Source organism: Alteromonas sp. C1M14, from assembly GCF_018860965.1.
Classification (GTDB): Bacteria; Pseudomonadota; Gammaproteobacteria; order Enterobacterales; family Alteromonadaceae; genus Alteromonas.
Genome location: NZ_JAHKQF010000015.1, coordinates 1 through 57,671 on the forward strand (window position 1 = coordinate 1; position 57,671 = coordinate 57,671).

At 46.1% G+C, this 57,671-nt stretch carries 60 protein-coding genes (1 of these 60 running past the window's edge); 23 read left to right on the forward strand and 37 right to left on the reverse strand.

All coding sequences use genetic code 11. The features are described from left to right. Window positions 1–300: 300 nt before the first annotated feature. Complete coding sequence (gene pssA, locus KO501_RS12475; RefSeq protein WP_216030009.1) at window positions 301–1,125, reverse strand: CDP-diacylglycerol--serine O-phosphatidyltransferase; 825 nt, start codon at window positions 1,123–1,125, stop codon at window positions 301–303. 342 nt (window positions 1,126–1,467) lie between these two features. On the opposite strand from pssA, the gene xdp1 reads away from it, so the two are divergent. Beyond that, on the forward strand, window positions 1,468–2,376 hold the full coding sequence (xdp1, locus tag KO501_RS12480) for an exosortase-dependent surface protein XDP1 (RefSeq protein WP_216030010.1): 909 nt from the start codon (window positions 1,468–1,470) through the stop codon (window positions 2,374–2,376). Between the two features lie 84 nt (window positions 2,377–2,460). Continuing rightward, window positions 2,461–5,274: an XrtA/PEP-CTERM system TPR-repeat protein PrsT gene (gene prsT / locus KO501_RS12485; protein ID WP_216030011.1), complete on the forward strand. Its 2,814-nt coding sequence runs from the start codon at window positions 2,461–2,463 to the stop codon at window positions 5,272–5,274. Between the two features lie 50 nt (window positions 5,275–5,324). Here prsT and clpB read toward each other — a convergent pair whose 3' ends face one another. The 3 genes from clpB to rluD form a co-directional block, all read right to left on the reverse strand. Beyond that, window positions 5,325–7,895 carry an ATP-dependent chaperone ClpB gene (gene clpB, locus KO501_RS12490; RefSeq protein WP_216030012.1) on the reverse strand — a complete coding sequence of 857 codons (2,571 nt, stop codon included), beginning with the start codon at window positions 7,893–7,895 and terminating at the stop codon, window positions 5,325–5,327. 133 nt (window positions 7,896–8,028) lie between these two features. Next, on the reverse strand, window positions 8,029–8,745 hold the full coding sequence (gene pgeF / locus KO501_RS12495; protein ID WP_216030013.1) for a peptidoglycan editing factor PgeF: 717 nt from the start codon (window positions 8,743–8,745) through the stop codon (window positions 8,029–8,031). A gap of 2 nt (window positions 8,746–8,747) precedes the next feature. Continuing rightward, window positions 8,748–9,731 carry a 23S rRNA pseudouridine(1911/1915/1917) synthase RluD gene (gene rluD / locus KO501_RS12500; protein ID WP_216030014.1) on the reverse strand — a complete coding sequence of 328 codons (984 nt, stop codon included), beginning with the start codon at window positions 9,729–9,731 and terminating at the stop codon, window positions 8,748–8,750. A 166-nt stretch (window positions 9,732–9,897) separates the two neighbouring features. Here rluD and KO501_RS12505 point away from each other — a divergent pair, with 166 nt between their 5' ends. Beyond that, a complete protein-coding gene (locus KO501_RS12505; protein WP_216030015.1) occupies window positions 9,898–10,665 on the forward strand; it encodes an outer membrane protein assembly factor BamD in 768 nt (255 codons plus the stop codon). A 43-nt stretch (window positions 10,666–10,708) separates the two neighbouring features. Here KO501_RS12505 and KO501_RS12510 read toward each other — a convergent pair whose 3' ends face one another. The 3 genes from KO501_RS12510 to KO501_RS12520 all read right to left on the reverse strand — a co-directional run bounded on the left by KO501_RS12510 (window position 10,709) and on the right by KO501_RS12520 (window position 12,674). After that, a complete protein-coding gene (locus tag KO501_RS12510) occupies window positions 10,709–11,383 on the reverse strand; it encodes a ChrR family anti-sigma-E factor (RefSeq protein ID WP_216030016.1) in 675 nt (224 codons plus the stop codon). After that, window positions 11,376–11,987 carry a sigma-70 family RNA polymerase sigma factor gene (locus KO501_RS12515; protein WP_216030017.1) on the reverse strand — a complete coding sequence of 204 codons (612 nt, stop codon included), beginning with the start codon at window positions 11,985–11,987 and terminating at the stop codon, window positions 11,376–11,378. Before KO501_RS12515 ends, KO501_RS12510 begins: the two co-directional genes overlap by 8 nt. Window positions 11,988–12,098: 111 nt before the next feature. Further along, on the reverse strand, window positions 12,099–12,674 hold the full coding sequence (locus KO501_RS12520) for an LON peptidase substrate-binding domain-containing protein (protein WP_216030018.1): 576 nt from the start codon (window positions 12,672–12,674) through the stop codon (window positions 12,099–12,101). Window positions 12,675–12,784: 110 nt separating this feature from the next. Between KO501_RS12520 and KO501_RS12525 the strand changes: the two genes are divergently transcribed. From KO501_RS12525 to KO501_RS12545, 5 genes are read left to right on the forward strand one after another with little or no spacing between them, the layout of a single operon-like run. After that, entirely contained in the window at window positions 12,785–13,261 is a 477-nt protein-coding gene (locus KO501_RS12525; RefSeq protein WP_354667832.1) for a nuclear transport factor 2 family protein, read from the forward strand. After that, entirely contained in the window at window positions 13,258–13,977 is a 720-nt protein-coding gene (locus tag KO501_RS12530) for an SDR family NAD(P)-dependent oxidoreductase (RefSeq protein ID WP_216030019.1), read from the forward strand. The genes KO501_RS12525 and KO501_RS12530 overlap by 4 nt, the downstream gene beginning before the upstream one ends. Before the next feature lie 10 nt (window positions 13,978–13,987). Beyond that, window positions 13,988–15,259 (forward strand): FAD-dependent oxidoreductase, encoded by a 1,272-nt coding sequence (locus tag KO501_RS12535; RefSeq protein ID WP_216030020.1) that lies wholly within the window; start codon window positions 13,988–13,990, stop codon window positions 15,257–15,259. Continuing rightward, window positions 15,256–15,978, forward strand: coding sequence for a DUF1365 domain-containing protein (locus KO501_RS12540; protein ID WP_216030021.1), 723 nt, complete (start codon window positions 15,256–15,258; stop codon window positions 15,976–15,978). Before KO501_RS12535 ends, KO501_RS12540 begins: the two co-directional genes overlap by 4 nt. Window positions 15,979–15,994: 16 nt before the next feature. Then, on the forward strand, window positions 15,995–17,272 hold the full coding sequence (locus tag KO501_RS12545; protein WP_216030022.1) for a cyclopropane-fatty-acyl-phospholipid synthase family protein: 1,278 nt from the start codon (window positions 15,995–15,997) through the stop codon (window positions 17,270–17,272). On the opposite strand, the gene KO501_RS12550 is transcribed toward KO501_RS12545, so the two are convergent. After that, window positions 17,269–18,204 carry a flagellar motor protein MotB gene (locus KO501_RS12550; RefSeq protein WP_216030023.1) on the reverse strand — a complete coding sequence of 312 codons (936 nt, stop codon included), beginning with the start codon at window positions 18,202–18,204 and terminating at the stop codon, window positions 17,269–17,271. The two genes, KO501_RS12545 and KO501_RS12550, sit on opposite strands and share 4 nt — an antisense overlap. 6 nt (window positions 18,205–18,210) lie before the next feature. Further along, a complete protein-coding gene (gene pomA / locus KO501_RS12555; protein ID WP_216030024.1) occupies window positions 18,211–18,972 on the reverse strand; it encodes a flagellar motor protein PomA in 762 nt (253 codons plus the stop codon). A gap of 305 nt (window positions 18,973–19,277) precedes the next feature. Between pomA and xseB the strand changes: the two genes are divergently transcribed. From xseB to dxs, 3 genes are read left to right on the forward strand one after another with little or no spacing between them, the layout of a single operon-like run. Continuing rightward, entirely contained in the window at window positions 19,278–19,529 is a 252-nt protein-coding gene (xseB, locus tag KO501_RS12560; RefSeq protein WP_216030025.1) for an exodeoxyribonuclease VII small subunit, read from the forward strand. Window positions 19,530–19,581: 52 nt separating this feature from the next. Next, window positions 19,582–20,475 carry a (2E,6E)-farnesyl diphosphate synthase gene (gene ispA, locus KO501_RS12565; protein ID WP_216030026.1) on the forward strand — a complete coding sequence of 298 codons (894 nt, stop codon included), beginning with the start codon at window positions 19,582–19,584 and terminating at the stop codon, window positions 20,473–20,475. Window positions 20,476–20,511: 36 nt separating this feature from the next. Then, complete coding sequence (dxs, locus tag KO501_RS12570) at window positions 20,512–22,374, forward strand: 1-deoxy-D-xylulose-5-phosphate synthase (protein ID WP_216030027.1); 1,863 nt, start codon at window positions 20,512–20,514, stop codon at window positions 22,372–22,374. Between the two features lie 48 nt (window positions 22,375–22,422). On the opposite strand, the gene KO501_RS12575 is transcribed toward dxs, so the two are convergent. From KO501_RS12575 to lpxD, 10 genes are all read right to left on the reverse strand, one after another. Beyond that, complete coding sequence (locus tag KO501_RS12575; RefSeq protein WP_216030028.1) at window positions 22,423–22,911, reverse strand: phosphatidylglycerophosphatase A; 489 nt, start codon at window positions 22,909–22,911, stop codon at window positions 22,423–22,425. Next, entirely contained in the window at window positions 22,911–23,876 is a 966-nt protein-coding gene (gene thiL, locus KO501_RS12580) for a thiamine-phosphate kinase (RefSeq protein WP_216030029.1), read from the reverse strand. Before thiL ends, KO501_RS12575 begins: the two co-directional genes overlap by 1 nt. 55 nt (window positions 23,877–23,931) lie before the next feature. Next, window positions 23,932–24,351: a transcription antitermination factor NusB gene (nusB, locus tag KO501_RS12585; RefSeq protein WP_216030030.1), complete on the reverse strand. Its 420-nt coding sequence runs from the start codon at window positions 24,349–24,351 to the stop codon at window positions 23,932–23,934. Between the two features lie 11 nt (window positions 24,352–24,362). Then, the gene (gene ribE / locus KO501_RS12590; protein WP_216030031.1) at window positions 24,363–24,836 is read right to left on the reverse strand and encodes a 6,7-dimethyl-8-ribityllumazine synthase; all 474 of its coding nucleotides are present in this window, start codon (window positions 24,834–24,836) and stop codon (window positions 24,363–24,365) included. A gap of 100 nt (window positions 24,837–24,936) precedes the next feature. Beyond that, window positions 24,937–26,037, reverse strand: coding sequence for a bifunctional 3,4-dihydroxy-2-butanone-4-phosphate synthase/GTP cyclohydrolase II (gene ribBA, locus KO501_RS12595; RefSeq protein ID WP_216030032.1), 1,101 nt, complete (start codon window positions 26,035–26,037; stop codon window positions 24,937–24,939). A gap of 18 nt (window positions 26,038–26,055) precedes the next feature. Beyond that, window positions 26,056–26,721, reverse strand: coding sequence for a riboflavin synthase (locus tag KO501_RS12600; protein WP_216030033.1), 666 nt, complete (start codon window positions 26,719–26,721; stop codon window positions 26,056–26,058). Between the two features lie 10 nt (window positions 26,722–26,731). Then, a complete protein-coding gene (gene ribD, locus KO501_RS12605) occupies window positions 26,732–27,859 on the reverse strand; it encodes a bifunctional diaminohydroxyphosphoribosylaminopyrimidine deaminase/5-amino-6-(5-phosphoribosylamino)uracil reductase RibD (protein WP_216030034.1) in 1,128 nt (375 codons plus the stop codon). Window positions 27,860–27,866: 7 nt separating this feature from the next. After that, window positions 27,867–28,316, reverse strand: coding sequence for a transcriptional regulator NrdR (gene nrdR, locus KO501_RS12610; RefSeq protein WP_216030035.1), 450 nt, complete (start codon window positions 28,314–28,316; stop codon window positions 27,867–27,869). Between the two features lie 83 nt (window positions 28,317–28,399). Continuing rightward, entirely contained in the window at window positions 28,400–29,656 is a 1,257-nt protein-coding gene (glyA, locus tag KO501_RS12615; protein ID WP_216030036.1) for a serine hydroxymethyltransferase, read from the reverse strand. A gap of 190 nt (window positions 29,657–29,846) precedes the next feature. Beyond that, window positions 29,847–30,872: a UDP-3-O-(3-hydroxymyristoyl)glucosamine N-acyltransferase gene (gene lpxD, locus KO501_RS12620; protein ID WP_216030037.1), complete on the reverse strand. Its 1,026-nt coding sequence runs from the start codon at window positions 30,870–30,872 to the stop codon at window positions 29,847–29,849. A gap of 214 nt (window positions 30,873–31,086) precedes the next feature. Here lpxD and ettA point away from each other — a divergent pair, with 214 nt between their 5' ends. After that, a complete protein-coding gene (gene ettA, locus KO501_RS12625) occupies window positions 31,087–32,754 on the forward strand; it encodes an energy-dependent translational throttle protein EttA (RefSeq protein WP_216030038.1) in 1,668 nt (555 codons plus the stop codon). A 138-nt stretch (window positions 32,755–32,892) separates the two neighbouring features. After that, complete coding sequence (locus tag KO501_RS12630; protein ID WP_216030039.1) at window positions 32,893–33,312, forward strand: PilZ domain-containing protein; 420 nt, start codon at window positions 32,893–32,895, stop codon at window positions 33,310–33,312. Here the strand turns inward: KO501_RS12630 and radA are convergent. Next, entirely contained in the window at window positions 33,279–34,643 is a 1,365-nt protein-coding gene (radA, locus tag KO501_RS12635; protein WP_216030615.1) for a DNA repair protein RadA, read from the reverse strand. The genes KO501_RS12630 and radA overlap by 34 nt on opposite strands. 156 nt (window positions 34,644–34,799) lie before the next feature. Between radA and KO501_RS12640 the strand changes: the two genes are divergently transcribed. Beyond that, the gene (locus tag KO501_RS12640) at window positions 34,800–37,346 is read left to right on the forward strand and encodes a PilZ domain-containing protein (RefSeq protein ID WP_216030040.1); all 2,547 of its coding nucleotides are present in this window, start codon (window positions 34,800–34,802) and stop codon (window positions 37,344–37,346) included. A gap of 37 nt (window positions 37,347–37,383) precedes the next feature. On the opposite strand, the gene serB is transcribed toward KO501_RS12640, so the two are convergent. Then, window positions 37,384–38,394, reverse strand: a complete 1,011-nt coding sequence (gene serB / locus KO501_RS12645) for a phosphoserine phosphatase SerB (RefSeq protein ID WP_252728407.1) — start codon at window positions 38,392–38,394, stop codon at window positions 37,384–37,386. Window positions 38,395–38,539: 145 nt separating this feature from the next. On the opposite strand from serB, the gene KO501_RS12650 reads away from it, so the two are divergent. Beyond that, on the forward strand, window positions 38,540–39,163 hold the full coding sequence (locus KO501_RS12650) for an AhpA/YtjB family protein (RefSeq protein WP_216030041.1): 624 nt from the start codon (window positions 38,540–38,542) through the stop codon (window positions 39,161–39,163). 9 nt (window positions 39,164–39,172) lie between these two features. Here the strand turns inward: KO501_RS12650 and KO501_RS12655 are convergent, their stop codons facing one another. The 10 genes from KO501_RS12655 to rpoE all read right to left on the reverse strand — a co-directional run bounded on the left by KO501_RS12655 (window position 39,173) and on the right by rpoE (window position 48,047). Continuing rightward, a complete protein-coding gene (locus KO501_RS12655; protein ID WP_216030042.1) occupies window positions 39,173–39,937 on the reverse strand; it encodes a TatD family hydrolase in 765 nt (254 codons plus the stop codon). Window positions 39,938–39,952: 15 nt separating this feature from the next. Continuing rightward, complete coding sequence (gene pdxH / locus KO501_RS12660; RefSeq protein ID WP_216030043.1) at window positions 39,953–40,591, reverse strand: pyridoxamine 5'-phosphate oxidase; 639 nt, start codon at window positions 40,589–40,591, stop codon at window positions 39,953–39,955. 40 nt (window positions 40,592–40,631) lie between these two features. Then, on the reverse strand, window positions 40,632–41,543 hold the full coding sequence (gene era, locus KO501_RS12665) for a GTPase Era (protein ID WP_216030044.1): 912 nt from the start codon (window positions 41,541–41,543) through the stop codon (window positions 40,632–40,634). Further along, complete coding sequence (gene rnc, locus KO501_RS12670; RefSeq protein WP_216030045.1) at window positions 41,530–42,219, reverse strand: ribonuclease III; 690 nt, start codon at window positions 42,217–42,219, stop codon at window positions 41,530–41,532. The genes era and rnc overlap by 14 nt, the downstream gene beginning before the upstream one ends. Then, window positions 42,219–43,100 (reverse strand): signal peptidase I, encoded by an 882-nt coding sequence (gene lepB / locus KO501_RS12675; RefSeq protein ID WP_216030046.1) that lies wholly within the window; start codon window positions 43,098–43,100, stop codon window positions 42,219–42,221. Before lepB ends, rnc begins: the two co-directional genes overlap by 1 nt. Further along, window positions 43,100–44,914, reverse strand: coding sequence for a translation elongation factor 4 (gene lepA / locus KO501_RS12680; RefSeq protein WP_216030047.1), 1,815 nt, complete (start codon window positions 44,912–44,914; stop codon window positions 43,100–43,102). Before lepA ends, lepB begins: the two co-directional genes overlap by 1 nt. 261 nt (window positions 44,915–45,175) lie before the next feature. Continuing rightward, window positions 45,176–45,628 carry a SoxR reducing system RseC family protein gene (locus KO501_RS12685; RefSeq protein ID WP_216030048.1) on the reverse strand — a complete coding sequence of 151 codons (453 nt, stop codon included), beginning with the start codon at window positions 45,626–45,628 and terminating at the stop codon, window positions 45,176–45,178. Further along, the gene (locus KO501_RS12690) at window positions 45,621–46,775 is read right to left on the reverse strand and encodes a MucB/RseB C-terminal domain-containing protein (RefSeq protein ID WP_216030049.1); all 1,155 of its coding nucleotides are present in this window, start codon (window positions 46,773–46,775) and stop codon (window positions 45,621–45,623) included. Before KO501_RS12690 ends, KO501_RS12685 begins: the two co-directional genes overlap by 8 nt. A gap of 6 nt (window positions 46,776–46,781) precedes the next feature. Next, window positions 46,782–47,372, reverse strand: coding sequence for an RseA family anti-sigma factor (locus KO501_RS12695; protein WP_216030050.1), 591 nt, complete (start codon window positions 47,370–47,372; stop codon window positions 46,782–46,784). Window positions 47,373–47,468: 96 nt separating this feature from the next. After that, window positions 47,469–48,047: an RNA polymerase sigma factor RpoE gene (gene rpoE, locus KO501_RS12700; RefSeq protein WP_216030051.1), complete on the reverse strand. Its 579-nt coding sequence runs from the start codon at window positions 48,045–48,047 to the stop codon at window positions 47,469–47,471. 219 nt (window positions 48,048–48,266) lie between these two features. On the opposite strand from rpoE, the gene nadB reads away from it, so the two are divergent. Continuing rightward, window positions 48,267–49,931 carry an L-aspartate oxidase gene (gene nadB, locus KO501_RS12705; protein WP_216030052.1) on the forward strand — a complete coding sequence of 555 codons (1,665 nt, stop codon included), beginning with the start codon at window positions 48,267–48,269 and terminating at the stop codon, window positions 49,929–49,931. A 7-nt stretch (window positions 49,932–49,938) separates the two neighbouring features. Here nadB and KO501_RS12710 read toward each other — a convergent pair whose 3' ends face one another. Genes KO501_RS12710 through KO501_RS12720 form a run of 3 tightly spaced genes read right to left on the reverse strand, consistent with a single transcriptional unit; the run spans window position 49,939 to window position 51,509 of the window. Continuing rightward, window positions 49,939–50,814, reverse strand: a complete 876-nt coding sequence (locus tag KO501_RS12710; protein ID WP_216030053.1) for a MaoC/PaaZ C-terminal domain-containing protein — start codon at window positions 50,812–50,814, stop codon at window positions 49,939–49,941. A gap of 10 nt (window positions 50,815–50,824) precedes the next feature. After that, window positions 50,825–51,271: a protein YgfX gene (locus KO501_RS12715; RefSeq protein ID WP_216030054.1), complete on the reverse strand. Its 447-nt coding sequence runs from the start codon at window positions 51,269–51,271 to the stop codon at window positions 50,825–50,827. Continuing rightward, window positions 51,258–51,509, reverse strand: a complete 252-nt coding sequence (locus KO501_RS12720; RefSeq protein ID WP_216030055.1) for a succinate dehydrogenase assembly factor 2 — start codon at window positions 51,507–51,509, stop codon at window positions 51,258–51,260. Before KO501_RS12720 ends, KO501_RS12715 begins: the two co-directional genes overlap by 14 nt. Before the next feature lie 149 nt (window positions 51,510–51,658). On the opposite strand from KO501_RS12720, the gene KO501_RS12725 reads away from it, so the two are divergent. Next, the gene (locus KO501_RS12725) at window positions 51,659–52,624 is read left to right on the forward strand and encodes a glycine cleavage system protein T (protein ID WP_216030056.1); all 966 of its coding nucleotides are present in this window, start codon (window positions 51,659–51,661) and stop codon (window positions 52,622–52,624) included. A 106-nt stretch (window positions 52,625–52,730) separates the two neighbouring features. Then, the gene (locus KO501_RS12730; RefSeq protein WP_216030057.1) at window positions 52,731–53,210 is read left to right on the forward strand and encodes a peptidylprolyl isomerase; all 480 of its coding nucleotides are present in this window, start codon (window positions 52,731–52,733) and stop codon (window positions 53,208–53,210) included. Between the two features lie 39 nt (window positions 53,211–53,249). Here KO501_RS12730 and KO501_RS12735 read toward each other — a convergent pair whose 3' ends face one another. Beyond that, entirely contained in the window at window positions 53,250–53,588 is a 339-nt protein-coding gene (locus KO501_RS12735; RefSeq protein ID WP_216030058.1) for a P-II family nitrogen regulator, read from the reverse strand. Window positions 53,589–53,853: 265 nt separating this feature from the next. Here KO501_RS12735 and KO501_RS12740 point away from each other — a divergent pair, with 265 nt between their 5' ends. After that, window positions 53,854–54,402 (forward strand): GspH/FimT family pseudopilin, encoded by a 549-nt coding sequence (locus KO501_RS12740; RefSeq protein WP_216030059.1) that lies wholly within the window; start codon window positions 53,854–53,856, stop codon window positions 54,400–54,402. Between the two features lies 1 nt (window position 54,403). On the opposite strand, the gene KO501_RS12745 is transcribed toward KO501_RS12740, so the two are convergent. Then, window positions 54,404–54,766, reverse strand: a complete 363-nt coding sequence (locus tag KO501_RS12745; protein ID WP_216030060.1) for a type IV pilin protein — start codon at window positions 54,764–54,766, stop codon at window positions 54,404–54,406. Between the two features lie 109 nt (window positions 54,767–54,875). Here KO501_RS12745 and KO501_RS12750 point away from each other — a divergent pair, with 109 nt between their 5' ends. Genes KO501_RS12750 through KO501_RS12765 form a run of 4 tightly spaced genes read left to right on the forward strand, consistent with a single transcriptional unit; the run spans window position 54,876 to window position 57,610 of the window. After that, window positions 54,876–55,388 (forward strand): prepilin-type N-terminal cleavage/methylation domain-containing protein, encoded by a 513-nt coding sequence (locus KO501_RS12750; RefSeq protein ID WP_216030061.1) that lies wholly within the window; start codon window positions 54,876–54,878, stop codon window positions 55,386–55,388. Next, the gene (locus tag KO501_RS12755; protein ID WP_216030062.1) at window positions 55,382–55,990 is read left to right on the forward strand and encodes a prepilin-type N-terminal cleavage/methylation domain-containing protein; all 609 of its coding nucleotides are present in this window, start codon (window positions 55,382–55,384) and stop codon (window positions 55,988–55,990) included. Before KO501_RS12750 ends, KO501_RS12755 begins: the two co-directional genes overlap by 7 nt. Further along, a complete protein-coding gene (locus KO501_RS12760) occupies window positions 55,980–57,065 on the forward strand; it encodes a hypothetical protein (protein ID WP_216030063.1) in 1,086 nt (361 codons plus the stop codon). The genes KO501_RS12755 and KO501_RS12760 overlap by 11 nt, the downstream gene beginning before the upstream one ends. Next, window positions 57,062–57,610: a hypothetical protein gene (locus KO501_RS12765; protein ID WP_216030064.1), complete on the forward strand. Its 549-nt coding sequence runs from the start codon at window positions 57,062–57,064 to the stop codon at window positions 57,608–57,610. Before KO501_RS12760 ends, KO501_RS12765 begins: the two co-directional genes overlap by 4 nt. A gap of 2 nt (window positions 57,611–57,612) precedes the next feature. Here the strand turns inward: KO501_RS12765 and KO501_RS12770 are convergent, their stop codons facing one another. Further along, a protein-coding gene (locus tag KO501_RS12770) for a type IV pilin protein (RefSeq protein ID WP_216030065.1) crosses the window boundary here: on the reverse strand, window positions 57,613–57,671 show its 3' portion. It continues 400 nt past the right edge of the window; only the last 59 of its 459 coding nucleotides appear in the window; its start codon lies off the right edge, out of view; its stop codon occupies window positions 57,613–57,615.

The following is a 57,671-nucleotide window of genomic DNA, read 5'->3' on the forward strand; positions in this document are numbered from 1 at the left end:
TTATAAATTGTTAAAGAACGTCGCTTAAGCCTTGCTGTATGCCGTCTCAAGCGGGATGCGTATAATACTCCGCATCATTTATTTGTCAATCATTTTTTTGAAGTTTTTTGCACTCTCAAAATGATTTTCATCACTCTTAAATCAGGCGTTTCGTTGAAGCCCCTGAAGTGAGGAGGCGCATTCTACTCATCTGATTGAGATGGTCAACCCCTATTTTAAATAAAAACAAAAAAAGCGACCTGACCGGTCGCTTTTTAATCGCATTGTTGTTATTTAAAACAATAAAGCCGTTATTTATAATTACTCTTTCTTATCCGATGGTGAATCGGCATCGGTATCGTCACCCTTTAGCTCGGGTTCCACCTCTACAAAGTCCGCATCTTTATCTTCATGGTCACCGACCACATCATCTAAAGTAACCTTATCCACCGTTCGGAATGTATTGATAGGCCCAGCCAATGCATAAAGAGCAAAAACCAAAAATAATACTAAGGCTGGCTCTGTGGCAACAATCACAAAGATGAGCATAATCACCAACAGTGCCACAAACGGTACTTTCCCGTTCCAATTCACTTCTTTAAAGGAGTTGTACTTAAAGTTACTCACCATAAGTAACCCCGAGGCCCCTGTAATAAGCGCCACGATAACGCCATAGTCATTACCGTTTACATCGTACTCAACGCCAACCCAAACGAGTCCCGCTACCACAGCGGCCGCAGCTGGACTGGCCAACCCTTGGAAGAAACGTTTATCGGCAATGCCAACCTGGGTGTTAAATCGGGCTAAACGTAGTGCCGCACCCGCCACATAAATAAAGGCTGCTAGCCAGCCTATTTTCCCCAGCTCGCTCAAGCCCCAATTATAAGCCACTAATGCCGGTGCCATACCAAACGACACCATGTCTGCCATAGAGTCATATTCTGCACCAAAGGCACTTTGCGTATTTGTCATTCTTGCCGCTCGACCATCGAGACCGTCGAATATCATAGCAACGAAGATTGCTACCGCTGCGGCTTCAAACGCCCCATTCATTGAAGCAACCACAGCATAAAACCCAGAAAACAGCCCTGCTGTTGTCAGCAAGTTGGGTAACAGATAAATACCTTTTCTTTTCGAATCCGTCATTAAGTCCTCTTAACTACAAATTTTGATCGTCTTATTATTTCATACATCTGTTGTTGGCGCACGGAACAAAAATAGCGAGCAAAGCCACTTTACTAACTTCACTATGAGTATTTAAAGCAATACCCTTTCAAAGAAATCGCAATTTCTAGCTAAACCACTGATATATAGGAATTATATTTTTTCTTTATACTTTTGAATGATGTCAACTTTCTTTACGCCATGTAAAGCCGAATTCTAACTTGAACCTAAAAATTACATAATTAACAGAAGGATATAGATATGGCGCAGTTCGTGCTAGAAGAAATTTGAGGTATATAAATGAGGTATAAGGGGTTCATAATAATGAAACTAAAAACAATAGCGTCAGTGACAAGCCTCGTGGTGGCAAGTGCGCTGTCCGCTCCCACAGTGGCCGGTGGCTACAGTGGTGGCTGGCATAGTGGTTGTGGCACAGGAAGCAATACCGGTGATGGGTGTAATGCATCAGCTTATTTTGAAGATGACTTGATGTATAGCCTGGCCAATGATGGTATCACCAACGCAGAAATAGATGGTGTTACCATTAATGCATCTGCGTACTCCGATACCGGCGGTCAAGAAAGTATCGGTACCTATTATGGCTACGATGTAAGAGCCGATACAAACGTAGTTTCTGCTGATCTACAACAATACGGAGAAGGCTACGGCGTCATCAATGATGATGAAAAAGGCAAGTCGCCGGATCACTCTGTTGATAATCAATCAGAACAAGGGTGGGAATATGATAGTGGTGCAGGCTCGTACTACTATAATATCGACACCGACTACGATTACATTCTGCTATCTTTTGACGAAGAAGTTAATGTAACCGGCGCCACTTTCAGCTGGCTCTGGAAAGATGACGACACCCAGATCTCTGTAGCAGCTTTAGACGATACATCTATGCTTGATTCCGGCTCTAATTCCTGGGGTGATATTGCAGGAGATGCATTAGCAGTGGGATCTTTTGATGTGTTAAATTGTGACGATACTGATCTGGCTATGATCGACATCGACAGTGTATTTTCTCAATATTGGATCATCGGTGCTTATAACACGGTATTTGGCGATATTGGCGAATCCATGTATGACGATGGCTTTAAACTCGCTTCGGTAGGCTTTACTACCAAGCCAAGTGATAAACCGGTAACAGAAGTTCCTGAACCCGGCACCTTTGCTATGCTATTTATGGGTGGTGCTTTTGCCATGTGGCGTAGAAAGCGTCAATCTTGATTTAGTGAAGTGACAAACCTATAAATCATTGGTCCTAAAAGGTGGCGTTTGCCACCTTTTTATTCAGCTGTAGTCAGGTGTATTATGAACAACCTACGAATAAAAACCTTTTTCATTCCCGTACTATTCTTTGCCTTATTGGTTTATATCAGTAGTTTGTCCGCTGCCGCGGCGAGTACCTTCGAAGATTATGAAAAAGCCCTGGACGCTTATAATAAAAAGGATTACCAAACCGCCTTTGTCCACTTAAAAAATAGCCTTCAACAAGATCCTAACAACCTTACCGCCAAAATATTAATGGGCCGCCTTTTACTACAAAATGGTTACGTTAGGGCTGCAGAGTTGGAATTTAAAGAATCCATGGAAATGGGCGCCGACTTGAACCTTGTAGCAGGCTCATTAGGTACGTCTTGGTTATTTATGAACCGTTACCACGACATCGTAAACTTTACCGACTATAAACGCTTGGGTTCTCAACAAAAGTCGGCTTGGCTACAAATTCGAGCTACTGCCTGTACAAAGTTAGGCAACGAAGCTTGCGCGAAAAAAGCGTATGAACAAATGCTAACACTGCCTTTCGATAGGGATGATGCGTACACGGGGTTGGCCGCCATAGCGATGCGCAAAGATGATCTTAAAACAGCCGCTGACTTGTTAGCCAAATCCAAGGCCATCAATCAAGACAATGCCATTTTATGGCGATTAACTGCACAGTTGTCTTTTCGCAATGGTGATGTGAACACGGCCATCGAAAACTTTAAACATGCCCTATCACTAAATAGTGACGATCCCATCGCATTACGTAACCTCGTCAATATTTATATCGCTCGCGACGATTATGCCAGCGCGAGACAGTACGTGGATGAAATTATGGCCCGTACCCCCGACGATCCTCTCGCAATATTGCTAAATAATTGGCTGATGACCCAAGAAGACACCGTCACAACCAATACCGCCGAAATTCAAAAGCTCGGCAACACCTTGTCTGAATTATCACCGGATGTGGTGGAATCCCAACCTCTACTTATTTACATCAGTGCCTTAACGGCCTACTTCAATGGCAATATCGAAAAAGCAGTGGGCGATTTCGAGCGTTATTTGGCAAAAAACCCAGACGATTTACAGGGGATAAAATTGTTAGCCAAAGCGTATATATCAACACAACGCCCAAAACTCGCTTTGTCTTTATTAGAGCAAAAACAATCGGTTCTTATGCAAGATCTCAATGCGGCCCTGTTGCTTGGTGATTTGCTAATAGAACAAAACAAAAGTTTTCGGGCTAATAGCTTAATTCGAACGCTAGAAGCACGCTATCCCGACTCTTTACAACTGCAACTTTTTAAAATTAAGTTGATGACGGTACGCGGCCAAGAAAAACAAGCCCTCGCTTTGTTAGACGCTAACTATGAGGCACAACAGCTGAATCCTACCTTCTTATTCACTTATGCCTCCATGAAGATGCGTTTCCGCGACTTTGAAGATGCCCATAAAGCGGTCGATGGATTGATCAAAATATTCCCGCAAAAATCCGATGTTTACAATTTAAAAGCGTCCTTGTTTATACAACAAGAAGAGTTTGATAAGGCGCGAACCACATTGAACAAAGCCCTATCTCTTAACCAAGAAAGTTTTGCTGCACGATTTAATTTAGCGTCGCTAGATGCCAAAACTGGCAATATTGCAGCGTCGACCCAGCGACTCGACGCCCTACTCGCTCAGGTGCCCAGACATGTTCCATCCCAATTACTTAAAGCGCAAAACCTTATTATTGTGGGTAGTATTGGCGACGCAGAAAAAATGTATAAAAATGTATTGGCCCTCAACCCTAATAATCAAGAGGCTCGCGTTAAGCTGGTACAAATAAGTGCCAAAAGAGGCAACCTAGATGATGCCCTTTATCAACTAGACAAACTACTTAAAAAAGATTTTGATAACCCCACCTATGTGTTGCAGAAAGCCGATATTCTGATCTCATTAGAACGTTACCAAGACGCCGAAAAATCCCTTGTATTAATCGAGGAGATGATTCAAGACAAACCCAAGATGTTAGAGCGGTATGGTAATATCCTGATCAAACTGCGCCGTCCTGACGAAGCGTTAGTTAGCTTCAGCAAAGCCCGAGAACTAGCCCCCTATGATAATGAACTGGCATTACACACAGCCAAATTGCAAATAGCCCTTGGAAAGGTGACACAAGCGGCTAGCACCATCGCCTCGCGAATAGACTCAAATCAAGACAACCCTAACTTCTGGTATGTCGCAGGGTTATTAGCAGAAAAGAAAGCAAACTATACAAAAGCTGCACAGGCATATTCTCGCGCTTTAACCCTTTCGGCCAATTTCGCTCAACCATTACTTGCCGCATACAAAATGGCGAGCCGGGGTAACAACCCAAATGGTTTTATTGCCATTGCCAGGGGGTTGATGAAACGACAGCCCGAGTATCTACTGCCAGCAAATCTACTTGCCCAACATTTTTACTACAGTGGCGAGTTTGATAAAGCCATCCCCATTTATGTTCAATTGGCCTCCCTGCCCCAAGTCTTGAATAAATCTAAGGTGCTAAACAGACTTGCAGAAATGAGCGCACAAACTGATACCTTACAGGCCTCAAAATGGATAGCACAAGCCTATAAACTTAAAAACAGCGATCCAGAAATACTCGACACCTATGGCTGGGTGCTTGCTCATGAAGGCAAATATCAAGAAAGCTTAGAGATGTTGAGACGTTCCTTTAGCCGTCAGGCCACGAATCCCAAATTACGTTATCATTTGGGCTATACCCTCGCTAAGATGGGTAGAGATATTGAAGCAAGAGAACACTTAGAAATTGCCGTTTACAGCGACGAGGACTTTATCGGTAAAGCTCAAGCTGAGAAAATGCTCAACTCCTTGTAATACCTATAAAAATGGCTGCGTATATGCAGCCATTTATTATGTTTTTAGGTTTATACGACGAAAAACTCATCATCTTTCACATCCACCCGAACCGTTGATTCAGGTAATAGTGCACCGGAAAGTAGCTTTTGCGCCAATGGATTTTCCACTTGGGTTTGAATGGCCCTTTTAAGAGGACGGGCACCAAAGATAGGATCAAACCCTGCCTCTGCCAATTTATCCAACGCAGCACCAGACAACTCCAATTTATAGCCTTTCTCAGTTAAGCGCTGACGTAATGCGGCGAGTTGAATTTTAGCTATGGCCTTAATTTGCTCTCTGCCCAGCGGATGGAATACCACTAAGTCATCTACCCGGTTAATAAATTCAGGGCGGAAATGCTGACTAACCACGGCCATAACACGGGCTTTCATTTCGTCGTATTGACTATCATCATGGGTATCTTGAATGACGTCAGATCCTAAATTCGAGGTCATGATAATCACGGTGTTTTTGAAGTCGACGGTACGCCCCTGTCCATCCGTCAATCGCCCATCATCCAGTACTTGTAGCAAGATGTTAAACACATCGGGATGTGCCTTTTCCACTTCATCAAGCAAAATCACCGAATAGGGTTTTCTGCGCACAGCCTCGGTTAAGTAGCCACCCTCTTCATAGCCGACATAGCCAGGAGGCGCCCCCACTAAACGCGATACCGAATGTTTCTCCATAAACTCAGACATATCGATACGCACCAAAGCGCCTTCGGTATCGAACAGGAATCCAGCTAGCGCTTTAGACAGTTCGGTTTTCCCCACCCCCGTTGGGCCTAAAAACAGAAATGAACCAATGGGTTTATTGGGATCAGAAAGCCCTGCTCTTGACCGCCGAATGGCATTAGAAACCGCATTTACGGCCTCGCCCTGCCCCACGACCCGTTTATGCAGTACTTCTTCCATACGCAATAATTTGTCTTTCTCGCCTTCCAGCATTTTGGCGACAGGGATCCCCGTCCAACGAGACAAGACTTCAGCAATCTCATTGTCTGTGACCTTGTTTTTCAGCAGTAAGGTTTCCTGAGTTTCATTCTCTGCGGCTTTTTCCAGCTTCATTTCCAGCTCGGGAATACGGCCATATTGCAGTTCTGACATACGGTTCAAATCTGACGCCCGCCGCGCAATTTCAAGATCAAGCTTTGCTTGTTCTAACTTAGATTTAATTGCTTGGGTACCTTGCATGGCATCTTTTTCTTCACGCCATATTTTATCTAAGCCACCCAGTTTATTTTCAGCTTGCTCCCGCTCTAGCTCTATCATCTCAAGACGCTTGTGACTGGCGTCATCGGTTTCTTTAGCGAGTGCTTGCTCTTCTAATTTCAATTGAATGATACGACGTTCTAAGCGATCCATATCTTCTGGCTTAGAATCTATTTGCATGCGAATGCTAGAGGCAGCTTCATCAATTAAATCGATGGCTTTATCTGGCAGTTGTCGATCGCTAATATACCGATGGGACAAGGTTGCTGCCGCTACGATGGCCGGGTCGGTAATGTCTACCGAATGATGCAGTTCATAGCGTTCTTTTAAGCCTCGCAAAATGGCGATGGTGTCTTCCACACTGGGCTCGTCCACCTGCACCTTCTGGAAGCGGCGCTCCAACGCGGCGTCTTTTTCAATGTACTGGCGATATTCATCAAGGGTGGTGGCTCCCACGCAATGCAGTTCGCCTCGAGCAAGAGCGGGCTTTAACATATTACCTGCATCCATGGCGCCATCAGATTTACCGGCACCCACCATGGTATGTAATTCATCGATAAAGAGGATCACTCGCCCTTCTTCTTTCGACAATTCATTTAGCACCGCTTTTAAACGTTCTTCAAATTCACCACGATATTTTGCGCCTGCAACCAAGGCCCCCATGTCCAGCGACAATACCCGCTTGTCTTTTAAGCCTTCCGGCACTTCGCCATTTATAATGCGTTGAGCAAGCCCTTCAACGATGGCCGTTTTCCCCACCCCTGGCTCGCCAATCAGTACCGGATTATTTTTAGTTCGTCTTTGCAATACCTGAACGGTACGGCGAATTTCATCGTCGCGGCCAATAACCGGATCCAGCTTGCCCTGTTCGGCACGCTCAGTAAGGTCGGTGGTAAATTTCTCCAACGCTTGTCTAACATCTTCGGCGTTCGGGTCGGTCACTTTCTGTCCACCGCGCATTTTATCAATAGCACTTTCGATGTGCTCTTTGCTGATATTGAGGCCTTTGAAGATATCCCCCAATTTCCCTTTGTCTTGCAACGCAGCCAACACAAACATCTCGGAAGTGATGTATTCATCTTTCCGTTGCTGTGCAATTTTATCGCACAAATTTAATAAGATGCCGCTTTCTTTGCTCAGTTGCACATCACCACCAATCCCTTCCACCCTAGGAAGGCGATCGATAGCTTCTGCCAGTGCGGAACGTAAGGCGTTTACATTGACCTGGGCTTGATCCAGCAATGGACGCACTGAACCGCCTTGCTGATTGAGCATGGCGGTCATAAGGTGAACAGGTTCAATAAACTGATGATCCCGCCCTAATGCCAATGACTGGGCGTCGGATATGGCTAATTGGAATTTACTGGTGAATCGATCTAACCGCATGAATAATCCCCTAATAACACAATGCTATCTATGCTGTTTTTATGGGTGCTAAGCTGCAGGTATTCAAGTTAGATGAGGCAATATCGTGCTGTTTTATTGATCGGAATCAACAGAATACGGCATCGGTAAACGACTATTTGAATCCGATCACACTTACTTGTCTGCCACAGGGTACTTGCTGGCATTGGCTGCTACGACGATGAGAAAAAAATAACGCTGGATTCGAGTAGGTACATAATCCCGACAATGTGACTCGTTTCACCCCAGCTTGCGCCAACTGCGCCTTCGCCACCGCAGGTAAGTCCAGCATAAACTTTCCCTGGGTAGCACCCGGTAGAATAGCTTGCGGCCAGCGAGAAAATGCCTCACTTACCGCACCGGATACTTCGTAACATTGTTGACTAATCGCCGGCCCTATCCATGCCAAAAGCGTATCCGGCGCACTAAGGAGTTGTTTAAGTGTGTTAGGAATAACTCCCTTCACCAACCCTTGCCATCCCGCGTGAATCGCCGCTACCTCATCTCCGCGCTCATTTACCAGTAAAATAGGCAAGCAGTCAGCGGTCATAATGGCACAAGCAAAACCCTTGTCGCGACTAATTACCCCATCGGCATCATATTCTGTGGTGGGTAGCGTTACGCACCGATTACCGTGCACCTGATTAAGCCAAATGAGTTTTTCGTGATAAGGCAGCTTGCGCCGATTTTCCTCGACGGTCTGTTCGCAATCGCCCACATGCTTACCCACATTCAAAGATGCATAAGCCTTGCTGCTACCTCCACCTGCACGGGTAGTGGTATAGGCAAAAACATTCTCTGGCACGGCCCAATCGGGTGTTAATACAGCCATGGTCAGATATCGTTCATACCATTTATTTTGGTATCTTCACGCACGCAGGCTAACAACGAAACCATGTCATCGGGTAACGGTGCGCGCCATGTCATCCACTCGCCGGATACCGGGTGAAATAAAGACAGTTGCGCCGCATGTAGGGCCTGACGAGGGAAGGTTCTCAACATATGTACGCATTCTTCAGTGGCACCTTTGGGCAATCGAGGACGCCCGCCGTAAACCGGATCCCCCACCAATGGATGCTTGACGTGAGCCATATGCACACGAATTTGATGAGTACGCCCTGTCTCCAGTTTTAATCGCAGATGGGTGTGAGCACGAAACTTTTCCATCACCCTAAAATGGGTAACCGCCGGTTTACCTAATTCTCGCACCGCCATTAAGGTTCGTTTAGTCGCATGCCGTCCGATGGGTGCATCAACAATCCCGCCAGCCACCATTGTGCCGTATGCTAACGCCTCGTATTCTCGGCTCATCACCCGCTCTTGTAATTGATCAACAAGATGGGTTTGGGCCGGCACGGTTTTCGCTACCACCATTAAGCCGGTAGTATCTTTGTCAAGGCGGTGAACGATACCCGCCCGTGGTACCACATCGATACCTGGCACATGAGCAAGTAAAGCATTTAGCAATGTACCATCCTGATTACCTGCGCCGGGGTGCACCACCATGTCAGTGGGTTTGTTTATGATTAAAATATCATCATCTTCATAAACAATATCCAACGGCATGGCTTGGGGTTCGCTGGTGGTTTGCACATCCATGGTTGCACGCACAACAATATTTTCACTGCCCATCACTTTATGTCTGGGTGTGGTCAATATTTCGTTATCAACTGAGACACTTCCCTCTAAAATCCAACTTTTTAACTTAGAACGGGAATATTCAGGGAACAAATCAGCTAAAACCTGATCTAAACGCTTACCAAAATGGTGTGATTCAGCGTTTGCCTCTAGTATGACGGTATTCTCAGACTGGGTCATAAAACTCTTTCGCTGTTACAAAAAGCGTATTATACCAACCTTTACACCAGTTAAACGGAAACTTTCCGGTTTTTATGTAGAGTTTGCGTGTTTGAGTGCGCTAGAATGCCGTTACACATAATGCAGTTTAATGTATCAGTCGGTTAAGCAGGAATAGACAACAGATATGAAATCAATTCGATTAGTGATGCCCTTAGTCTTTGGTGTCATGGTTAGCGTAGCAGGTTGCAGTTCATCTGACGATTCTGAACAACGCGCGGCTTTGGCTAACATGGGCGCACAGCAGATGTATGAAAATGCTAAGCGCAATATGCGTAATGGTAATTTCGGCGCAGCAGCCACCACATTAAGTGAACTGGATTCACGTTACCCTTTTGGTCCGCTATCTAATCAGGTACAGCTTGATCTGATTTATAGCTATTACAAGTCAGGCAAAATCGACGAAACTTTGGCAACCATTGATCGGTTTATTCGCCTCAACCCGAATCATGCAGATGTCGATTACGCTTACTACATGCGAGGGCTTACCAACATGGAAGCCGACTCCAATATGTTTCAGGAGCTGATGCGAATTGATCGCTCCGACCGCGACCCCTCTAAATCTCGGGAAGCCTTTGAAGATTTTAGACGACTTATTTTGCAATACCCAGACAGCAAATATGTTGCCGATGCAAAAAAACGCATGCTGTTTATCAAAAGTCGTTTGGCTAAATATGAAATTGCCATTGCCCGCTTTTATATGCGTCGGGAAGCCTATGTGGCCGCCGCTAATCGTGGTCGTTATGTCATTGAGCATTTCCCGGATTCAGACCAGATTCAAGCCGCTCTGGAAATTATGGTGTCCAGCTATAATTTACTTGGTCTTGATGAATTAAAAGAAAACGCCATGAAAACACTGCGTCTTAACTTTCCGAACAGTGATTTTATTAGCTAGTTAAAAGCGGATTAGATAAAAAGCACTTTCGAGTGCTTTTTTTTTATCGAAAAAATAGATGGCTAAAAGGATTTAGCAGGCGAGCAAGACCGGATGTGAAATGAAGCGGTTGGTCTAAAACACTAAACACTAGACAACCATCAAGGGAATCAGAATGAGGTGAATGAATATGCTCATGGCTCATAGAAATAAAATCGCCAGTGCGGTATCGATTTAACTCGTCACAGAACTCGCCATCTAACACCAACGTATACTCAGTTCCGCGGTGCGTGTGCTCAGGTACAGTGCCGCCTCGACCCATGTAGATAAAAGTCGCAAGTCCCGTGGTATCTAAATCCACCGGTGCCTGCCACAGTTTACCCACCAAACCAGACCAACTGCCTGTTTTGCACAAGATACGCTGCAAGGTAAGAGGTAATGGAAACCTTTTACCGTCAAGCTCAATGGATGTTTGTGCTGGCGTTGGGGCAATTTTGCCTTTGAGCGGGGGAAGTTGGGTGATGTGTTCGAACATACTGTCAAACCGAGCGGGGTCAGGTTCACCCGTAACAGGAAAATCAAAAATTTCGGCTGATAAAATAGAGGTATGCTGATGAACGATTTGCTGACATCGCGTACACATGTCGCAATGGGCAGCAATTATTAGCGATTCAGAAAGAGCCAGAGAACCTTGTGCAAATTGCAAAAGGTGCTCAGGCTCCGGGTGAAACCTAGCCATGATCGTGAAGCATACCTTTAAGTCGTTGCAATGCTAATCGAGTTCGAGATTTAACTGTCCCTAAAGGGATACTCAGTTCGTCAGCCACTTCTTGCTGTGACTTACCATCAATATAGATCGCCTCTATAACCGCTTTTTGTTTAACGGGTAAATCTTCAAACATAAAGCCTATTTGCTCTAACGTTATTTGTTCGTCGAGAGGTTTTTCGTTGGCATCAGCAGTTTGCTCACACAATACCGGCCAAAAATCGTCTGAACACACGTCTTCTTTTCGATTTTGCAGTTTTCTAAGCATATCAAATCGGATATTACGTGCAATGGTGAAAATCCACGTGGAAGGGCTGCCCTTACTTGCGTTGAACAAATGGGCCTTTTGCCACACGTTAGACATGGTGTCTTGCACCAACTCCATGGCCAGCGCTTCGTTACCCATTTGCTTTAAGGCGTATGAACGCAAGCGGGGGGCAAAGTAGCCAAACACTCTGGCAAAAGAGCGCTTACAACGGGTTTCAGCAACTTTAACGATATAGTCTGACATTTCAGTCGCACATTCTTTTGGCTTAACTGCGCTGTTACTTTGTTCCAAGGGAATTCCAACTAACATAAGTATTTGTCCATATCCTATCAGGTTAATAGTTGCTATAGACGTCGGAATCACGAAGATGACAGAATTGTAATCTTGAACTATTACACCGTGTAAATATTTCACAGTGTGCTACTGAACAAGTGCAGATACGTAATTGAATAATTTCCTGCAATCTTGTTGTTCAAGAAAATACTGTTTCTGTTTTGCGCCAATGGGCAAGAGTTCTAACCATCGCTGTAACACCCAATGAGCATCGTCGAACCTAGGGTTCTCGTACAGCATTGCCAATTCATCGTAGCACGCAAATATATCTTGTAACCGTTCGTCCATAGGTGAAATCTCTTGAGGCGATATCTCACAGGTCCACGGCGGTAATCGCTTGCATTGTCCAATGCGTAAACCGTCTGGTTCTGCAAAGATGTTTTCGACCTCTACACAGTACTGTCCAGCAACCTTTATGCCAAGCAGACCATCTTCTAACAAATCAAAGTCGATTACCTTTGCTACCGTGCCGATAGGATAGATATGTTGGTGGGTTGATTTCTCTCCCTGCGCATTGAGCATACACATCACGAATTCTCCGTTTTTCGCACAGGCCTCTTTCACCATGCGCACGTAGCGTGGCTCAAAGATTCGTAGCGCCATTCTGCCTTCCGGAAGAAGGTGTGCTGATAGTGGAAAAAGTGGCAGGGGTTGGGTGTTCATAAATGACTATTGTTGTGCTTTATTTCCTACTTATTACGAGACGAAATCGTTTTGGATCGCCGTAAAATTGTAGTTAATCCGAAAGTCTAATTAAGGTTTTTGATCTTACAGTGAGTAAGAATGGTATACAGGTAAGTCGTTTTTACACACTTACTCACATGACCCTCATAGAAAAGTTTTGCGCTTTATATTCATCCCTCAATGACGTTAACCCCGATGAGCTTGGCAGCATCTACTCACAAGATGTGGAATTTATCGATCCCATCGCCCATCACCACGGCTTAGACGCGGTTAAATATTACTTTGCTCAGTTGTTAGACAACACCAAAACTTGCGCATTTGACATCAAAACCATTACACCTAGCGCACCGGGCGAAGACATTCACTACACGATTACATGGGTGATGACACTGGTACTGAAAGGTAAAACTGATCCCATTGTCTTGGATGGCATTACTATCTTGAAAGTGAGCAATGAGAAAATTCATTATCACCGAGACTATTATGATCTTGGCGAAATGGTTTACCAGCATATCCCCATCTTGGGGTGGGTTATCGGCAAAATAAAATCAAGGTTACAGTCATGAAGACCATTCTTGTTACAGGCGCTACGTCGGGTATAGGGAAGGCATTTACGCTTCACGCCGCTGAGCAAGGCTATAATATTATTGCTTGTGGGCGTAACGAAGAAGTGCTTAACGCGCTGTCAGCTTCAGCGCGAATTACAACCAAAAAATTTGACCTTACATCACTGGATGACACCAAGGCAGCGTTAGCATCGGTGCAATTTGATATTGCGGTACTTAACGCCGGTAATTGTGAATATGTTGATGTGGAAAATTTCGATACCGCTATGTTTCGTCGAGTCTTTGAGATTAACTTTTTTGGCATGATACATAGCGTGGAAGCATTACTTCCACATTTACGCCCCCACAGTCAGTTGGTCATCGTAGATAGCATGGCCCGATTGTTCCCATTTACCCGTAGCCAAGCCTATGGTGCCAGTAAGGCCGCGGTACATTATTTTACCCAAAGCTTAAACGTAGACCTCGCAGCTAAACAAGTGCTTGTTCAGCATGTTTCCCCCGGTTTTATTGATACGCCGCTTACGGAAAAGAATGATTTTGACATGCCCATGAAGATTTCTGCAGAACAAGCAGCAAAGGCTATGCTTAAAGGTATCGAGAAGAAAAAACAAAACCTGTACTTCCCTTCGGGGTTTGGCTGGATCATGCGTTTTTTACATGTTCTACCCACAGGTATTCAGCAGTGGTTGTCAAAAAAAATGAGACAACAGCAGTAAGGAAGAGTTGATGCAGCGGCGAATTGCAATTATAGGAACGGGTATTTCCGGGTTAACGTGTGGGTATTTGCTTAATAAGCGAAACCAAATCACCGTGTATGAAGCTAACGATTATATAGGCGGGCATACAGCAACAAAGGAGGTGGACGTCGATGGCACCACCTACCCCATAGACACAGGATTTATTGTATTTAACGAGTGGACCTACCCCCGCTTTATTCAGCTAATGAATAAACTAGGCGTTAAAAAGCAGGCCACGGAAATGAGTTTTTCCGTGCGTAGCGAGAAATCGGGCTTAGAGTACAATGGTAACAACCTTAACACCTTATTTGCTCAGCGTAGGAATTTGTTTAAACCCGCGTTTTGGCGCTTAGTAAAGGATATTTTAGCATTTAACAAAGCCTGTAAGTTACGCGCCGCCGAAGCGAGGGATACGGACTACGATATAACCTTGGTTGCGTATATCCAGTCTCTTGGCCTAAGTGATGATTTTGCGGATTATTATCTTTACCCCATGTGCGCGGCCATCTGGTCAGCAAGCCTGGCGCAAACCAAACAGTTTCCCTTGGCCTTCTTCCTGCAATTTTTTAATAACCATGGTTTGTTGAACGTTACTGATCGCCCACAATGGTATACCTTGGTAGGCGGCTCAAGCAGTTACATCCCGCCTCTTACTCAGGCCTTCGCCCATCGAATCCATTTATCGTCGCCGGTACAAAGTGTTGAGAAAACACCCCAAGGTTGGCAGGTCAACGCGCAAGGCCGCCCCCCAGAACACTATGATGACGTTATTTTTGCTTGTCATTCTGATCAAGCCCTTGCCATGCTGAAACAGCCCACTGCTGCTCAGCAACACATTCTCGGCGCCATTCCCTATGCCAACAACGATGTGGTGCTTCACCTAGACACATCGGTTCTTCCCCGCCGCAAACTGGCGTGGGCAAGCTGGAACTACCGGTTAAAAGAAAGCGATGATGAACAACATGCGCCAGCAGCGGTGTCATACAATATGAATATATTGCAATGCCTTGAAAACGCGCCCCATACGTTTTGCGTTACGTTAAATAACACTGACGCAATTGAGCCATCCAAAATACTTCGTCAGTATCAATATGCCCACCCGCAATACAGCGCAAACATGGTGGCAGCACAACAACAACGAGAAGACGTTTGCGGTGTAGATAATCTCCATTTTTGCGGCGCCTACTGGTACAACGGCTTTCATGAAGATGGTGTACGTAGTGCATTAGATGTGTGCGCACGATTCGGGGAAACACTGTGACCCAATTAGAAAGCGCCCTTTATCAAGGACAAGTATTTCATCAGCGCTTCCGCCCTACCCAGCACAAATTTGCCTATAATATTTATTTGTTTTGGCTCAAATTGAGTGAGCTTGATGCACTCGATAAGTCAATAAAGCGTTTTTCTCATAATGGTCGCAACATGGTGGAGTTTCGCCGCAGCGATTACTACGGCGACAAACAACGCCCCCTTGAAGAGGCGATTAGGGAGAAAATGTCGGCATTACACGGCGGCGCACTTGAGGGGGACGTTTTTATGCTTGGCCAACTCAGAATGCTGGGGATTTATTTTAGTCCGGTAAACTTTTACTTTCTTCGAAATAGCGGCGGCACCTATACCCATATGCTCGCAGAAGTCAGTAATACACCATGGCACGAACAGCATTATTATCTGGTGGATTTAGCCACCCAGGCCGATACGCCAAAAGCATTTCATGTTTCTCCCTTTAACCCGATGGACATGACTTACAAATGGAAAATCGCCCCTCCCGCTGACACCTTTTCTTTATCAATGCATTGCTATCAGACCGAAAAAGATTTTGCTGCCGGGCTAAACATGACAAGAATTTCATTTAATAACAAGAATCTGGGCATGGCGTTACGGCGTATACCTAGCATGACCATAAAAACAATGGTCGGGATATATTGGCAAGCGTTGAAATTGTTTATCAAGCGTACGCCTATCTACGATCACCCTTAAGTCAGGAATACTTAACATGTCACACGGCGAAACCACTTTTGTCTCATCTTACGCCCCTAGCGCGTTAGATAGAGGGTGTAAAACAGCATTTTTAAAAGTCATGTCTATCTTACCCGAAGGGCAGATGACCATTATTGAAAATGGTGAAATTGTGGGCGACTTTGGTAACAAAGAGCACGATTTGCACGCCAGCATTACCATTTTGCATCCCAAAGCCTATCGCAAACTGTTATTTGGCGGCAGCGTGGCAGCGGGGGAAACCTTTGCAGAAGGGTTATGGACAACGTCGGACCTAACCGATGTGATCCGTATTTTTGCTCGCAACTTGCCCATGCTGGACAAGTGGGAACAGCGATACAAGTATCTTCTTCTCCCCTTTCAAAAGGTGCAGCATTTTTTACGGCGAAATACCCCGTCCCAGGCCAAGAAAAATATCGAAGCACACTACGATCTAGGCAACAAGCTTTACACCCGATTTCTGGATCAGAGTATGATGTACTCGGCGGCTATCTATCCTGATCCTAATGCGTCCTTGTCAGATGCCCAAGCTTATAAGCTTCAGGTTATTTGCGATAAGTTACAGTTAACGCCGTCAGATCATCTGCTAGAAATCGGAACTGGTTGGGGTGGGTTGGCAGTATTTGCCGCCCGTCATTATGGCTGCAAAGTGACCACCACAACCATCTCGGAAGAACAGCATGCCTATGCAAAAGCATGGATAGAGCGGGAACAGTTGTCAGAACAAATCACTCTGTTAAAGCAGGATTATCGCACCTTATCCGGTCAGTATGACAAGCTGGTGTCTATCGAAATGATAGAAGCAGTGGGCAAGCGCTACCTTGGCAATTTCTTTCACACTTGCGCATCGCTGCTCAAGCCCGATGGTTTGATGTTACTTCAGTCTATTGTCATCGACGACAGGCGATTTGAGAGTTACAGTCGCAGCGTGGATTTTATTCAAAAATACATCTTTCCCGGCGGCTTTTTACCGTCCCAGTTCGTTATCAATGATTATTTGAAACGCCATAGCGATATGTCTATTCGGGATCTTCAAGATATTGGGCTCGATTACGCCAAAACCCTTGACGATTGGCACAAGGCTTTTGTGAGTGCTAAAGAAGCCTTGCTTCAGGATGGTTACGACGAACACTTTGCCCGTATGTGGTCCTATTATCTTCGGTATTGTGAAGGCGGCTTCTTGGAAAGAACCATTTCTACCGTGCAACTGGTATTGGCAAAACCCCACTTCCGCCAAGAATTAACCCGAGGTAACGCCAAACCGTTAATGCACTAACTTCCCTCTTCAAGAATTGAAATGGGTTTTGATTCTAAAGGCTTGCCTTGGTTTATAGTGATTTCTACCCGCCGATTACGGGCCCGTTCCGCCGCGTTGGTGGGTTTTTCCACCAACGGGTGTGTATCGGCCAAGCCCACCACCGACATTCTGCTTTCATCGAAACCTGGCGCTTTGCGAAGCTCTTCGGCTACCGCCACTGCCCGCTGAGAAGATAGATCCCAATTTGAACGATACAGCTCGTTGGCGATGTGTTGCCCATCACTGTGACCTGAAATCTGAATTTCCCCGGGCATATCGGCTAATAATATACCGACCTTTCTAAGCACAGGCTTAAACTGAGGTTGTAAAAACGCAGATCCGGCAGAGAAGGATCCGTTCTCTCGAATACGAATGGTAAGTTGCTGACCTAAGGATTCCATTTCCAGTGAACCATCTGTGATTTCCTTTTGCAGTTGCTCAGCCACCTTTTTCATCATGTCGTTCACTTCTTCTTTATCGCTACTTTGCGCAGAAGAAGCCGCTGCATCTGAAGCCGTCTGCTGGGCCTGACCACCGCGCTGAGAACCCCGTTGTTTTTGGCGACCTCCCGATGAATCCTCATCACCGGCTTGAAACTCCAGCATCTGTTGGGTCATTTCGATGGTTTGTTGTTGTATTGTTTCGATGGGCGTGGGATCCGGACGTCCTGGACGAAATTCCATGGCAATCACACTGGTCCCCTTTGGAATATCTTTAACTTCTATTTTATTTTGCACACCAAAGGCAAACTTCATGGAACCGGCAATTTGTTTGAACTTCAGCACATCCATTTCAGAAAATGCCAATAACAAAACGAAAAAACACATTAACAGCGACATGAGATCAGCAAACGTGCCCATCCACGCAGGTAGACCTTCCGGCGGACACTTAGGACATTCCTGATCTGACATTAACCGCTACTCCTCTTCTGCAGCGCCACGCTTACTGGCTGCGAGATAATTTTTCAAGATACCTTCTATCACTTTCGGATTTTGGCCGTCAGCAATACCAACAATGCCATCAAGGACTAAAGACTGGTTAAGCTTTTCTTCTTCTTTACGGTTCACAAGTTTTGCCGCAATGGGTAGACAAATTACATTAGCTAAAAAGGCACCATAAAGGGTGGTCAATAGTGCCACTGCCATTGCCGGGCCAATGGCTTTAGGATCATCCATGTTCGAGAGCATGGCCACCAACCCGATAAGAGTACCGATCATACCCATGGCCGGAGCAACATCACCAAGCCCTTTAAAAATGGAGGCGCCAAATTCGTGCCTTTCGGTGGTCATCATTATGTCTTTGTTCAAGGTTTCTCTGACCACTTCTATGTCATGACCGTCTACCAGCATATCGACGCCCTTTTGCATAAACGGGTTTCCTATTTCTGCCTCCTCCAGCGCTAAAAAACCGCCTTTACGGGCTGCATCAGCCATTTCGACGATTTTTTCGATAAGTACGTCTGGCGAATCGATTTTGAACATAAAGGCTTTTCCAGCCACTTTCCCTGCGCCGAAAAATTGTCCCAGTGTGAACTGAGACATGACAACAAACAACGAACCGCAGAATACGATGAGTATAGAAGGCACATCAAGAAACATGCTCAGATCCCCACCGAGGATCATGGCCATGACGATAAAGCCAATCCCTCCTAACATGCCTATGACGGTTGCTAAATCCACTTATTGCTCCTCACGCTATGACACTCACTTTCCCATTGGCAACACGGTTGTCGATGATTTTTGTTTTCAAAACCGGCCAGATGTGGACGGCAACATTACCCGTAGGTATTCTATCGGCCGCCCCAGAGAATTCTATAACCAATTTACAGGATTACCAGTGATTATGATTATCTATAGGTATCATCAACAAAACCATACACATAGTTAGATATTGAATCCAAACTCCGCTGATAAAGCAATTGACCCGACGCATCCCCTCAGTTAATGTGCGCGAAGCTTGTTAAATTAACTATTAGGTCGACAACGTGAGTAAAGAAAAAGCGCCAGCAACGCCGTCCTTTGAGGACGCCTTAGCAGAACTTGAAACAATAGTAAGTGAAATGGAATCTGGCGACTTACCTTTAAATGTTGCTTTAGAAAAATTTGAAAAAGGGATTACCTTATCTCGGCTTAGCCAGCAGGCACTGGCGCAAGCAGAGCAAAAAGTTAGCATTCTTTTAAATGAACAAGGCGAAGCCTCTCTCGCCGATTTTCAGGACAACACCGCCGGCGATTGATCATCATTCTTTTGCATGTACCTTCGCCCTATTCGCAACTGTAGGTAGCTTAATGACAAATCTCGACGCCTTACGTCAGACAGTAAAACAACAGACTGACGAAGGTTTGCTTCATTGTGTACAACAACTGCCCAATCATGCCCCTGAACTTCGCGCGGCAATGGAGTATGCATTAACCGGTGGCGGCAAGCGCATGCGTCCGCTACTAGTCCATCTTATCGGCAATGCCTTGGATATTCCCCAACAAGACCAACGGGTCATTAGTATGGCAATAGAGTGCGTGCATGCCTACTCCCTCGCCCATGATGATCTACCAGCAATGGATGATGACGACTTGCGTCGTGGCCTGCCTACTTGTCATATCAAATTTAATGAAGCCACTGCCATTTTAGCCGGTGATGCCTTACAAACGCTGGCTTTTTCCATACTCGCCGATGCCCCGATGAGTGAATTTGCTCATACAAAGCGCGCATCCTTGGTCAGCCTACTGGCAACGGCATCAGGATACCGGGGCATGTGCGGTGGCCAAGCAATCGATCTCGCATCCACCGGCAAAACCATTAATATTGATGAATTAACCCTTTTACATTCATTAAAAACCGGCGCACTCCTGAAAACTTGCGCAGAAATGGTTACACTAGTGGCCGAGTCGCTGTCGGCAGATGATCGACAGGCACTAATTCGTTATGCGGGTTATATTGGCCTTGCATTTCAGATTCAGGACGACATTCTCGATGTAGAAGGGGATGCCAGTACCATCGGAAAACCACAGGGTTCCGATGTTGAACTAGGTAAAAATACATTCCCGGCACTACTGGGAATGAGCCAAGCTAAAGAAGCATTAACGCAACTTCATCACGATGCGCTTCAAGCTTTACAGGGGCTGCCGTACAACACCGAGTCATTAGCCGCATTTGCAAACCTAATGGTAAAGCGTACCTCCTGATTTTTTCACATTACATAAGAAAATGAAAAAAGAACAATGAGTTTAGACTTAACGCACTATCCTACGCTGGCTCAGGCCCAGACGCCGGATGCTCTTCGACAATTAGAGCAAGATAAGTTAAAAGATCTCGCCGATGAATTACGGCAATATTTGCTAACATCAGTGAGCCAGACCAGTGGTCATTTTGCCTCGGGCTTAGGCACCGTGGAACTGACGGTGGCGCTGCATTACGTATACAACACCCCCTTCGACCGACTTCTTTGGGATGTGGGCCACCAGGCTTACCCTCACAAGATCCTAACCGGTCGCGCTGAACAAATGTCTACCATCCGACAAAAAGAAGGGTTACATCCGTTCCCATGGCCTCCTGAAAGTGAATTTGATACCTTTGCGGTAGGCCATTCTTCTACGTCTATCAGTGCTGCCCTTGGTATGGCTGTCGCGGCTGAAAAAGAAGGCAAAGACAGAAAAGTGGTGGCTGTGATTGGTGATGGTGCGATGACTGCCGGTATGGCCTTTGAAGCCCTTAACCACGCCGGCGATATTAAAAAAGATATGGTGGTGGTGCTCAATGATAACGAGATGTCTATCTCAGAGAACGTGGGGGCATTAAATAGCCACTTGGCTCGCCTACTTACAGGTAACTTCTTTAATAAAATTCGTGATGGTGGCAAAAAACTGCTTAGCAATGTTCCACCAATCAAAGAATTTGCCAGTCGTGCAGAGGAACATCTCAAAGGCATGGTAGTGCCGGGCACTATTTTCGAAGAACTCGGTTTTAACTATATTGGCCCCATTGACGGCCATGATGTAAATGTCATGGTTGATGCTTTACGCAATATGCGCCAGTTTTCTGGCCCCCATATTCTGCATGTGGTCACCCGCAAAGGGAAAGGTTACCCACAAGCCGAAGCAGACCCCATTAAATTTCATGCTGTTCCCAAGTTCAATCCAAAAGAACATGCGTTACCCAAAGCGAAAGCCAGTACGCCCACGTTTTCTGCTATTTTTGGCCAGTGGTTGTGTGACATGGCCGCAGACGATCCTAAACTAATGGCGATTACACCGGCCATGCGTGAAGGTTCGGGCATGGTGAAGTTTTCGCAGCAATACCCTGAGCAATATTTTGATGTTGCCATCGCCGAACAGCACGCGGTGACCTTTGCTGGAGGGTTAGCAAAAGAAGGCTATCACGCCGTGGTAGCGATATATTCCACCTTTCTTCAACGGGCTTACGATCAACTGATCCATGATGTGGCACTACAAAACCTACCGGTTTTATTCGCCATCGACAGGGCTGGCATCGTCGGCGCGGATGGCCCAACCCACCAAGGTGCCTTCGACATCGCCTTTTTGCGCTGCATTCCAAATATGATCATTATGACGCCGTCAGATGAAGAAGAATGCAGACAAATGCTGTTTACCGGTCATAAAGCGGGCTGTCCGGCTTCGGTACGTTATCCCCGCGGTTCGGGAAAAGGATTAAAAACCTCAACCGACATGAAAGCCATACCTCTAGGCCAGTCTCGCACATTGCGCGAAGGCAAAAGGTTGGCAATTTTAAATTTCGGCACCCTTCTTCCCTTCGCTGAAAAAGCCGCTGAACAGTTAAACCTGACGGTTGTCGATATGCGCTTTGTGAAGCCTCTGGATACCCAAATTATTGATTCCCTTGCCGCTACTCACGAAGGATTAATTACACTGGAAGATGGCTGCATCAAAGGCGGCGCAGGTTCAGCGGTTAGCGAATACCTACACTCAGCTAAAACCCTCATCCATACATTACATATTGGTCTACCCGACAGTTTTGTGCTGCAAGGCACACAAGAAGAGATGTATCAGGAATTGGGACTTGATAGTGAAGGTATTATCAATCAGATAAACGCCTTCTTTAACTAAGAAAATATACGCCAGTTGCATCGCCACTGGCGTTTTTTTTTATGGCTTTTATAACCCGGGAAGCGCCCAGAGTAGAAGATGCAGCGAGCAGCATGCCATTATGCCCGCAAGCACATCATCAAGCATAATGCCGGTGCCGCCGTGGAGCCGTTTATCCACCGGGCCAATAGGCCAAGGCTTTAAGATATCAAAAAAGCGAAACAGCACAAAACCAGCGACAAGACTGAAAACAGAAAGGGGCGCAAATAAGAAGGTGATGAAGATACCGGCGACTTCGTCCCAGACAATAGAGCCATGATCATGCACGCCCATGTCATCTGCGGTTTTGCCGCAAAAATACACCCCGATAATACTGACCACAAAGGTGGTAGCTAAATAAACGCTTTCACCGAGTAAGGCAACCAATAACACCAAGGGAATAGCGGCCAGAGAGCCAAAGGTGCCCGGCATAAAGGGGATCAATCCTGAGCCACCACCGAGAGCACAAAAATGTACCGGATTTTTTAACGATACCCGCTTACGGTACTCAGGCTGCATTAGAACTCATGCTCATAGCCCACGGTACTTTCCAGTGGATAAACGTTGTCATACAGTTTTAAATCTACCTTGCCACTATGGCCGGTCACTTGGCCAATACAGGTTGCTTTAACTCCGGTACTCGCCAGCGAAGTTTCTAGATTTCCCCGCTGCTCTTCGTTAACGGTAAAAACCAGTTCATAGTCATCACCGGCGGTCAGCGCAAATCGATACGCATCTTTGGCACCAACGCAATTAAACAGCTGTGATGAAATGGGGAGTCGGTCCACATGAATTGTTGCGCCGCATTCAGAGGCATGGAGAATATGTGATAAATCGGCTAACAGACCATCGGATATATCAATACACGAAGAGGCCGTTCTGCGTAATGCCGTGCCCACAGCAACCCGTGGTGTAGGATACAAATGCCGTTTAACCAAATACTCGCGATCGGCATCTTTGGCTTGGCGCTCGCCTTTCAATAAGGCTAGCCCCGCGCCCGCATCACCGGTGGTTCCCGTCACGTAAATCCAGTCTCCTGGCTTAGCCGTACTGCGTTTTAACGCGGTATCAGGGGGAATAAAGCCTTGTGCTGTAATCGTCATGGCCAGCGGGCCGCGTACCGTATCACCGCCAATTAATTGCACAGAATAGTATCGCGTCAGCTCATAAAGGCCACTGGCAAATTCTTCAAGCCAACCTTCATCAACCGTAGACATAGACAAAGAAAGTGATATCCAGGCAGGTTCAGCGCCCATGGCAGCAAGATCACTGAGGTTGACCGCCACTGCTTTATAAGCCACTGAACGGGCCGGTGCATCTTCAAGAAAATGGACACCAGACACCAGAGTGTCGGTGGTAATGGCAAGTTGCTGGTTTTCGGGTACGGCGGTTATGGCGCAATCATCACCAATACCGACCAGTACATCTCTACGTTGGTGGCCACCATTTTTAAAATAGCGGCCGATAAGATCAAATTCTTTCACGTTTTACCGTTTTGGTTCACTTAGATGTAGCAACGAATGAAGGTTTCGCACCTGCTTAACGTTCGTGCTGACGAAGGGTTTTTACCGCCTTATCGAGGGCACCGTTGATAAACTTGTGGCTTTCTTCTGCGCCGAAGGATTTCGCCAGTTCGATAGACTCATTGATGATCACCCGAAACGGCACATCCATGCGTTCTGTTAATTCAAACGTGGCGATGCGCAAAATGGCTTTTTCTATGGGATCAAGCTCTTCAGGCAAGCGACCAAGATAAGGTTTTATCTTGATATCCAAGGTGTCGACATTTTCTGCCACGCCTCGCAGTAACGCCTGAAAATACACCATATCGACTTTTTGCATATCGTTACTGGTGGCTAGGGTAAGCTCTACCTGCTCTATGTCGTTTTTGCTCATCTGCCAAGAGTAAACCCCTTGCAGTGCAAGTTCTCTTGCTTTATGTCGTGCTGATACTTTCACATGGCCTCCGATCAAAGATCGTTAAGTGAAGCAACAACATTCACCATTTCAAGTGCACCGAGGGCGGCTTCAGCACCTTTGTTGCCAGCTTTAGTGCCTGAACGTTCAATGGCTTGTTCGATAGAATCTGTGGTAATTACGCCAAAGGAAACGGGAATGCCGAACTCCAAAGATACCTGCGCTAACCCTTTGTTACACTCACCGGCAACAAAGTCAAAATGCGGCGTACCGCCACGAATAACGGCACCTAAGGCAATAATGGCATCGAACTTACCTTTTTCGGCTACTTTTTTGGCCGCCACAGGTAATTCATATGCGCCGGGAACACGCACTAACGTAATGTCTGTTTCGCTCACCTCGCCATGACGCTCTAACGTATCGAGGGCACCTTCGAGTAAACTCTCAACAACAAAACTATTAAACCGTGATACAACGATGGCAAATTTTTTGCCCGTCGCCCGAATATTACCTTCAATTACCTGCATGCTTGCTTACCCCAATGAAAAAACGGCGCGCAGTATAGCATAACCGCGCATAAACGGTATCGAATGTTATTACGACAAAAGTCGCCACTAGGATACCACTTTACTGATGAATATATTCTACTACTTCTAAACCAAAACCGGATAACGCATGATATTTCACTGGCTTACTTAGCAAGCGCATACGTTGCACACCCAGTGTAGCCAGAATTTGACTACCGACACCCACAGTGCGCGACGATCCTGTCCAAGTTTTTCCTTCTGGCTGCTCGCCCCGATCTTCGGCAGCAAAGCGGCGCACCTGACTGGCGATGTCTTCATCTTTCCCTAACACCACCAGCACTCCGCCTTCTTCAGCGATACGCCGCATACCGTCGGGCAAGGTCATCGTACGATTGATGGCTCGGGTAGAGCCCAACAGATCGCTAAGCATATTATGTAAATGCACACGAACAAGGGTGGGCTCGGTGGCACTGATATCCCCTTTTTTCAACGCAAAATGCAGTTGATTGTCGATGACATCTTTAAATGTGTGCAATTCAAATTCGCCGTATTCGGTTGGCAAAATACACTGCGCGACTTTTTCGATAGTGGTTTCGTTTAAATTTCTGTATTCAATTAAATCGGCGATGGTACCAATTTTTAAATCGTGTTTTTTAGCAAAGCTCTCTAGCTGTGGCCTGCGCGCCATGGTGCCATCGTCATTTAGCACTTCAACGATAACAGCTGCAGGCTCGGCCCCAGCAAGGCGGGCGAGATCGACGCCCGCTTCCGTATGACCTGCGCGATTTAACACGCCGCCTTCTTTGGCGATAAGTGGAAAAATATGTCCCGGTTGGACAATATCTGACGCCACTGCTTCGGGTGCCGCCGCCGCAAGAATCGTGGTGGCTCTATCGGCCGCAGAGATACCTGTGGTGACGCCTTTTGCAGCTTCAATAGATACGGTGAAATTGGTTGAAAATTGCGCCCCATTTTTATCCACCATTAATGGCAAATTTAAACGCTGACATCGTTCTTGGGTCATAGGTAGGCAAACCAAGCCCCGGGCATGGGTCACCATAAAGTTAATGGCTTCTGGTGTGACAAACTCTGCGGCCATAATAAGATCGCCTTCATTTTCACGATCTTCGTCATCCATCAGAATAACCATCTTGCCCTGACGTATATCTTCAATTAACTCTGCTGTGGTATTAAATGCCATAATTTCACTTCTGTAGGGTTATCTTTTAAGAAAGCCGTTTTCAGCAAGAAAAGACATACTGATGTCGGTCTTTGTATCATGTTGTGCTGCTTTATCACCTAACATTAATCGTTCTAAATAACGTGCAACAACGTCTACTTCGAGATTGACCTTCGTACCCATGGCATAATTACCGATAACGGTTTCTTGCAAGGTATGAGGAATAATCCAAAGCATAAACTGACAACCTTGCACATCATTAACGGTAAGGCTGACGCCATCCACGGTGATACTGCCTTTGTGGGCGATATACTTAGCCAATTCAGTGGGGGCAGAAATCCAAATTTCAATATAAGCCGCATGCTTAACAATGTTGACGACTTCACCTACGCCATCCACATGACCAGAAACAATATGCCCGCCGAATCTGTCGGTGGGACGCATGGCTTTTTCCAGATTCACTGGACTACCGGTTTTATAGTGTGCAAAACCGGTATAACGCAAGGTTTCAGCAGACACATCAGCACAATAAAAATCGTTACCAACGTCTGTTACCGTCAGGCACACGCCATTAGTCGCGATGCTGTCACCTAAAGCCACATCCGACATATCTAGTTTTTCAGAGGACACAGTAAGCCGGATATCTTCGCCGCTATGTGCCATTGACCTAATGTTGCCTAATGCCTGAATAATACCCGTAAACATGTTTTGCCTCTTAATTTGTTTTGTTACCCACAAGATAGGTCATCTTGATATCTGGGCCAATTTGGCGAAGATCCGTCAAGTGCAGCGATGGCGTTTGAGACAAGTGGGTAAACTCATCTAAAATCAGCATACTTTGGCCTTTGTCACCCAGTAATTTGGGGGCTTGATAAACAACGAGTTCATCCACTTCGTTGGCACGAAAAAGCGCACCGGCCAAACCAGGGCCAGCTTCTACCCAAAGTTCGTTTATCTGTTTTTCACCCAGAAGGGTTATTACCTCTGCAAGATTTAGCTGCTCAGACTGCATGGAGACCGTGGTGGTATTTTCGGTTTCCGGCGCCAAGCCTTGACCACAAACCTTTAGGGTTTTATGCCCGTCGGTAAATAAAGTCAGGTGGGAGTCTAACTGGTTTTTACTGTCGATAACGACCCGTAACGGCTGACGAGTTGTCGCTAATGGGTAGCCGTTTAATTGAGCTTCGTTGGCTCGCACCAGTAAACTGGGATCATCAATCCGTGCCGTGCCACTGCCGGTAAGAATGGCACAACTGCGGGCCCGATGACGTTGCACATCACGTCTTGCCAAAGCACTGGTTATCCATTGGCTTTGACCGTTAGCAAGGGCTATCTTACCGTCCAGACTAACCCCTAACTTTACTGTCACCCAGGGCTTACCTGTGGTCATACGCTTAATAAAGCCCCGATTTAAAGCCGTTGCTTGCTGTTCAAGCACACCACTTACAACCGTCACTCCCGCGTCGCGCAACATATTAAGGCCTTGGCCACTGACCTGAGGATTTGGATCGGTCATTGCCACAACCACTTTGGACACCCCTGCTGCGATAAGGGCTTCAGCACAAGGAGGGGTGCGCCCGTAATGACTACAAGGCTCTAACGTAACGTAGGCGGTCGCCCCTTTTGCCCGTTCTTTTGCTTCTTGTAACGCATAAACTTCTGCGTGGGGACTGCCAGCTTGAACGTGATAACCTTGCCCGACTTTTTGCTGTTCTTTATCGATAATAATACAGCCAACCCGAGGGTTCGGTGTGGTGGTATACTCACCGTTTTTGGCAAGCCGTAGTGCTTCAGCCATCCATTTGTAATCGTCGGCAGACGGGACATCTTGCTTTGCAGCCATGACTGTTTCAGTCTCCTAGGCGGGCTATTTCCTCACCAAATTCTCTAATATCTTCGAATGAGCGGTACACAGATGCAAACCGCACGTAAGCCACTTTGTCTAGCTCTTTGAGGGCGTTCATTATAAGGTTGCCCAGAAATTCACTGGATACTTCACGCTCTCCCGTTGCCCGTAACTCAGACTTTAACGACAGAATAACTTCTTCCACCCGTTCAGTACTGACCGGCCGTTTTTCCAGCGCCCGCTGTAAACCAGCTCGTAATTTGTCTTCGTTAAACGGCTCTCGAGAGCCATCCCGCTTGATGACCCGAGGCATAACCAGCTCTGCACTTTCAAACGTGGTGAAACGCTCATGACAAACCATACATTCACGTCGACGACGCACTTGATGGCCTTCGGCAACGAGTCGCGAATCGATAACTTTGGTTTCTTGTTCAGAGCAAAATGGACAAAACATAACAGGCCCTTTAACTAACAAAGCCGTCAGGCAGGTTCACCCTGCACTAACGGCATTCAGCAGTTTATACAATGTATGACAGTTTAGCCGTAAACAGGGAACGACTCACACAATTCAACCACTTCATTTTGTACCCGTTCAACAACACTTTCATCACCCATGTTATCGAGTATATCGCAAATCCATGTCGCAACTTGTTTCGCCTGCGCTTCTTTAAAGCCACGGCGAGTGATCGCAGGACTACCGATACGTAAGCCACTAGTAACAAAAGGTGAGCGAGGATCTTTAGGTACCGAGTTCTTATTCACTGTAATATTCGCTCGGCCTAACGCCGCATCTGCATCTTTACCGGTAATATCCTTATCGATAAGATCCAGCAAAAACAGGTGATTTTCTGTGCCGCCAGAAACAACGCTATATCCGCGTTCAAGCACGACCTCTACCATGGCTTGCGCGTTCTTAACAACTTGCTGTTGATAAGTTTTGAAGTCATCTTGCAATGCTTCTTTAAAGGCAACCGCTTTAGCTGCGATAACATGGCACAATGGGCCACCTTGATTACCCGGGAACACTGAGCTGTTAAGCTTTTTGTAGATGCCCTCATCGCCACAAGCCGACAAAATAAGGCCGCCACGAGGACCGGCTAAAGTTTTGTGAGTAGTAGTGGTTACAACATGCGCATGGGGTAATGGGCTTGGATACACACCCGCGGCAATTAAGCCAGCAACGTGGGCCATATCAACCAGAAGATAAGCACCAACTTTATCTGCAATCTCACGGAACTTAGCCCAATCAACCACTTTTGAATAGGCAGAAAAACCGCCGATAATCATTTTGGGTTTATGTTCAAGGGCCAATGCTTCTACTTGGGCGTAATCTATTTCACCGGTGTTTTCGTCTAGGCCGTATTGCACTGCATGGTAAGTTTTACCAGAAAAGTTAACGTGTGAACCGTGAGTTAGGTGTCCACCTTCAGACAGGCTCATACCCAATACAGTATCGCCCGCTTCAAGCAACGCCATAAATGCAGCGGCATTTGCCTGTGAACCGGAGTGAGGCTGAACATTGGCATAATCTGCATTGAACAGGGCTTTGGCACGATCAATCGCCAGTTGCTCTACCACATCCACATGCTCACAGCCGCCGTAGTAACGCTTACCAGGATATCCTTCTGCGTACTTATTGGTTAATTGCGAGCCTTGGGCCTCCATTACTCGGGGGCTACAATAGTTTTCAGATGCAATCAGTTCAATATGATGTTCCTGACGCACATCTTCCTTGGCCATAGCTTCGGCCAGTTCTGGGTCAAAATCGGCAATCGTCATTTCGCGAGGTAACATGGAGGCTCCTTTCACTGCATTGAGGGATAGCTGTAACAAAAACGCATATTCTAGTCATTTTAGACCACATGTATACCGGTTTATTGGTAATCTTTAGTGATCGGAGGTGGGGATACACTCAAATTGAATGCCACACCATGAACCATGCGGCATTCATCACTAATATCTTTGCATTATATCAAAGATAAAATCAGCGTTTTTCTAGGGCTTTTACACGACTGAATAAATCGTCTATTTGCTTCGTTCGGATGGACACTTTGCGCCAATCCCGGTTCTTCATCGCCGGTTGTCCGGAAGAGTACACCCCTGGCTCGGTGATATCTTGAACAATCATAGTATACCCGGTCACTTGAACATTATCGCAAATGGAAATGTGACCGTTAACACCACAACCGCCGCCTAACACCACATATTTTCCAATATGACAGCTTCCAGCGATACCTGTTGCGCCACACACACAAGAATGATCACCAATAATACAGTTGTGTCCCACCTGCACCTGATTATCAATAATCACATTTTTGCCGATGATGGTATCGTCAAGGGCCCCTCTGTCGATGGTACTGGATGCCCCAATTTGGCTATCATCGCCTATTTGCACACTGCCAGTTTGTGGAATCGGTAACCAGTTCCCTTTGTCATTGGCATACCCAAAACCGGCGGCACCAATCACAGTTTGACTATGAATGGTTACCCGTTTACCAATATTCACATCATGATAAATCGTGACATGGGGCAGAAGTGTCGACCCTTCGCCTATGTGCACCCCCTTACCAATGACCGTGTTGGCACCAATGGTGACATTGTCGCCTAATACTACGTTATCTTCGATAACCACATTGTGGCCAATGGATACGTCAGTACCGATAACAGCTGAAGAGGCAATTTTCGCCGTCTCAGCAATACCAAGAGCGGGCTTAGGTGTGGTATCAAATAATTGCGCGACAAGAGCAAAAGCGGCATGGGGATTGGCGTGAATCAACCCAGGCACGGGACATTCATTTGCAACTTTCTCGCTGATTATTACTGCGCCAGCGTCGGTCGTCGCCAGTTGCCCTTTATATTTGGTGTTGGTCAAAAAAGATACTTGGTGACTTTTAGCCCCTGCGAGAGTGCCTACACCACTCAGTTTCGTATCACCATTTCCCAGTACGGTTCCACCGGTGTGTTCTGCAAGTTCCTGCAAGGTATAAACACGTTTTGAATGCGTTGTCATCATATCGCCTTGTCGTCATTGTCGTCTTGGCCATTATGCTACTGGAAAATTCCCTTTTCGTCCCTACTCTCATTAGCAAAATTTGCATTCCTGACACACAGATGACTAATTTTAACCCAATTAGACAAAAGCCCGGCCTCTACACTGGTCAGCCCCAGTGAAAAGCGAGTACACTATTCCTATTATTCCTTCAATTCAGGACACATCGAAAAGTATGTCACAATATGTTTATTCAATGCATCGGGTGGGTAAAATTGTTCCACCTAATCGTCAAATACTCAAAGACATCTCACTGAGTTTCTTCCCCGGCGCAAAAATTGGTGTGCTGGGTCTTAACGGCTCGGGTAAATCAACCCTTTTACGCATTATGGCAGGGGTTGATACCGAAATTGAAGGTGAGGCTCGTCCCCAACCCGGATTAAAAATAGGCTACTTGCCCCAAGAGCCCAAACTGGATGAATCCAAAGATGTACGAGGCAACATCGAAGAAGCCGTGGCTGACGTAAAATACGCATTAACCCGCCTCGATGAAGTATACGCCGCCTATGCCGAAGCCGATGCCGATTTTGACGCGTTAGCAAAAGAGCAAGGTGAATTAGAAGCCATTATTCAAGCAAAAGACGGCCATAATTTAGACAATGCACTGGAACGCGCCGCCGATGCCCTTCGCCTTCCGCCTTGGGACGCCGATGTGTCAAAATTATCAGGGGGAGAACGTCGTCGCGTTGCCTTGTGCCGCCTGTTGCTAGAAAAACCCGAAATGCTACTTCTTGACGAACCCACTAACCACTTGGATGCTGAATCTGTTGCCTGGTTAGAACGGTTCTTACATGATTATGAAGGTACTGTAGTGGCCATTACCCACGATAGGTATTTTCTCGATAATGTTGCAGGGTGGATCTTAGAGCTCGACCGAGGCCATGGCATTCCGTGGGAAGGCAACTACTCATCATGGCTAGAACAAAAAGAAAACCGACTGGAACAAGAGGAGCGTACAGAAAACGCTCGCGTCAAATCCATGAAGCAGGAACTTGAGTGGGTACGTTCAAACCCCAAAGGTCGTCAGGCCAAATCCAAAGCCCGTATGACCCGCTTTGAAGAGATGGCCACCTCGGATTATCAAAAACGAAACGAAACCAATGAGCTATTTATTCCACCCGGTGAGCGATTGGGCGATAAGGTGGTGGATGTTAGCAATTTGAAGAAGTCATACGGTGACCGTATGCTCATCGAAGACCTTTCATTTTCTGTTCCTAAAGGAGCCATTGTGGGCATCATTGGTCCAAATGGCGCGGGTAAGTCTACCCTGTTTCGAATGCTGTCTGGGGAAGAACAACCTGACAGTGGTACCATAGATATTGGTGAAACCGTCCAGTTAGCGAGCGTCGAACAGTTTCGCGATCATATGAACGAAAATAATACGGTATGGAAAGAAATTTCGAACGATCAGGATATTATCCGAATTGGTAACTTTGAAATTAACAGCCGCGCTTACTGTAGCCGGTTTAATTTTAAAGGCACAGATCAGCAAAAATTCATTAAGGATCTGTCTGGCGGAGAGCGTAACCGAGTACACCTTGCTAAACTGCTTAAAGCAGGCGGCAACATGTTGTTGCTCGATGAACCTACCAATGACCTCGATGTTGAAACCCTGCGGGCGTTAGAAAACGCGCTACTGGAATTCCCAGGTTGTGCCATGGTGATTTCCCATGACCGCTGGTTTCTCGACCGGGTAGCAACCCATATCCTCGATTATCGAGATGAAGGCACAGTCAACTTCTTTGAGGGTAACTATACCGAATATGCCAGTTGGTTAAAGGCCACATTTGGCCATGATGTGGTGGAACCTCATCGTCTCAAATACAAGAAAATGGCAAAATAGTCCATCAAACAGCCCCGAAATCTATCGGGGCTTTCTTTTTATTACCCATTAATCGCCTGTTTATTTTTCGTTAACTGTTGACCTTTCCTTTTCAATTGCACTAATAATAAGTATGCACCGAAAGTAAAAGGAAAAAACGTGGATAAACGTCAGTTCCAACGGGTGGCCTTAAATGTGTCAGGCCAACTTAGCCATCGAAATGTCAGCATTCCCATTGTCATTAAAGATGTGTCATTACAAGGGTTGCGTCTGTGTGCGTCAGACCGCCACTTAGATGCACTGCCCTTCGACAGTCACGACCCTTATACCGTTATATTTAAAGCCAACGAAGACAGTCCAGATATCGCGCTTTTTCTTCAACAACTGTATCGACAAACCCAAACAGACTCGGCCACCGTAGATATCGGCTGCAAATTAGATCACATTGATGTAGAAAGTCTAGCGGGGTTGCGCCGCTTAATTACGATGAACAGTGAAGACAACACTATCTCAGAAAAGGATTTGAATGCCTTGATTGATGCTATCTATGGTAAGGCGTCCAACGCTTCTGACAATTGACCCACGGGCACCACTTCGATACCTGCTATCGGTTGTTTCGGAGCATTAGCACGGGGCACGATCGCTCGCTTAAAACCATGTTTAGCCGCTTCGGTGATGCGTTCGGTGCCGTTGGGCACAGGACGTATTTCACCGGCTAGCCCCACTTCACCAAATACAATTAGGTCTTTGGGCAATGCCCGGTTACGAAAACTGCTGACCATAGCCAACAACAATGCCAAATCGGCGCTGGTTTCTGCTATTTTCACGCCGCCCACGGCGTTAACAAACACATCTTGATCGTTCATCTGAACATTACCGTGACGGTGCAATACAGCCAACAACATCGCCAGTCTATTCTGTTCAAGGCCAACCGCAATACGACGAGGGTTGGCCATTTGTGAATAGTCGACTAAGGCTTGAATCTCAACAAGCAGCGGGCGCGTGCCTTCCCACACCACCATCACACTAGAGCCCGGCGCTTCGGTCTCACCTCGGCTTAGAAAGATAGCAGAAGGGTTATTCACTTCCTTAAGCCCTTTTTCGGTCATACCGAACACACCCAATTCATTTACGGCACCAAAACGATTTTTCTGGCTACGCAGAGTTCTAAAACGACCATCACTTTCGCCTTCCAGCATCATGGAGCAATCAATACAGTGTTCTAACACTTTGGGGCCGGCTAAATTGCCGTCTTTGGTGACATGCCCCACCAAAAACATGGCGATATGATTTTGCTTTGCAAAACGCGTCAGGTAGGCGGCGCTTTCTCGCACCTGTGACACGCTGCCCGGCGCCGATTGCACATCGGCAACATTCATTACCTGAATAGAATCAATCACCATAATTTTAGGTTGTTGTTGCAAGGCTAACTGGCAAATGGTTTCAACGTTGGTTTCTGCCAGCATGAGTAATTGGTCGTCAGGTAAGCCAAGTCTTTTCCCGCGCATGGCCACCTGTTGCAAAGATTCTTCCCCGGTCACATACAATGCGCTTTTGTGTTTCGCTAATTGACACATTACCTGCAGTAGCAAGGTGCTTTTACCTGCCCCCGGTGAGCCACCGATTAACATAGCCGCACCCGGCACAATACCGCCACCAAGCACTCGGTCTAGTTCTTTAAAGCCAGAGGAGAAACGAGGTAACGCCTCTAAATCAATGGCATTGAGCTTTTCAATACGGGCGTTAGTTTGGCCTGCATAGCCACTTAAACCGCTTTTGGGCGTGCTTGCAGCACTGATGACAAATTCAGAAATCGTGTTCCATGCTTTACATTCAGTACATTGCCCTTGCCAACGGGCAAATTCTGCACCACAGTCGGAACAAACATAGGCTGTTTTACGTTTTGCCATAGAGTTATTTTCACATTGGTTTTTTTTAGCGTATTCTACACTTAACATCGACATACTGCATGCTGGTTTAAAGACGCGTTAAAATTGAACTATTTTTTTACGCTGCCGATAACACTGATGTAGCAAACAAATAAAATTAAAATAAAATTGATGGTAATGGATAAAGAGCTGCAGCAATACACCCACATTATTGACAAACTTAAGCCCGCGATTAATTCGACGGACTTTAACCAGCGTTTGTCTCAAGTCACCAAAGATCTTGCCCCAGAAAAGCGCTTTCTCATAAAGATGGAACTGAAGCGTTTAGCCAAGCCTTGCTTGCGCTCGGTGGATTTGCGGGGGCAGGTGAATGGAGAATGTCACCTTTTTGAATACAAGGGGCGCAACCATTACCTAGATGAAATCGCCATCGAAGTGTTCAAAGAGCAGGTGAAGATTTATGGCCATTACAGTTTCGGTGTTTATGAAGCTATTATGGCAACCGAAAACAATTTTAAGGTGATGCGAGATAAAAAAGAGCGAGAAGCAAAAAGCCCCCAACAAAGCACACCCGCAGAAAACGCCAACCAAATTCTAGCCCAGTATACCATTCCCGTGGTGAATTTATTGTCCTATGCCCATCGGGGCCACGAAAGGATGAATTTTGCCATCGCAGTAGAAATTAAAGATGAGCAACACCATAGCTACCGTGCCACCAGTATTGATATTTCCATGGAAGGCTTACGGTTAAAAATACCCAAAGACATTCAATTTTCCCCAGAACAGCGATTGTATGTGTACTTTCGCGGCCTGGAAAATGAATTTGCCATGGACAAGCGTAACGGCATTGCTTACAACGTCATCACCACCAAAATTGAAAAGTCTACCCCTTATCTAATTCTAAAACGTGAGCTTTCCCTGCCCTCCCCCATGTTCGACAGCTTTTTAGAAAAATTTATTCACGGGAATAAACGCAGATACAAGGTAAATTTAGCCAATACGGTAGATGCCATTAAAAATAAAACCGCTGAGCAATATATTTCGCCCTGTAGCCCTACATTACCGGTATTTATTGATAAAACAGACAGCCAGCTTGTGCCTAAATATGCCATGATCAATAGTATTAATCAGGAAACATTGGCCTATTGGCAAGACGAAGAAAGCAATATTCGATTAGGCTATTTGCTAAAACCGTCACGGTTGCAATGGTTACACGAGCAGCAAGATTCCGGTGCAGAAATGTACGTGTACTCTTTTACTCATATTCAAAACGGGGCCGTCTATTTTTATTCGGCATCTAGCCAGGAACTTGCAAAAAAAGAAGTCCTTAAAAATGTTTACCTAGGGTTTGGTGCACGAAAGGTAAGCTGGCGTGTGTTCAAACTCTCCATGGGAACCATGTCTGCGGAGCAGGCCCACGTGGCCCTTTCCATTCCTGAAACAGCCAGTACCAAAACACAAAAACAACACGCAGCCCCCTCAGCCCGCCTAATGGCGAAGTTGAAAAACCTGTCCTATATCGTTCATGTTACGGATGTGACGTCAGCGTCCGCTCAGCAGTGTTATGCGCGTTTAAAATTTAATCGCAATAACCTCACCCATTTACGGGTGTTCGCCCATCCACGTAATCGGCTTCCTCAAACCATTCAACCTTACCGCTACCGGTTTCAGGAACAGCGGATGGAAACCCGTTATTTATTGCGTTCGCCCATTAAATTAACCAATTATAATGACGAAATGCCTCTTGCAGGGATCAGCGAAGATATTTCCGTGTCGGGCCTTCGTTTAGAAGTGGCAGAGGAGTTTTTAGGTGACGTAGGATCATTGGTAAAGGTTTCTTTTCCTAAACTTCAGTCTCTCACTACCCAACATGACGTGATGGGGTTGATTTATGAAGTCATTCACATCAGTGAAGAGCGCAATCTAATACATTTGCGTTCTGCAGAAGGTGAAACCGGGAAGATAGCACGTCAGTTTTTCGACAATTTAATTAAACAAAATAAACAAAGCTTAAAAACCTACCCTGAAGAAGAAGAAATTCCAGGCATGGGCCATGCTTTACGCTGTATCAATGCCCGCAACACGCCCAATTGCGCTTTTCTTATGGCCAAAACAGGCATCCGATATACGCCAGATTTAGCCGTTTTCAGTGACAATGATGCCATGCTTAATCAACTCATGTGCCATTTCACCGATAACAAGCATGCCAATGTAGAGTTTCTTTTTAGAGATAGAAACTTAGACGCGCCGTTGATTCAGCAGGGTTTGCGTACTATGAAAATCGAAAATCAACCGGTACGTCAAGAGTTGTTTATCGCTTACGATCCCCATCGCAAAGATAGTAGGCTGGCACTTATTCCTCATTTGAGTAGTCGCTTTAGCGACGACGAAAAGCGGCGGCTGTTTATCATCGATGCCATGGAAAAAGGGCAATTTGTTGCGGTACAAGTGGTGCTAACCAGCACCGGCAAGCCTGATTTAGATATGCTTCAAGCGGAATTAAATTACGTCAGTATGTATGCCATGCATATCGCCAAAGAGTTAGACGAGAAAATCTGGAGTATTGGCGCGTCGGTGCACCTAGTAGACACCACCGCAGAGGTACTTACACGCTTTGGATTTGATAGAAAGACCATTTTGCATAACTGCGCGCCAGTGAGGCAAGGTGAAGGATTAGGTAACGAGCAAAAACCGATTAACCAACAACCCCCTAGCGTTAAATAAACAAGGCCTAGTTACGCTAGGCCTCGCTATACACAGCTTAAGCCAACAAATATAACAACCGCTGAAGACCACCAAAGCGAATGGCCACATCCGCCTTTTCTCTTACTACCGGTTTGGCATGGCAGGCAACACCTAAAGCAGCCTGGTCCATCATGAGCAAATCATTAGCACCATCGCCCATTGCAACAGTTTGCTCGCTGGGTATAGACCACTTTTGCGCGAGTTCACTCACCGTTTTAGCTTTAACATTCGCATCCACAATCCCCCCTACCACTTGGCCGGATAATGTTTCGCTTTCTATGGCCAAAGTATTAGAAACCGCAGCATCTAAGCCCAGCCGTTCTTTGAGGTGATCGGCAAAGTAGGTAAAACCACCAGAGGCGATGGCAATTTTCCAGCCGTGGGATTTTAATGTATTAATCAGTGGTACGACACCAGGCATAAGGGGAATGCTGTCTCGTATTTGGGCGAGTTGAGCCACAGGCACACCTTGTAAACATGCGACTCTGGAAATAAGGCTCTCACTAAATGCCAACTCGCCACGCATGGCTTGCGCCGTGACCTTGGCCACTTTGTCTCCCAACCCCGCCAGTTTGGCAATTTCATCAATGCATTCAATTTCAATAACGGTGCTATCCATATCCATCACCAATAAACCGCCATCACTAAGTGTCGGCTGATTGGTTTGCACCGCAATATCTAATCGCAACGCGTTCGCTACCGCTTCTAGCGAATCTTTTAATTTATCCACCTGCTGCACGGTCACCGGACAAACCACCACCGTTTCATGAAAGGTGTCACTTAATGAATGCAGACCAAAGGCACCAAATGTCAGTACAGGTGCTAATTGTTCGCACACACAAGTTAGCTGATGGAGCGTCATAGCCGAGCCAATGATGGTCAGTACCGGCGTGTCTTGGCTCTGTTGTGCGGTGGAAGCGGCCACCCAGCGCCCATCAATATAGCTTACGCCATGGGCGTGCTCTTTTAAAAACTGAGTAAGAACTGCACCACTGTGCATGCTAGAAACTGATAATTCCGACACCATAATCACACCCTATATTGTTGCGTAGCCGTATCCTAGCGAATTCCCAGACAATGGCAAATGCTCTTTGTAACAGCGGACCACCGTAAACTTGTACTGCAATAATAAAACGTTATGATAAAGCCACTTCTTTACTATGCGAAAATCTATGCACGACCCTCAACATTCATGGCATATTATCCCGGTCAAGCGTCGTCACCCCTTTGCGTGGATCCATACCAAGGGCTGTCATATCGCGGTGGTGGTAAGTTTACTCATGTTCATTCTGACTTCGGTTATGGCTTATCGGTATATACTAAAACAGGATCACCACTTGGCGATGGCTGAACCCATCAATACCCTTTTGACCCAATACACAATGCTCTTGTCAGCGCCGATCTCACACCGTGATAACACTCACATTCAACATTTACTCAACATTTTAGGAAAACAAGAAGGGGTGGAAGATGCAGCTATCTATGACACCTCAGGAAGTCTTATCGCCGCTGTTCACCCATCGTGGTCACTGTTGGCCCAAACTCACCCTACAAGCGCCTACATCAGCCCCATACGTGATGAACAGGACCAAACCATTGGGGTATTACGCATCGCCACCAATACCAACCATCAACTCACCGGGTTTTATCAGCAAAAGACATTGTGGTCTAACCTAATAATCGCAATAACCCTGTTTAGCTTATTTTATGGTGCATTGCTGGTGTTGGGTATAAAGCGTTATGGCCCCCTTATTCCCTATTTAAAACAGAGTATTTGGGCATACTTACGGCGATAACATAAGCGCTTAGGCTAAAGAGAACGTATCTCGAAATGTGGCATCGGTAACATGGGATATGTGTTCGGCTGATTCTTCAAAAAGCCCTTGTAGGATTTGCACAACCCCGACTAAATGAGCAGGTTCGTTGCGCTGGCCTTGAAACCCCATCATAGGCATATCTGGCGCATCGGTTTCCAATAAGATTGAAGACAATCCCATCGCTTTAATCGTGGCTAAGGTTTTTTTCCCTCTCGGATAGGTGATAGTGCCGCCTATCCCCAGTTTAAAACCCAGCTCAAGATAGGCTTGGGCCACCTCAGGGCTACCGGAGAAGCCATGCACCACGCCACCACAGGTAAATCCGCTATCTTTAATTACTGCCGGCAAGCGATGATGAGTTTTGCGATGGTGTAATATAACCGGTAAGTTAGCCTGTTGTGCCAGCCTTAGCTGCTCGCTGAGCCACGTTTCTTGTTGGGCCATTGGCATGGGCAAGGTTGCATCTAACCCGACTTCGCCCACAGCAATAATCTTGTCGCTATATACCCCAATGGCTTGTTCTAACTGCCTACAACCGGTTTGAATATCATCAGGAAGAAACCAAGGATGCCAGCCAAAAGCCAGATAAATATTATCGTAGCGGGTTTTAATATCTCGCTGCTTATCCCATCCTTCTGCCGTGGTGCCAGGTATAAGAAAAGCATTAACACCGCATTCATTCGCTCGAGAAATCACTTCACCGCGGTCGGTGTCAAAAACAGCGAAATCCAGATGACAATGGGAATCTATCATGGCCAGTTTAACAAGCTACGGCATCAGGCGCTGGTGGGCCCAGTTACCTTGCGCATCACGATTGTATTCAAACCGATCATGCAGACGGTCTTCTCCGCCTTGCCAAAACTCCATTTGATGAGGGACGACACGAAAGCCGCCCCAAAAGTCCGGTACGGGTAACGCTTTATCCGCAAACTTCTGCTTAAGTTGTTGAAACTGAGTCATCAACAACTCCTTAGTAGCTAAGGGCTGGCTTTGTCGAGAAGCGAAGGCGGCTAATTGACTGTCTTTTGGACGTGAAAAAAAGTAGCGCGCATTTTGAGCAGTGGAGAGTTTTTCAGCCACCCCACAAACCCGTACTTGGCGTTCCATGAAAAACCACGGAAAATGTAAAGATATGCGGTTGTTCTGACTGAGTTCTTTGGCTTTTCGACTACCTAAATTGGTATAAAACAAGAAACCGTCTTCACTGACATCTTTAAGCAGTACAATACGTTGCGAGGGTTGTCCGTGTTCATCAACCGTGGCCACAGTCATGGCGGTGGGATCAGGAATATCAGCGTCTATGGCGTCTTTTAACCATCGCTGGAAAAGCGCCACGGGATGCGTGGCTAATTCTTTTTCAGTGAGATGGCCCTTGGCGTATTGGCGGCGTATATCTGATAGCGACATAATGTCCTCACATGGTGTGCAAAATTGTCCGGAGACGAAACTAATCGTCGTTATATCCTAACGAACGCAACGCCCGTTCATCATCCGCCCAGCCTTGCTTTACTTTTACCCACATTTCAAGAAACACCTTGTTATCAAACAGGTTTTCCATATCTTTTCTGGCTTGTTCACCAATGGTCTTGATGTGCTGACCACCTTTACCGATGATCATGCGCTTTTGGCTTTCACGTTCAACAAGAATCAAACCGTTGATACGATACACGCCGTTTTCCATAAGTTTAAATTGCTCTATTTCTACCGTTGTAGAATAAGGCAGTTCATCACCGGTAAAACGCATTAGTTTTTCACGAATAATTTCTGCCGCCATAAAGCGACTAGAACGATCGGTAATATAGTCTTCGGGAAAATAGAACTCACTCAGTGGTAATGTGCCTTGCACCGTTTCTCGTAATGCATCGACTTGCCGACCATTTTTAGCGCTAACAGGGAAAATATGCTCAAAATCGTGCTTTTCACTCAACCACTGAATTTGGGTCATAAGAGCAGATTTGTCTTCAACTTTGTCCGTTTTATTGACCACCAGAAAACAAGGTAATCCACTGTTTTTCACCTTTTGTAACACCATGGCATCGTCGTCAGTCCATCGTGTACCTTCAACGACAAACAGCACTAAACCCACCTCCCCTAATGAACTAGATGCGGCTCGGTTCATGTAACGGTTGATGGCTCGTTTCTCATCTTGGTGAAGCCCAGGTGTATCAACATAAACGGTTTGCCAATCGCCTTCTGTATCTATGCCTAGAATGCGATGACGGGTAGTTTGGGGCTTGCGTGAAGTAATGCTGACTTTTTGCCCTAACAGCCGGTTTAGCAATGTGGATTTACCCACATTAGGCCGACCTACTATGGCAACTAAGCCACAGTGTGTGGTGATATTCTCATGCGGATCCATTCTCTAGCCTCTCTAAGGTCTCTCTCGCTGCACGCTGTTCAGCTTTTCGACGACTATTACCCACGCCGAAAACCGGCTCGGACAATTGTGACACCTGACAACTTACCTGGAAGGTCTGCGCATGATCTTGGCCACTTATCTCAACAACTTCATAAACAGGCAGCGGCTCCCGCCGTGACTGCAAGTACTCTTGTAACCGTGTTTTACTGTCTTTAGGATGCTCGTTGGGATCTAATCTATCGATGCGTGCCGACCATAAGTGCAAAATAACCTGTTGGACTTCACTAATACCGGCATCAAGGTAGATAGCACCTAAAATCGCTTCAACGGCGTCAGCCAAAATCGAACTTCTTCGATGGCCACCACTTTTCAGCTCACCCTGACCGAGTTTAAGTAATTCTCCAACCCCAGCTTCTTTTGCCATTTCAGCCAAGGTATCGCCCTTAACCAGGGTTGAGCGCATACGGGTTAACTTTCCTTCGGTTACGTCAGGAAAACGCACATAAAGCGCATCGGCAATCACCATGCCTAATACCGCATCGCCCAAAAACTCTAATCTTTCGTTGTGTTTTTTCGCTGCGCTACGATGAGTCAGCGCTTGTTCTAACAGACGCCGATCCGAAAACTGATAATCCAACAGCTTTTCAAGACGCAAGTAGCGATCAATACCTTGCATTAGTGGATGCCGCCTATGCGATTAAAGCGCACGCCGGTGGGAACCCAACCTGGCAACCAGCTATCAGATGAACGTTCAAATTCAAAACTGATCCAGATAGCGACCGCTTTACCGACTAAGTTTTCATCCGGTACAAAGCCCCAAAAACGACTGTCTTTACTATTTTCACGATTATCGCCCATCGCAAAATACTGACCTTGAGGCACGATCCATTCGTTACTACGCGTACCCGGTTGGGTGTAGAAATTCGAGCTAGGAATGCTACGAGCAGGGTTGCGCAAAATATCGTGGTTCACGTCACCAAGCTGTTCGCTGTAACGCAGTAAGGGCGTCATGTCTTGGACAAACTCTCCCCGTTCTTCAAACTTCAACGCAACCGGTTCCATTTTAGGGCAGTCACTGGTCTCACCTTTACAATACGGCTTAATGAAAATCTGTTTATTTTCATAAATGATGGTGTCACCGGGTAACCCAATTACCCGTTTAATGTAATCGATGTTGGTATCTTCTGGGTATTTGAAAACCACCACGTCGCCACGCTCAGGAGCGCCTGTTTCGATAAACTTAGTTCGAAAAACCGGATCTTTTAAGCCGTAGGCATATTTTTCTACCAGAATAAAGTCGCCGACTAACAACGTTGGCATCATAGAACCTGATGGAATTTGAAAAGGCTCGTAGAGAAAAGAGCGAAGTACCAACACAAAGGCAATCACTGGAAATATTTGTTGAGAGGTATCGACAATCCATGGCAACTGACCCGATGTCCCTTGAGCTTGCTGCTTTTCCCGGCGCGCTGGCGCCCATAATAAGCTATCCAAAAGCCAAATTAAGCCCGTAACTACCGTTAAAATGACCAAAAGGATTGAAAAATAGTTCGCCATTACTTACCTACCTTGAGAACAGCAAGAAACGCGTCCTGAGGTAATTCAACATTACCTACCTGCTTCATTCGCTTCTTCCCTTCTTTTTGTTTTTGTAGCAGTTTTTTCTTACGACTTACGTCACCACCGTAACATTTGGCGATAACGTTTTTACGCAATTGTTTTACTGTACTACGTGCGATTATATGATTCCCAATAGCAGCTTGAATGGCAATATCGAACATTTGTCTGGGGATCAGCTCCCGCAGTTTCTCTACCAACTCTCGACCACGTCCTTGGCTATTTTCACGGTGAGTGATCATTGCCAGCGCATCCACTCGCTCGCCGTTTATCAAAATATCCACCCGAACCATGTCCGACGCTTGAAACTTCTTGAAATTATAATCTAAAGAAGCAAAACCTCGGCTTGTCGACTTTAATCGGTCAAAGAAGTCCATTACCACTTCTGCCATGGGCAGATCATAGGTTACCGCGACTTGTTTGCCATGATAAGTCATGTTGGTCTGCATACCACGCTTCTCAACGCAAAGTGTAATAACATTGCCCAAAAATTCTTGCGGAACAAGGATGTTAGCTTCCACCACAGGCTCGTGAATTTCGGCGATATCATTCACCGCGGGTAGATTTGATGGGTTATCCACCTGCACCTTTTCGCCTTTGGTGGTAAGCACTTGATAAATTACCGTGGGCGCAGTGGTTATGAGGTCAAGATCGTACTCCCGCTCTAGGCGCTCTTGAATGATCTCCATATGTAGCATGCCTAAGAAACCAATACGGAAACCAAAACCCAAGGCCGCCGAACTTTCTGGCTCATAGAACAAGGATGCATCATTCAAGCTCAGTTTTGCCAACGCATCACGAAAGTCTTCGTAATCGTCGGAGCTAACGGGGAACACACCAGCATAAACCTGAGGTTTTACCTTTTTAAATCCTGGCAAGGCTGAATCAGCAGGCTCCCGGGCCAAGGTAATGGTATCTCCCACTGGGGCACCATGAATTTCTTTAATACCGGCAATAACAAAGCCCACTTCACCGGCTCTTAATACACCAGTGTCAGTTTGTTTAGGGGTGAAAATCCCCACTTTGTCAGCTTGGTGAGTCTGGCCGTTAGACATAATTTTAATTTTGTCTTTAACGTTAAGCTCGCCCTCAACGATTCTCACCAAGGACACCACACCTTGATAGTTATCAAACCAAGAATCCACAATCAGTGCTTTAAGTGGTGCCTCACGGTTACCTTCTGGCGGCGGTACCTGATTAACAATGACTTCTAAGACTTCATCAATACCTACACCGGTTTTCGCTGAACAACGCACAGCATCGATGGCATCGATACCGACAATATCTTCAATTTCCTCTGCCACCCGCTCAGGTTCGGCTTGGGGCAAATCGATTTTATTTAAGATAGGCACCACTTCCATATCCATATCCATGGCGGTATAACAATTAGCTAGGGTTTGCGCTTCAACGCCTTGTCCCGCATCCACCACCAACAGCGCCCCTTCACAAGCGGCCAACGAACGAGATACCTCGTAGGTAAAATCTACGTGCCCCGGTGTATCGATAAAGTTGAGTTGGTAGGTTTCACCGTTTTTCGCCGTATAGTTAAGGGTGACACTTTGGGCCTTAATGGTAATCCCACGCTCACGTTCCAGATCCATCGAATCCAGTACCTGTTCGGCCATTTCCCGAACAGCGAGGCCGCCACAATCCTGAATCAGGCGGTCTGACAATGTAGACTTACCATGGTCTATATGCGCGATAATGGAGAAGTTTCTTATATTACTGATATTATAAGGTTTATCTTGATTCATTCGATACCAAATTTGATGCTAGGTGCCTAGTCGGGTGCCTAATTGTAAAGCGCTAGGCTGTTATAAAACCCGAAGGGTCTAAAATTATGCGCGATTATACTTGTGTTGTGCTTCTTTTGATAGTTTAGCGTTAAAAGTTAGTTTTACTAACACGCTAGCAAGGCAGGTTTTAGACGCTCTGCCACAGGTTAATTGCGGCGTGGTGACCCAAATCCCCTCATTGACAACAGAAACAGGCGCAACCTAGGGGGTCAGGGACAGTCAATCAAGGGGCGTTGAAGAGGTCAACAGCACGGGCTGAAATTTCGTAGTGCCTTGCTGTTTAAGATGATGAGAAATACCAAAAAAGCCAATAATGGTGAAAATGATGCTTCCCCCAATCGGCCATAATTCGTTGTGCAGCCCTAGTAGCGGCAACCCCTTATCTAAACCAATAGCAGCAAGCAAAAAAACCATAAGTGGCGCCACATAAAGCCACATTGACGCAGTTATGATACCGGCTTCGGGAACACCAATGGTGACCTTATCGCCAACACGACACGGTATAGGACTATGTAAAACTAAACGCTGAGACTTCGGCGATAAAGCACGAGAGATCACCCCTGAGCCACAATCCGATTGTGCCTGACAGGAAGAACAAGTGGTTTTAATGGCCGCTTCTACCACAATGCGGTCGCCATCAACATCCACAACAATAGCCGACTCTTTAATCATTGGTGTCACCTTTTAGGCGCAATGATGTGGCAATCGCATTGGCTGTTTTCAGTGGAATTTCTCCCACCACCGTAACCTGAGCTTTGCCGTCAGTTAACGTTAAGAATGTATTGAGTTCGTGACGTAAGACTAAATCTGACCCCACCGCCTCTTTTGCCGATTGCACGTAAACAGAGACATCCACTAGCCCGTCGGTAAACATTTTGTATTCCACCACCTGTCCGGTGAGCGCCAAACGACGAATATCGTGTTTAACTTCAAACATGCCACTGGGTAGATATTCTACTTTCCAACTATGGGGTTGATTGGTAGAAGGAGGTAAAGCCAATGGTCTAGGGAGGGACGAGATGTTCACCCGGGAAAAATACGCAGACGGTGCGTCTGTGATATCCATCGCTGTCACCTGGATTTGTTCAAGAATGTTACCTTGTAAATCCAACGTGTTTAACTTTAAAAACATGCCCGTTGCTTCATCCAACCACAATTGATAGCTAAAACGGGTATTGTCCCGACTGACTATCCGTAGCTGTTGAGCAGGCCGCCCGGCAACCCGAGCTCGACCGACCAAAACAAATTCATAGCCCCGGGTTAACGATGCGGGCTCATAAAGTAATTCACTAGGAATAGGCCCGTTAATATACTTGGAACGAAGGCTATACGGTGTGGCATCCGGTTCAAAAATACTTACCACATCTCCCACCCGAATAAGTTCTCTACCCGGCCCATTTTGCAAATTCAATTGCTCTAACGAGGCGCCATCCTCCAATACACCGTGTCGCCAAAGATAGGGCACGGTCTCTTGATTAAGACGACTCACCACAAATGCCACCTTAAAATTCAGCGTACGTGTGGCGTTGGTCATTTTTTCTAACCAGCCAAGTACCGAGTCGGGTTTGCTGGAGGAAGGCCCTTGTGCATGCTCCTCACCGGTAATGGAGGTAGGTGAATCAGGCATCACCGTGACGGGTGCTTCGGATTCAGCAGAGATTATTTCGTCTGGCTTATCAACACCGGTAGTGTTAGCGGGCAAGGTTTGAGCAAAAAGGGAAAAGGATAGGCAAGTAAAACCGGCTAAGGTAATAGCAACCGGAGAAAACACACGTACCAGCTTTAGCGCTGGTACGTTTAAGAAAAACACATTGTTCATTCTAATTTAATTTGGATTAACGTTAGACTCTGCAGACTCATCAACGGATTTGCTCTGCTCCTCAGCCTGTTTTAGCTGAACTTGTTGCTCGTGATCCGCAATAATTGCGTTAATCTTACGCTTCTTCTCTAACATGATGTTCATGTCATTACGAGGCAGCGTGCGGGTTTGCTCTAAACTTACCGGCGCTAATCCCCCCAACTGAGTACTTGTCTCAAAGGTAGAAAAAGGCTCTGCAGGTTCAGGCTGATTCAATTGTTGAACTCCCAAAATCACAGCCACAGCAACAGACGCTGCAACGGCAAACTGTCCACCTTGCTTCGCAAACGGCACCACATTGCCCACTACGGGTAATTTACGCCACCGTGACGTTTTAGGTGCAACAACCACAGGCTCATCTTCGAGCGCTGCTGCCACCGCGGCAGTTATGTCCATTTGCGGAGCGACAGTTGCTTCCTTTCGCAATCCGCTGCGAATAACATGATACCGCTTCCACTTAACTTGCAGCGCTTCATCTTGAAGAATGGCATCCATAATCTCGGAACTTTCCGTCTCACCATCCATGAAGGCAGACAATTTTTCTTGCTGTTGCGTCATATTATAAAATCCTGATCAAAATGATCGATAACTACCCTATCACAGCTTGTTAGTTCATTTCATCCCGAGAAAGTTCAATTTCATCGCGAAAAAAAATCAATTTTCTAATAAAGGCTGTATGACTTTGTCGATAGCTTCCCGTGCACGGAATATTCGAGAACGTACTGTTCCTACCGGACATCCCATTACGTTAGCTATCTCTTCGTAACTTAACCCTTCAATTTCCCTAAGCGTAATTGCCATTCTCAAATCATCTGGAAGTTTCTCCACTACGCGAAAAAGCGTGGCTTCTAACTCATCAGACAATAAACTGCGCTCTGGCGTTGATTGCTCTTTTAGTGCGTCACTGCCTTCATAGAAGTCAGCTTCGTCAGCATCAACATCACTCGCTGGCGGTTTTCTGCTCTGTGCAACCAAGTAATTCTTGGCGCTATTAACTGCAATGCGATACAGCCACGTGTAAAACGCACTGTCGCCTCGGAAGTTAGGTAAGGCGCGGTAGGCCTTGATAAACGCGTCTTGAGTTACATCAGCAACATCACCCGAGTTTTTCACGTACCTTGACACCAAATGCATAACCTTGTGCTGATAACGTGTTACCAGCAGATTAAATGCATTTTTGTCACCGTGCTGTACCTTTTCAACGATTTGTTGATCGGTTATCTGCTCGCTCATCCGAGCCATTTCTCCTTAACATCTACCACGTAAAACAGCTCATGCAAGCAAAGGGTAGACTGCATATATTTTAAAAAGTTCGCACTAAAATGCGGCCTATCTCTATTTTATCAACAAATATCGAAAAAAAGGCCTTCAAATGTCGTCGATGCTTTGCGTTTTGTCTTGCATCATTTAGACTTGCCAAACCCTAGCCTACAAGTTAACCGCTAAAATAACATGAATTCAGTGACTTCATCACTACCTTCTGCGGATCATAAAGGAATCGAGCACCAGTGCGACGTACTTATTATAGGTAGCGGCGCAGCAGGACTCAGTCTCGCTTTAAAACTCGCTGACCACTGCAAAGTGATTATCTTAAGCAAAAGCGATCGCAACGAAGGCTCTACACGTTACGCACAAGGTGGTATCGCCGCCGTTTTCGATGAGCACGACAGCATTGAGGCCCATGTTGCCGACACCTTAAATTCTGGGGCAGGCTTATGTGACGAAGCGGCAGTCAGATTCACCGCCGAAAACGCAAAAGATGCCCTCAATTGGTTAATTAATCATGGCGTGCCATTTGATACTGAAACCAATGAAGATGGCGAAAAACGGTTTCACCTTACCCGTGAAGGTGGTCACAGCCATCGGCGTATCCTACATGCTGCGGATGCCACCGGCGAAGCATTACAAATCACGTTAAATGACGCTGTATCTGCCCATCCTAATATTCATTTTTTAGAACGATACAATGCCATTGACCTCATCAAATCTCAGCGCGATAACTCAGTATGTAATGGCGCCTATGTGTGGAATTTAAAAGCCGCTCATGTGGAAGTGGTACGCTCTCGTTTTGTGGTGTTAGCCACCGGAGGATGCAGCAAGGTTTATCAGTATACCTCTAACCCAGATGTTTCTAGCGGCGATGGTATTGCCATGGCATGGCGTGCAGGATGCCGAGTGGCCAACATGGAATTTAATCAGTTCCACCCCACGTGCCTTTACCATCCTCAAGCCCGCAACTTCCTCATTTCTGAAGCCCTCAGAGGAGAAGGCGCCCAATTATGCCATCCAGACGGCACACGGTTTATGCATCGATTCGATGAACGTGGCGATCTTGCACCTCGCGACATCGTCGCCCGGGCGATAGACTATGAAATGAAACGGCTAGGTGCAGACTGCATGTATTTGGATATTAGCCACAAGCCCGCAGATTTTGTCATCAAGCACTTTCCTAATATCTACAAAAAGTGCCTTTCCGTGGGCATTGATATTACCCGCCAAGCCATTCCTGTGGTGCCAGCGGCGCACTACAGTTGCGGTGGGGTAATGACTGACTTTAATGCTAAAACAGATTTAGCCAACGTTTATGCCATCGGTGAGGTTGCCTATACCGGTTTACATGGCGCGAATCGTATGGCATCAAATTCATTACTTGAATGTGTGGTTTATGCCGCCGCCGCAGCCCGAGATATAATGGCCAATTTAGCCCACGAATGTGCTCAAGAACCGGTTGCGCCTTGGGACGAATCTCAGGTTACCAATTCAGATGAAGAAGTCATCATTCAACACAACTGGCACGAGTTACGTTTATTTATGTGGGATTACGTTGGTATTGTGAGAACCAACAAACGTCTTGAGCGGGCTTTGCGACGCATTCAGTTACTAAGTCAGGAAATTCAAGAGTATTACGCCCACTTTAGAGTGAGCAACAATTTACTTGAGTTGAGAAATCTTGTCACCGTCGCAGAGTTGATCGTACGTTGTGCGATGGCCCGCAAAGAAAGTCGTGGTTTGCACTATAATGTTGACTACCCTGAATTACTTGCATCTCCTTCGCCGACCATTTTGCGTCCTGACGAGGACGCGCAGCATACAGAGCCCGGCTCCCTCGCAACGTAAAGACGCATCACTGGGCACGACTTGATTGGGCAACATATCCATTAATATGTGTTGCCCCGCCCTTTTGATTAATCAGGTTAAAGTGGCTTTCATTATTATCTGCATAAACAAAAAGATCTGCCTTACTGGGCAACAATAGCGGTTTTCTAAAATCACATTGTACCGTGATATCTTGGGAGGTCTCAGTAAGCTCAAGCTTGCTCACACAATATGCCAAAGACCACATGCCGTGAGCGATAGCCCGTGGAAAGCCAAATAATTTGGCCGTGGCGGCAAAAAGATGAATTGGATTGGCATCTTTAGACACCTTAGCGTAGCGACGTCCAATGTTTGATGGCGCAGTCAAGGTACCCTGATATTGGGCTTTATCCTTGTTTTCTGAGCGTTTACTCGGCGCTTTTCTCACCCCTCGTGTTTTTACTGTTTTTGTATGCGGCCCAGGGGCTCGTACTAAATAGGTTGCCGTTGCATCGTAACATGGCGCCCCGTGCTGGGTTACCTTAGTAAAAACGGTGACATCCCACCCGTATTTATGAGGCGTAATGTCCTGAAAACCGACAGAAAAATCCATCGCTTCATTGATATTGGGCTGGCCAAGCTGTTGAATGCTATTTGCCCTATGAATTAAGCCAAGCAGTGGAAAGGGACTACGTTTATGGGACAAACAGGCCAGTTGCATGGGTAATGACACCACCTGTAGAAAACAGGGGTGTAAGATAGTCTCATGCTTCCATTGGGCCAACTGACAGTATTGATGATAGTGGGCAGTATCGATGACTAGCCGTTGTCGATGAATCATGGTCGGCAACACAGGCGGTTTAAATTGTGTAAGTAACCTTTTGTCCGGCCGGTGTAGCAAAGCTTTAAATAGCAAAGAAAACATCGTGACTTTCCTAAGCAGTTGACTGAGTACGACGCCCCAGGGCAATGATTAATCGCGCCATTCGACGATACACCTTTTGCTCACATTGAGATGGGAATACCCAGCGATGATGGTAGCCACCGTGCTCATCTAACATAGCGAGATAAATGACAAAGGGAAATAGACGGCTTTTCGGAGTGATTTGGTAGCGACAAACCCCTTCATCTGGCTGACTTTCTGACCATATATCCCCACTCACATTCACGGTAACCGAGGATCTCACGGGTTGCCTCGCGCCATGCCAGATAACAACAAACAGCCCCATCAAAAAAAGGAATAAGGCGGTTGTATCTGGGGGTAAATACGTTTTTACAGAATAAGGCAGTGACACGTAAGCTAAAGCCACTGCGCCCATGAAACCAAGGGCTGGGTAATTACGCCAATAACCGTATCTTAAAATAAAGCTATACTTTGACACGGTTTAATACGATGGCCACCATGGCTGCAAGCTCGGGATCATCACACTGTTGGTGGCCCATAAACCAGGCAAACAAATCGGGATCATCACAGGTCAGCAAGCGCTCAAAGGTCTCTTGTTGATGCTCATCAAGATCATCGAAGGCTTCTTCTACGAACGGCAAAAAGAGCACATCTAATTCCAGCATACCTCGGCGGCATGCCCATTTCAGTCGGTTACGTCTTTTTTCAGTAAACATGTATCATTGAACCTCAAATTCGAACGCCGACACTATACCATGAGATAGGCAAATGTCTCACTGACCTTTTTATCAGTTCCATACGAAGACTTGTTAAATGGGAATTTCCCCCCATAGTACACACTTAATATTGGTTTGCAGGAGCCCCCATGAAGACACTCGATTATCTCTCAAACATTAGCGATAGCTTTTTGATCCCGTTAAATAACTTGTCAGTGATTTCCGTGACAGGCGAACAGCGAGATGAGTATCTTCATGGGCAACTTACCGTCGATACCAAAGCCCTCACTGCCGATGCGGTAAGGCGAACTGCCCATTGTGACTTTAAAGGTAAAGCATGGTCTTTAAGTCTGGTACTTCGCCACCAGGATGCCATTTGGCTAAGCTTAAACAATAGCAGTGCCGAGCATACCCTCGCCCAACTAAATAAATATGGGGTATTTTCTAAGGTTACAATTACTCAACATGATGACGCACTGGCCCATTTCGCGCTATCAGGTTCTGAAGCAGAACAATGGCTTATAGCCCACTTTGGGGGTCTGCCGACTCAGCCAATGTCGTCGGTCCAGCATGACACTGGCGTGGTGATACGAACTGATTATCCTAACGATGTATTCATTGTCATTCTTGATCCTAAAGGAATAGATGCGTTGAAAAGCAGTGGCCTGTTTGACAAAGTCGATCAGTATCCCCAGACGGTGTATGAAGCCCTGTCCATTAAAAACGGTATTCCCGATGTTTCCGGCGACGGCGTCAATCAATTCGTACCGCAAATGATGAATGTGCAGGCACTACACGGCATCGACTTTAATAAAGGATGCTATATGGGCCAAGAAGTTGTCGCCCGTACGCGCTATCTAGGAAAAAACAAGCGCGCGGGATTTGCCCTTTGCTTCCCCGACGTGATAGATGTTAACGTAGGTGACAGTATTGAGATCGCAGTGGCGTCAGGTTGGCGACGAGCAGGGACGGTGATTCGCTGTGCTAGCCTTGGAAATGAAACTTGGGTTATGGCGATTTTACCCAACGATACCACACCACAAGACCGGGTGCGTCTTGGGAAAAAACCCGACATTGCAGGAAATTTTGCGCCTCTCCCCTATACTATCGAGTAATCAACGTCGCTTTGAATGGTGCTTGACTGCCTGAGATAAGCAGTCATCAGACTTTTTTAACGACGAAAATTCATGTGTCTTTGGACACCGCCGAACAGGAAAAATTATGACAATTACGTCTGACAGTGTGGTTACACTTCACTATACTGTATCATCAGAAGATGGTACGACATTGGATTCTTCAGAGGGCAAAAAGCCGCTAGTTGTACTACTAGGCAAACGCTTTCTTATTGAAGGGTTAGAAGAAGCATTGGTGGGCAAAAACAAGGGCGATAACTTTAAAATCGATGTTGCCCCTGACAAAGGTTATGGTGAACGCTCAGATCAACTTGTGCAAAGTGTGCCTAAAAACATGTTTGACGGAATGGATGTTGAAGTAGGTATGTCTTTTCGCGCTTCCTCAGAAGGCGGAGAACAATCCGTTATCGTCATCGATGTGAGTGATGATCATGTCGTCGTAGACGGTAACCACCCGCTAGCCGGCGTACCACTTACATTTGAGGTAGAAGTGGTCGATTGCAGAGACGCCACTGAAGAAGAAATTGCCCAAGGTCATCTCGTAGACGAAGATGGGCACGAACACTAAAGTGTAGCCTTAGACGTTGTCGGCGAATGCCGGCTTCGTCTAGATAGCGTCTTCGTTTTGTTCACCGGTACGAATACGGACGGCTGACTCCACGGTGGTCACAAAAATCTTTCCATCACCAATTTTGCCCGTTTTTGCCGATTTTTCGATAGCTTCAATTGCCAGTTCAACTTGATCATCGCTTAACACTAATTCGACTTTTATTTTCGGTAAAAAATCCACTTGATATTCTGCGCCGCGATACAGCTCGGTGTGCCCTTTTTGACGGCCAAACCCTTTTACTTCAGTTACGGTCATGCCCGCAATACCCACGTCGGCAAGCGCCTCACGAACATCATCCATTTTAAACGGCTTGATAATCGCTTCTAATTTTTTCATATCCTGCTACTCGTTGTTGGGTTAGTTTAAACCACTGACGCAATGAAGTTTGCTATCAGTCTAACTAAGATAATATCATGCGGTAGCAGGAATGCTAACCTCCAGCCGTTGATTATACTAGGTTAACGGTTAAACACTAACCACAAAGGTAACAGCAATAAGCGTGAAAAGTATTTTGCTATACCCGTTAACACCATATTTCATACCTTATTCGACGCTGTTTTAGTTTACGCTAAGGGTAATAAAATTAAAGGCTTTCCAGGCGATGAAAAACAATAAAGGACTTTCATTAATAGAACTGATGATAACGGTAGCCATAGCGGCTATTTTGCTTACCGTTGGTGCGCCTGGCATTCAGTCTATTCTGCAGCAAAACCGGGTTATTGCCGCAACCAATGATATTAGCAGTGTCATCCGAACGGCCCGTTTTACTGCCATCGATCAGGAACAACTCACCATTTTATGTCCAACTAGTGACTACGACGCCTGTGGAACGGATTGGACTTTAGCCAAAATGGTGTTCATTGATGCCAACAGTAACGGTAGTCGTGATGCTAACGAAACCTTAATCCAGTCTACTGATCCCTTAGGCAGTGGCTTGGAGATTGCTGGTATAAAAACGGCCTTGTCGTTCTCTCCTGACGGCAGCGTTAGTACTGCCGCAACAATTACCCTTTGCCCTGCCAGTGGAGATGCGACTGCCGCGTCTGCAGTTATTGTTAGCCTTTACGGTCGCGTGGCCGTAGCCAAAGACAGCAACAATAACGGCATCAAAGAAGACAGCAGCGGTAGTGACTTATCTTGCGGCAGCTAAGCTAGTGCCAGCAGGAATAGGGCAAATAGTGACCGGATTGATTTACCCACAATTGATCACACTCCTCGCCCAGTAGCGCTTTTCTTGTAGCACTTAACTGATAGGTAGTGGCTGACACCTTACTCACCTTAAATATAAATGCCGATTCCTCAGCGGCAGATAATTCACTGATATCAGCATATTGACTATTTTCAAGGCGATGACTGATTTGTTCTGCTTGCCACCTTAACAGTTGGTTTCTCGCATTATTTATATCGTATTGCTGAATAACATGACTATACCCAGGCAGGGTCGCCGACGATAAGATCCCAATGATAACCAAAGCAATAAGCAGTGATAATAGTGTCCAACCGGTATTTTTCATATTAAATCCTTTCCTTAGTACAGCTGACGTCGCCGAACTGGTTTGACTAATATATGACCACCTTATCAAAACAGGTGGTGAATCCTGCTGGCTAAAGGAATAGTTCTCGATGAAAAAACACGGTTTTACCCTTGTAGAATTACTTATTGGTTTGGCCATGTCTGCGCTGTTATTGGCTATGTCGTTACCAGCATTACAACAACATTTAGACCTCATGGCGCTTTCTAAAGCCCTAGACGCAAGCCTTAGCCAGTTTCGCCGTGCTCAGGCGTTATCATTGTATTCCGGTGGCGATGTACTTGTGGTGCTGGCGACGGGAGAAAACTGGTGTATTGTTACCGCCTTCGATGAGTGTGATTGCGAAAAAACCGGTGACTGTGTGTCGCCGGCGGATTTGCCGATGCTGTCCCATTTATCTCATCCACAAATCAGCTTTAACCACAGTTCCTTTTCTCCTGCTACCTATACCCGATTTGCCGGCGGTTTCGGCACCAGCCACGGTTATGCCGGTACCCTCACCTTCAATGGACAACAGGTCTCGGGAAAAGTCGTGCTCAGTAATCTAGGTCGGGTAAGAGCCTGTATCGAGGATTTTCAATACGGAGCGTACGACAAATGTTAAGTCGGGATAAAGGGTTCACACTCATTGAGTTAATGTTAGCCATGGGCCTTGGCTTGGCCATACTTGCAGGTACGGGAAGTCTGGCCACGCGGATTTATCACTCACAGCGTGTGCTACTTAGTGGGCTATTAATGGAACAAGAAGTGAATCGCATTACCTCTGTTATTGCCCATCACTTAGCGGTGAGCGGATTTCACGGTGATGCTCGCCAAGTATTGTTTAGTGAACATAAAAAAGCAGAAGCATTTATACTGGGATATACCGTCTCCCAGCACCCTAAAGAAGCGGACAATTCGTGTCTGCTGTTTGCTTATGACACAAACGATAATGGCATACTCGACACCAGTACTAGCGACGAGCGAAAAGGGTTTAGACTACGAGATAAAACATTGGAAATGCGTGTTGACGGTAAAACCTGTGAACAAACTGGGTGGCAGGATCTTACCCAAAACGCCTTGATCACAATTGAGCAACTTAATTTTACCCCCGCCCCTTATCATCACAGCACCTCATTACAAGTTAACATCACACTGGCATTGAAAAGTCGGCCACAGGTCACAAGAACGACTCAATTTACCCTGGAACTTCCCCATGGTAATTAGGCAGAAAAAGGTAACGGGGGCCATATGGCTGGGCACATCGGTGCTATTAATGACATCCATCATCTCGGTGGCAGGTGCACTTTCACTGCTCATTATTGGGCTTGATGAACAAGATATCTGGGCAGAACAAAAAAACATTTTAGAAGACCAAGCACAACGCAATCTGGCGGAATACTCAGCCAGATTGGTGCATAGCCCGTCATGGAGTATAGGCCTACCTAGCGACCTTGCTTCCTCACTTTCCAACGTAGCTCATGAAACGATAGAGGGGGTGGAGGTAGACGTAGCCACCGTTACAATGAAGCATACAACCGGTCTTTTCACAGTAATACATCAACAAGATATTGTTCGTTTTCCACTTCTACTCAATGTACCGCCCGCCGCCCTTATCCTTGCCGATGGTTTAATAGATGATGCCACCTTTACCCTCTATCTTCCGCCATCAACGGCACATCCTACCTATTCATATTCGGTATGGGCTAATCAACCGTTAGATATGACGGTGGAAAATCGCATCACCTGCGCCTCTTTAACCATTGACGAATCAAGCTGTTTAGCTTCAATTCTAAGCCAGACTCCGTGGAAGAATTCGGATATCAAAGATGCTGATAGCCACCTGCCTCTGGACATATTAAATTATTTATTTGGTACGCATATTGACGAGATTAGCTATGACACCCTTAAGGAAATCACATGGCAACGAGCCACATCTTGTGCCGCCATCGACCCCAACGCTCGTTTCCTTTGGGTAGAAGGAAGCTGTCAATTATCAGCCTCTGATGCGATAGGGAGTAGTGATGAGCCGGTGATCCTCATCGTCGAAAATGGACATATTTTGCTACAAGATGAGGCCAAAATTTATGGCTTAGTGGTGAGTCTACAGGCGGATAGTTTATTTTCTTATCAGGTTGTTACCCATGATAACAGTCTGATTGAAGGTAGTCTGATACTCAATCATCAGGCCACAAGCAACAGTGAAATTCGGATAAAATATCATTATCCACTGTTAATGAAATTGCAGCAAATGCCGCAGCTGCAGCAATTAGCCCTTGTACCGGGAAGTCGTAAACGATGAGAACTGTCCATTCTCGACTGTGTGCAGGATGGGCGCTTTTTGAAGTACTCATTACCCTCTTTATCACCAGTGCCTGCCTGATGGGCTCCTTGCACTTATTACAAAGACTGCAAACTACTGAACGGGCTATTCAACTACGACACGAAGCGTATGCTGTGGCCTCGGATTACCGAACATTTATCCTCACTCGCAATCAAAATGGATTAAATAGCTTAGATTTTTATCTTACGTTTACACCTGACAGCGGGTTAGGCCTGGTCGCTGGCAAAGTAGAGCGAGAAATAGGCCTACATATACTTAAGCAAGAGTACACAGTGACATGGAACGCCTTTGACCAATACACTAATGGCAGCACCCTTTTTACAGCACCACAAACCACTGGTTTCCCTCATCCGCTATTAAAACAAACACAGATTTGGGTTAAATGGGACACGGAGGACAGCAAAACCATAATGGTAACCTCCCAACTAGCCCTGCCCCATCCACTCATTGATGCTAGAATTGAAAAACTACTACAACTAAATCAAATTAAACCAAGCTTATAACGTTAACACGACCAGCAATATTCGGCATTGCTAATACTGCCGCTGTTGTCTTCATCCCAAG

Bases quoted from the DNA above. Each gene is read 5' to 3' on its own strand.
- pssA (WP_216030009.1), bottom strand. From the start codon at position 1,125: ATGACGGATTCGAAAAGAAAAGGTATTTATCTGTTACCCAACTTGCTG.
- xdp1 (WP_216030010.1), top strand. From the start codon at position 1,468: ATGAAACTAAAAACAATAGCGTCAGTGACAAGCCTCGTGGTGGCAAGT.
- prsT (WP_216030011.1), top strand. From the start codon at position 2,461: ATGAACAACCTACGAATAAAAACCTTTTTCATTCCCGTACTATTCTTT.
- clpB (WP_216030012.1), bottom strand. From the start codon at position 7,895: ATGCGGTTAGATCGATTCACCAGTAAATTCCAATTAGCCATATCCGAC.
- pgeF (WP_216030013.1), bottom strand. From the start codon at position 8,745: ATGGCTGTATTAACACCCGATTGGGCCGTGCCAGAGAATGTTTTTGCC.
- rluD (WP_216030014.1), bottom strand. From the start codon at position 9,731: ATGACCCAGTCTGAGAATACCGTCATACTAGAGGCAAACGCTGAATCA.
- KO501_RS12505 (WP_216030015.1), top strand. From the start codon at position 9,898: ATGAAATCAATTCGATTAGTGATGCCCTTAGTCTTTGGTGTCATGGTT.
- KO501_RS12510 (WP_216030016.1), bottom strand. From the start codon at position 11,383: ATGGCTAGGTTTCACCCGGAGCCTGAGCACCTTTTGCAATTTGCACAA.
- KO501_RS12515 (WP_216030017.1), bottom strand. From the start codon at position 11,987: ATGTTAGTTGGAATTCCCTTGGAACAAAGTAACAGCGCAGTTAAGCCA.
- KO501_RS12520 (WP_216030018.1), bottom strand. From the start codon at position 12,674: ATGAACACCCAACCCCTGCCACTTTTTCCACTATCAGCACACCTTCTT.
- KO501_RS12530 (WP_216030019.1), top strand. From the start codon at position 13,258: ATGAAGACCATTCTTGTTACAGGCGCTACGTCGGGTATAGGGAAGGCA.
- KO501_RS12535 (WP_216030020.1), top strand. From the start codon at position 13,988: ATGCAGCGGCGAATTGCAATTATAGGAACGGGTATTTCCGGGTTAACG.
- KO501_RS12545 (WP_216030022.1), top strand. From the start codon at position 15,995: ATGTCACACGGCGAAACCACTTTTGTCTCATCTTACGCCCCTAGCGCG.
- KO501_RS12550 (WP_216030023.1), bottom strand. From the start codon at position 18,204: ATGTCAGATCAGGAATGTCCTAAGTGTCCGCCGGAAGGTCTACCTGCG.
- ispA (WP_216030026.1), top strand. From the start codon at position 19,582: ATGACAAATCTCGACGCCTTACGTCAGACAGTAAAACAACAGACTGAC.
- dxs (WP_216030027.1), top strand. From the start codon at position 20,512: ATGAGTTTAGACTTAACGCACTATCCTACGCTGGCTCAGGCCCAGACG.
- KO501_RS12575 (WP_216030028.1), bottom strand. From the start codon at position 22,911: ATGCAGCCTGAGTACCGTAAGCGGGTATCGTTAAAAAATCCGGTACAT.
- ribE (WP_216030031.1), bottom strand. From the start codon at position 24,836: ATGCAGGTAATTGAAGGTAATATTCGGGCGACGGGCAAAAAATTTGCC.
- ribBA (WP_216030032.1), bottom strand. From the start codon at position 26,037: ATGGCATTTAATACCACAGCAGAGTTAATTGAAGATATACGTCAGGGC.
- KO501_RS12600 (WP_216030033.1), bottom strand. From the start codon at position 26,721: ATGTTTACGGGTATTATTCAGGCATTAGGCAACATTAGGTCAATGGCA.
- ribD (WP_216030034.1), bottom strand. From the start codon at position 27,859: ATGGCTGCAAAGCAAGATGTCCCGTCTGCCGACGATTACAAATGGATG.
- nrdR (WP_216030035.1), bottom strand. From the start codon at position 28,316: ATGTTTTGTCCATTTTGCTCTGAACAAGAAACCAAAGTTATCGATTCG.
- glyA (WP_216030036.1), bottom strand. From the start codon at position 29,656: ATGTTACCTCGCGAAATGACGATTGCCGATTTTGACCCAGAACTGGCC.
- lpxD (WP_216030037.1), bottom strand. From the start codon at position 30,872: ATGACAACGCATTCAAAACGTGTTTATACCTTGCAGGAACTTGCAGAA.
- ettA (WP_216030038.1), top strand. From the start codon at position 31,087: ATGTCACAATATGTTTATTCAATGCATCGGGTGGGTAAAATTGTTCCA.
- radA (WP_216030615.1), bottom strand. From the start codon at position 34,643: ATGGCAAAACGTAAAACAGCCTATGTTTGTTCCGACTGTGGTGCAGAA.
- KO501_RS12640 (WP_216030040.1), top strand. From the start codon at position 34,800: ATGGATAAAGAGCTGCAGCAATACACCCACATTATTGACAAACTTAAG.
- serB (WP_252728407.1), bottom strand. From the start codon at position 38,394: ATGGTGTCGGAATTATCAGTTTCTAGCATGCACAGTGGTGCAGTTCTT.
- KO501_RS12650 (WP_216030041.1), top strand. From the start codon at position 38,540: ATGCACGACCCTCAACATTCATGGCATATTATCCCGGTCAAGCGTCGT.
- KO501_RS12655 (WP_216030042.1), bottom strand. From the start codon at position 39,937: ATGATAGATTCCCATTGTCATCTGGATTTCGCTGTTTTTGACACCGAC.
- pdxH (WP_216030043.1), bottom strand. From the start codon at position 40,591: ATGTCGCTATCAGATATACGCCGCCAATACGCCAAGGGCCATCTCACT.
- era (WP_216030044.1), bottom strand. From the start codon at position 41,543: ATGGATCCGCATGAGAATATCACCACACACTGTGGCTTAGTTGCCATA.
- rnc (WP_216030045.1), bottom strand. From the start codon at position 42,219: ATGCAAGGTATTGATCGCTACTTGCGTCTTGAAAAGCTGTTGGATTAT.
- lepB (WP_216030046.1), bottom strand. From the start codon at position 43,100: ATGGCGAACTATTTTTCAATCCTTTTGGTCATTTTAACGGTAGTTACG.
- lepA (WP_216030047.1), bottom strand. From the start codon at position 44,914: ATGAATCAAGATAAACCTTATAATATCAGTAATATAAGAAACTTCTCC.
- KO501_RS12685 (WP_216030048.1), bottom strand. From the start codon at position 45,628: ATGATTAAAGAGTCGGCTATTGTTGTGGATGTTGATGGCGACCGCATT.
- KO501_RS12690 (WP_216030049.1), bottom strand. From the start codon at position 46,775: ATGAACAATGTGTTTTTCTTAAACGTACCAGCGCTAAAGCTGGTACGT.
- KO501_RS12695 (WP_216030050.1), bottom strand. From the start codon at position 47,372: ATGACGCAACAGCAAGAAAAATTGTCTGCCTTCATGGATGGTGAGACG.
- rpoE (WP_216030051.1), bottom strand. From the start codon at position 48,047: ATGAGCGAGCAGATAACCGATCAACAAATCGTTGAAAAGGTACAGCAC.
- nadB (WP_216030052.1), top strand. From the start codon at position 48,267: ATGAATTCAGTGACTTCATCACTACCTTCTGCGGATCATAAAGGAATC.
- KO501_RS12710 (WP_216030053.1), bottom strand. From the start codon at position 50,814: ATGTTTTCTTTGCTATTTAAAGCTTTGCTACACCGGCCGGACAAAAGG.
- KO501_RS12720 (WP_216030055.1), bottom strand. From the start codon at position 51,509: ATGTTTACTGAAAAAAGACGTAACCGACTGAAATGGGCATGCCGCCGA.
- KO501_RS12725 (WP_216030056.1), top strand. From the start codon at position 51,659: ATGAAGACACTCGATTATCTCTCAAACATTAGCGATAGCTTTTTGATC.
- KO501_RS12730 (WP_216030057.1), top strand. From the start codon at position 52,731: ATGACAATTACGTCTGACAGTGTGGTTACACTTCACTATACTGTATCA.
- KO501_RS12735 (WP_216030058.1), bottom strand. From the start codon at position 53,588: ATGAAAAAATTAGAAGCGATTATCAAGCCGTTTAAAATGGATGATGTT.
- KO501_RS12740 (WP_216030059.1), top strand. From the start codon at position 53,854: ATGAAAAACAATAAAGGACTTTCATTAATAGAACTGATGATAACGGTA.
- KO501_RS12745 (WP_216030060.1), bottom strand. From the start codon at position 54,766: ATGAAAAATACCGGTTGGACACTATTATCACTGCTTATTGCTTTGGTT.
- KO501_RS12750 (WP_216030061.1), top strand. From the start codon at position 54,876: ATGAAAAAACACGGTTTTACCCTTGTAGAATTACTTATTGGTTTGGCC.
- KO501_RS12755 (WP_216030062.1), top strand. From the start codon at position 55,382: ATGTTAAGTCGGGATAAAGGGTTCACACTCATTGAGTTAATGTTAGCC.
- KO501_RS12760 (WP_216030063.1), top strand. From the start codon at position 55,980: ATGGTAATTAGGCAGAAAAAGGTAACGGGGGCCATATGGCTGGGCACA.
- KO501_RS12765 (WP_216030064.1), top strand. From the start codon at position 57,062: ATGAGAACTGTCCATTCTCGACTGTGTGCAGGATGGGCGCTTTTTGAA.